The organism is Streptococcus oralis subsp. dentisani (genome assembly GCF_007475365.1).
In the GTDB taxonomy this organism is placed as follows: Bacteria; Bacillota; Bacilli; order Lactobacillales; family Streptococcaceae; genus Streptococcus; species Streptococcus mitis_AX.
The window spans coordinates 1437935-1495605 of the sequence record NZ_CP034442.1 but is presented as its reverse complement, the minus strand read 5'-3'; the positions used below and the strand labels follow the sequence as shown (position 1 = coordinate 1495605).

Annotated in this window: 53 protein-coding genes, 6 tRNA genes, 3 rRNA genes, 1 other RNA gene and 1 pseudogene (2 of these 64 running past the window's edge); 10 read left to right on the top strand and 54 right to left on the bottom strand. The window is 39.7% G+C overall.

Annotated elements, in window-relative coordinates; translation table 11 throughout:
* From purN to EJF26_RS07410, 18 genes are all read right to left on the bottom strand, one after another.
* Nucleotides 1-11, bottom strand: the start of a protein-coding gene (gene purN, locus EJF26_RS07495; protein ID WP_000717477.1) for a phosphoribosylglycinamide formyltransferase. It extends 535 nt beyond the left edge of the window; 11 of the gene's 546 nt are visible here — the first part of the coding sequence; the start codon lies at nt 9-11; the stop codon falls past the left edge of the window.
* Nucleotides 8-1030 carry a phosphoribosylformylglycinamidine cyclo-ligase gene (gene purM, locus EJF26_RS07490; protein WP_025168974.1) on the bottom strand — a complete coding sequence of 341 codons (1023 nt, stop codon included), beginning with the start codon at nt 1028-1030 and terminating at the stop codon, nt 8-10. Before purM ends, purN begins: the two co-directional genes overlap by 4 nt.
* A gap of 40 nt (nt 1031-1070) precedes the next feature.
* On the bottom strand, nt 1071-2513 hold the full coding sequence (gene purF / locus EJF26_RS07485) for an amidophosphoribosyltransferase (protein WP_000220661.1): 1443 nt from the start codon (nt 2511-2513) through the stop codon (nt 1071-1073).
* A 12-nt stretch (nt 2514-2525) separates the two neighbouring features.
* Nucleotides 2526-6251, bottom strand: coding sequence for a phosphoribosylformylglycinamidine synthase (locus EJF26_RS07480; RefSeq protein WP_000361224.1), 3726 nt, complete (start codon nt 6249-6251; stop codon nt 2526-2528).
* A 56-nt stretch (nt 6252-6307) separates the two neighbouring features.
* Nucleotides 6308-7015 (bottom strand): phosphoribosylaminoimidazolesuccinocarboxamide synthase, encoded by a 708-nt coding sequence (gene purC, locus EJF26_RS07475; protein WP_000032091.1) that lies wholly within the window; start codon nt 7013-7015, stop codon nt 6308-6310.
* 167 nt (nt 7016-7182) lie between these two features.
* A complete protein-coding gene (gene comB, locus EJF26_RS07470) occupies nt 7183-8532 on the bottom strand; it encodes a competence pheromone export protein ComB (RefSeq protein ID WP_001182201.1) in 1350 nt (449 codons plus the stop codon).
* Nucleotides 8533-8544: 12 nt separating this feature from the next.
* Nucleotides 8545-10698, bottom strand: a complete 2154-nt coding sequence (gene comA / locus EJF26_RS07465) for a peptide cleavage/export ABC transporter ComA (RefSeq protein WP_000668250.1) — start codon at nt 10696-10698, stop codon at nt 8545-8547.
* A gap of 165 nt (nt 10699-10863) precedes the next feature.
* Nucleotides 10864-11058: a hypothetical protein gene (locus tag EJF26_RS10320; RefSeq protein WP_001033679.1), complete on the bottom strand. Its 195-nt coding sequence runs from the start codon at nt 11056-11058 to the stop codon at nt 10864-10866.
* 324 nt (nt 11059-11382) lie between these two features.
* Nucleotides 11383-11592 (bottom strand): hypothetical protein, encoded by a 210-nt coding sequence (locus tag EJF26_RS07450; RefSeq protein ID WP_000869802.1) that lies wholly within the window; start codon nt 11590-11592, stop codon nt 11383-11385.
* A gap of 24 nt (nt 11593-11616) precedes the next feature.
* Complete coding sequence (locus EJF26_RS07445) at nt 11617-11805, bottom strand: hypothetical protein (protein WP_000808741.1); 189 nt, start codon at nt 11803-11805, stop codon at nt 11617-11619.
* Nucleotides 11806-11885: 80 nt separating this feature from the next.
* Nucleotides 11886-12098 carry a hypothetical protein gene (locus EJF26_RS07440; RefSeq protein ID WP_001016295.1) on the bottom strand — a complete coding sequence of 71 codons (213 nt, stop codon included), beginning with the start codon at nt 12096-12098 and terminating at the stop codon, nt 11886-11888.
* Nucleotides 12099-12136: 38 nt separating this feature from the next.
* On the bottom strand, nt 12137-12292 hold the full coding sequence (locus EJF26_RS09850; protein WP_000732133.1) for a hypothetical protein: 156 nt from the start codon (nt 12290-12292) through the stop codon (nt 12137-12139).
* A gap of 396 nt (nt 12293-12688) precedes the next feature.
* A complete protein-coding gene (locus EJF26_RS07435) occupies nt 12689-12847 on the bottom strand; it encodes a class IIb bacteriocin, lactobin A/cerein 7B family (RefSeq protein WP_001056955.1) in 159 nt (52 codons plus the stop codon).
* A 15-nt stretch (nt 12848-12862) separates the two neighbouring features.
* Nucleotides 12863-13006, bottom strand: a complete 144-nt coding sequence (locus tag EJF26_RS07430; protein WP_000180834.1) for a class IIb bacteriocin, lactobin A/cerein 7B family — start codon at nt 13004-13006, stop codon at nt 12863-12865.
* Between the two features lie 329 nt (nt 13007-13335).
* Complete coding sequence (locus tag EJF26_RS07425; protein ID WP_000136440.1) at nt 13336-13572, bottom strand: acyl carrier protein; 237 nt, start codon at nt 13570-13572, stop codon at nt 13336-13338.
* A gap of 4 nt (nt 13573-13576) precedes the next feature.
* Entirely contained in the window at nt 13577-14569 is a 993-nt protein-coding gene (gene plsX / locus EJF26_RS07420; RefSeq protein WP_000717469.1) for a phosphate acyltransferase PlsX, read from the bottom strand.
* Nucleotides 14566-15336, bottom strand: coding sequence for a DNA repair protein RecO (gene recO / locus EJF26_RS07415; protein WP_000616134.1), 771 nt, complete (start codon nt 15334-15336; stop codon nt 14566-14568). The genes plsX and recO overlap by 4 nt, the downstream gene beginning before the upstream one ends.
* Nucleotides 15333-16502, bottom strand: a complete 1170-nt coding sequence (locus EJF26_RS07410; protein WP_000366373.1) for a pyridoxal phosphate-dependent aminotransferase — start codon at nt 16500-16502, stop codon at nt 15333-15335. The genes recO and EJF26_RS07410 overlap by 4 nt, the downstream gene beginning before the upstream one ends.
* 150 nt (nt 16503-16652) lie before the next feature.
* Between EJF26_RS07410 and EJF26_RS07405 the strand changes: the two genes are divergently transcribed.
* Nucleotides 16653-17663: a YeiH family protein gene (locus EJF26_RS07405; RefSeq protein WP_000009150.1), complete on the top strand. Its 1011-nt coding sequence runs from the start codon at nt 16653-16655 to the stop codon at nt 17661-17663.
* A 26-nt stretch (nt 17664-17689) separates the two neighbouring features.
* On the opposite strand, the gene EJF26_RS07400 is transcribed toward EJF26_RS07405, so the two are convergent.
* The 10 genes from EJF26_RS07400 to tadA all read right to left on the bottom strand — a co-directional run bounded on the left by EJF26_RS07400 (nt 17690) and on the right by tadA (nt 24859).
* Nucleotides 17690-18127, bottom strand: coding sequence for a CoA-binding protein (locus tag EJF26_RS07400; protein ID WP_000076486.1), 438 nt, complete (start codon nt 18125-18127; stop codon nt 17690-17692).
* Between the two features lie 123 nt (nt 18128-18250).
* Nucleotides 18251-19087, bottom strand: a complete 837-nt coding sequence (gene srtB / locus EJF26_RS07395; RefSeq protein ID WP_000091217.1) for a class B sortase, LPKTxAVK-specific — start codon at nt 19085-19087, stop codon at nt 18251-18253.
* An 85-nt stretch (nt 19088-19172) separates the two neighbouring features.
* Nucleotides 19173-19808: an amylase-binding adhesin AbpA gene (gene abpA / locus EJF26_RS07390; RefSeq protein ID WP_000757007.1), complete on the bottom strand. Its 636-nt coding sequence runs from the start codon at nt 19806-19808 to the stop codon at nt 19173-19175.
* Nucleotides 19809-20119: 311 nt separating this feature from the next.
* The gene (locus EJF26_RS07385) at nt 20120-21088 is read right to left on the bottom strand and encodes a ribose-phosphate diphosphokinase (protein ID WP_000010176.1); all 969 of its coding nucleotides are present in this window, start codon (nt 21086-21088) and stop codon (nt 20120-20122) included.
* 214 nt (nt 21089-21302) lie between these two features.
* Nucleotides 21303-21797, bottom strand: a complete 495-nt coding sequence (locus tag EJF26_RS07380; protein ID WP_004246703.1) for a beta-class carbonic anhydrase — start codon at nt 21795-21797, stop codon at nt 21303-21305.
* 72 nt (nt 21798-21869) lie between these two features.
* Nucleotides 21870-23231 (bottom strand): DNA repair protein RadA, encoded by a 1362-nt coding sequence (gene radA / locus EJF26_RS07375; protein WP_080563325.1) that lies wholly within the window; start codon nt 23229-23231, stop codon nt 21870-21872.
* A gap of 13 nt (nt 23232-23244) precedes the next feature.
* Nucleotides 23245-23760, bottom strand: coding sequence for a histidine phosphatase family protein (locus EJF26_RS07370; protein WP_000691243.1), 516 nt, complete (start codon nt 23758-23760; stop codon nt 23245-23247).
* A 1-nt stretch (nt 23761) separates the two neighbouring features.
* The gene (locus EJF26_RS07365; RefSeq protein ID WP_000701999.1) at nt 23762-24205 is read right to left on the bottom strand and encodes a dUTP diphosphatase; all 444 of its coding nucleotides are present in this window, start codon (nt 24203-24205) and stop codon (nt 23762-23764) included.
* A gap of 59 nt (nt 24206-24264) precedes the next feature.
* An RNA gene (gene ffs / locus EJF26_RS07360) (signal recognition particle sRNA small type) lies at nt 24265-24359 on the bottom strand.
* A 32-nt stretch (nt 24360-24391) separates the two neighbouring features.
* Nucleotides 24392-24859 carry a tRNA adenosine(34) deaminase TadA gene (tadA, locus tag EJF26_RS07355; RefSeq protein WP_025168976.1) on the bottom strand — a complete coding sequence of 156 codons (468 nt, stop codon included), beginning with the start codon at nt 24857-24859 and terminating at the stop codon, nt 24392-24394.
* A 266-nt stretch (nt 24860-25125) separates the two neighbouring features.
* On the opposite strand from tadA, the gene EJF26_RS07350 reads away from it, so the two are divergent.
* Nucleotides 25126-25671, top strand: a complete 546-nt coding sequence (locus EJF26_RS07350; RefSeq protein ID WP_000976885.1) for a hypothetical protein — start codon at nt 25126-25128, stop codon at nt 25669-25671.
* A gap of 484 nt (nt 25672-26155) precedes the next feature.
* Here the strand turns inward: EJF26_RS07350 and EJF26_RS07345 are convergent, their stop codons facing one another.
* From EJF26_RS07345 to htrA, 24 genes and pseudogenes are all read right to left on the bottom strand, one after another.
* Nucleotides 26156-27442, bottom strand: a complete 1287-nt coding sequence (locus EJF26_RS07345; protein WP_025168978.1) for an adenylosuccinate synthase — start codon at nt 27440-27442, stop codon at nt 26156-26158.
* A gap of 229 nt (nt 27443-27671) precedes the next feature.
* Complete coding sequence (gene comW / locus EJF26_RS07340; protein ID WP_000484932.1) at nt 27672-27908, bottom strand: sigma(X)-activator ComW; 237 nt, start codon at nt 27906-27908, stop codon at nt 27672-27674.
* Nucleotides 27909-28305: 397 nt separating this feature from the next.
* Nucleotides 28306-28379 (bottom strand) — tRNA-Asn (locus EJF26_RS07335).
* A gap of 5 nt (nt 28380-28384) precedes the next feature.
* A 5S ribosomal RNA gene (gene rrf / locus EJF26_RS07330) occupies nt 28385-28500 on the bottom strand.
* Nucleotides 28501-28576: 76 nt separating this feature from the next.
* Nucleotides 28577-31480, bottom strand: a 23S ribosomal RNA gene (locus tag EJF26_RS07325).
* Between the two features lie 129 nt (nt 31481-31609).
* Nucleotides 31610-31682: transfer RNA gene (locus EJF26_RS07320), tRNA-Ala, on the bottom strand.
* Nucleotides 31683-31733: 51 nt separating this feature from the next.
* Nucleotides 31734-33280 (bottom strand): 16S ribosomal RNA (locus EJF26_RS07315).
* The 16S, 23S and 5S rRNA genes sit together here with 3 tRNA genes alongside, the layout of an rRNA operon.
* A 232-nt stretch (nt 33281-33512) precedes the next feature.
* Nucleotides 33513-33584, bottom strand: a tRNA-Glu gene (locus EJF26_RS07310).
* Nucleotides 33585-33656: 72 nt separating this feature from the next.
* Nucleotides 33657-33913 (bottom strand): annotated as a pseudogene (locus EJF26_RS07305) (hypothetical protein).
* A 119-nt stretch (nt 33914-34032) separates the two neighbouring features.
* Nucleotides 34033-35991: an ATP-dependent zinc metalloprotease FtsH gene (ftsH, locus tag EJF26_RS07300; protein WP_000744578.1), complete on the bottom strand. Its 1959-nt coding sequence runs from the start codon at nt 35989-35991 to the stop codon at nt 34033-34035.
* A 15-nt stretch (nt 35992-36006) separates the two neighbouring features.
* Nucleotides 36007-36549 carry a hypoxanthine phosphoribosyltransferase gene (gene hpt / locus EJF26_RS07295; protein WP_000889407.1) on the bottom strand — a complete coding sequence of 181 codons (543 nt, stop codon included), beginning with the start codon at nt 36547-36549 and terminating at the stop codon, nt 36007-36009.
* 4 nt (nt 36550-36553) lie between these two features.
* Nucleotides 36554-37831 carry a tRNA lysidine(34) synthetase TilS gene (tilS, locus tag EJF26_RS07290; protein ID WP_001209147.1) on the bottom strand — a complete coding sequence of 426 codons (1278 nt, stop codon included), beginning with the start codon at nt 37829-37831 and terminating at the stop codon, nt 36554-36556.
* On the bottom strand, nt 37828-39102 hold the full coding sequence (locus tag EJF26_RS07285) for a serine hydrolase (protein WP_001224826.1): 1275 nt from the start codon (nt 39100-39102) through the stop codon (nt 37828-37830). The genes tilS and EJF26_RS07285 overlap by 4 nt, the downstream gene beginning before the upstream one ends.
* Nucleotides 39095-39217, bottom strand: coding sequence for an SP_0009 family protein (locus tag EJF26_RS10125; RefSeq protein WP_000429345.1), 123 nt, complete (start codon nt 39215-39217; stop codon nt 39095-39097). Before EJF26_RS10125 ends, EJF26_RS07285 begins: the two co-directional genes overlap by 8 nt.
* 4 nt (nt 39218-39221) lie before the next feature.
* A complete protein-coding gene (locus EJF26_RS07280) occupies nt 39222-39590 on the bottom strand; it encodes a septum formation initiator family protein (protein ID WP_000041924.1) in 369 nt (122 codons plus the stop codon).
* On the bottom strand, nt 39583-39849 hold the full coding sequence (locus EJF26_RS07275) for an RNA-binding S4 domain-containing protein (RefSeq protein WP_001234975.1): 267 nt from the start codon (nt 39847-39849) through the stop codon (nt 39583-39585). Before EJF26_RS07275 ends, EJF26_RS07280 begins: the two co-directional genes overlap by 8 nt.
* Before the next feature lie 57 nt (nt 39850-39906).
* Nucleotides 39907-43410, bottom strand: coding sequence for a transcription-repair coupling factor (gene mfd / locus EJF26_RS07270; RefSeq protein WP_000258133.1), 3504 nt, complete (start codon nt 43408-43410; stop codon nt 39907-39909).
* Nucleotides 43411-43980 (bottom strand): aminoacyl-tRNA hydrolase, encoded by a 570-nt coding sequence (pth, locus tag EJF26_RS07265; RefSeq protein ID WP_000163942.1) that lies wholly within the window; start codon nt 43978-43980, stop codon nt 43411-43413. It lies immediately after the preceding gene.
* A 72-nt stretch (nt 43981-44052) separates the two neighbouring features.
* On the bottom strand, nt 44053-45168 hold the full coding sequence (gene ychF / locus EJF26_RS07260; protein ID WP_001218696.1) for a redox-regulated ATPase YchF: 1116 nt from the start codon (nt 45166-45168) through the stop codon (nt 44053-44055).
* A gap of 84 nt (nt 45169-45252) precedes the next feature.
* Nucleotides 45253-45447: a DUF951 domain-containing protein gene (locus EJF26_RS07255; RefSeq protein ID WP_000285196.1), complete on the bottom strand. Its 195-nt coding sequence runs from the start codon at nt 45445-45447 to the stop codon at nt 45253-45255.
* Between the two features lie 64 nt (nt 45448-45511).
* Nucleotides 45512-46648, bottom strand: coding sequence for a DNA polymerase III subunit beta (gene dnaN / locus EJF26_RS07250; RefSeq protein ID WP_000581146.1), 1137 nt, complete (start codon nt 46646-46648; stop codon nt 45512-45514).
* Between the two features lie 158 nt (nt 46649-46806).
* Nucleotides 46807-48168 (bottom strand): chromosomal replication initiator protein DnaA, encoded by a 1362-nt coding sequence (dnaA, locus tag EJF26_RS07245; RefSeq protein ID WP_004245972.1) that lies wholly within the window; start codon nt 48166-48168, stop codon nt 46807-46809.
* Nucleotides 48169-48390: 222 nt separating this feature from the next.
* A complete protein-coding gene (locus EJF26_RS07240) occupies nt 48391-49149 on the bottom strand; it encodes a ParB/RepB/Spo0J family partition protein (protein ID WP_004246572.1) in 759 nt (252 codons plus the stop codon).
* A 57-nt stretch (nt 49150-49206) separates the two neighbouring features.
* Nucleotides 49207-50397, bottom strand: coding sequence for a serine protease HtrA (gene htrA / locus EJF26_RS07235; protein WP_000681818.1), 1191 nt, complete (start codon nt 50395-50397; stop codon nt 49207-49209).
* 183 nt (nt 50398-50580) lie between these two features.
* Here htrA and rlmH point away from each other — a divergent pair, with 183 nt between their 5' ends.
* From rlmH to EJF26_RS07200, 7 genes are all read left to right on the top strand, one after another.
* Complete coding sequence (gene rlmH / locus EJF26_RS07230) at nt 50581-51060, top strand: 23S rRNA (pseudouridine(1915)-N(3))-methyltransferase RlmH (protein WP_000694224.1); 480 nt, start codon at nt 50581-50583, stop codon at nt 51058-51060.
* A 43-nt stretch (nt 51061-51103) separates the two neighbouring features.
* Nucleotides 51104-51177 (top strand) — tRNA-Arg (locus EJF26_RS07225).
* 166 nt (nt 51178-51343) lie between these two features.
* Nucleotides 51344-51469, top strand: coding sequence for a competence-stimulating peptide ComC (gene comC / locus EJF26_RS07220; RefSeq protein ID WP_000799680.1), 126 nt, complete (start codon nt 51344-51346; stop codon nt 51467-51469).
* Nucleotides 51470-51490: 21 nt separating this feature from the next.
* Entirely contained in the window at nt 51491-52810 is a 1320-nt protein-coding gene (comD, locus tag EJF26_RS07215; RefSeq protein ID WP_001048121.1) for a competence system sensor histidine kinase ComD, read from the top strand.
* Complete coding sequence (gene comE / locus EJF26_RS07210; protein WP_000866080.1) at nt 52807-53559, top strand: competence system response regulator transcription factor ComE; 753 nt, start codon at nt 52807-52809, stop codon at nt 53557-53559. Before comD ends, comE begins: the two co-directional genes overlap by 4 nt.
* Nucleotides 53560-53610: 51 nt before the next feature.
* A tRNA-Glu gene (locus tag EJF26_RS07205) sits at nt 53611-53682 on the top strand.
* A gap of 5 nt (nt 53683-53687) precedes the next feature.
* A tRNA-Asn gene (locus tag EJF26_RS07200) sits at nt 53688-53761 on the top strand.
* A gap of 39 nt (nt 53762-53800) precedes the next feature.
* Here EJF26_RS07200 and EJF26_RS07195 read toward each other — a convergent pair.
* The gene (locus EJF26_RS07195) at nt 53801-54343 is read right to left on the bottom strand and encodes a TetR/AcrR family transcriptional regulator (RefSeq protein ID WP_000665076.1); all 543 of its coding nucleotides are present in this window, start codon (nt 54341-54343) and stop codon (nt 53801-53803) included.
* Nucleotides 54344-54471: 128 nt separating this feature from the next.
* Between EJF26_RS07195 and EJF26_RS07190 the strand changes: the two genes are divergently transcribed.
* Entirely contained in the window at nt 54472-57126 is a 2655-nt protein-coding gene (locus EJF26_RS07190; protein WP_000472059.1) for a YhgE/Pip domain-containing protein, read from the top strand.
* 21 nt (nt 57127-57147) lie between these two features.
* Here EJF26_RS07190 and EJF26_RS07185 read toward each other — a convergent pair whose 3' ends face one another.
* A protein-coding gene (locus tag EJF26_RS07185; RefSeq protein ID WP_000834490.1) for a YfhO family protein crosses the window boundary here: on the bottom strand, nt 57148-57671 show its final stretch. The gene runs 2029 nt beyond the window's last position; 524 of the gene's 2553 nt are visible here — the last part of the coding sequence; its start codon lies beyond the right edge, outside the window; it ends in the stop codon at nt 57148-57150.

Here is a 57671-nt window from a genome sequence, read left to right as displayed (position 1 = left end):
ATTTTTTTCATTTGATGATGACACTTTCGTTTTCTTTCTTGACGATGCGACCAATTTCATAGACTGGTTCATCCAGCAATTCCTCGACTCGACCTACATTTTCAAGGCTAACTGCCAACATGAGGCCCACACCCATATTGAAGATTTCAAACATTTCTTCGTGCTTGATCTGACCGTATTTTTCAAGGGCTTTGAAAATCGGAAGAACTGGAACTTTATCTTCTTCGATTTCTGCTGCTAGATCGTCTGCAAACATACGAGGGATATTCTCGATGAAACCACCACCTGTGATGTGGGCAATACCGTTTACCAAGCCTTCCTTGATGAGTGGCAAGACAGCCTTGACATAGATACGAGTCGGCTCAAGAAGGACTTCCTTGAGTTTCTTGCCTTCCAATTCTGGTAAGACTTCCTCACCTGTATAGTCGGCAAAAACACGACGCACGAGTGAGTAACCATTGGAGTGAATCCCACTCGAAGCAAGTCCGAGAAGAACATCGCCTTCTGCCACCTTTGAGCCGTCAATGATTTGAGATTTTTCAGCCACGCCGACTGCAAAACCAGCCAAGTCGTAGTCATCTGCGCCATACATACCAGGCATTTCAGCTGTTTCCCCACCGATGAGGGCAGCGCCTGCCTGCACACAACCTTCTGCCACACCAGCAACGACTTGTTCTAGTTTAGCTGGTTCATTCTTCCCTGTCGCTACGTAGTCAAGGAAATAGAGGGGCTCCGCACCTGCAGCGATGATATCATTGACACACATGGCCACACAGTCCTGACCGATGGTATCATGCTTGTCGTATTTGATGGCCAGCATGAGCTTGGTTCCGACACCGTCAGTCCCTGAGATCAAGACAGGTTCTTTGACACCTGTTTTTGAAAGGTCAAACATACCACCAAAACCACCAAGAGCTCCCATAACACCTGCACGCTCCGTACGAGCCACATGTTTTTTTATTCGTTCAACTACTTCATAACCCGCTTCAACATCCACACCCGACTGGGCATAAGCATTTTTATTCGTCATTTTATTCATTCCTTTCCTTTAATGGAAAATCGTTATCCGCCTATTTGTAAAAACTGGTCTTTTCTTCCAAACTTCTACGATAGTCTTCCTCATAGTCGTAGAGAGGAGTTGGGTAGTCGCCGTCAAAGTAAGCGACACAGAGACCACCGTTCGGCGCATCTGTTTCAATACCAATCGAATCAATCAAACCTTCAACAGAAAGATAGGTCAGGCTATCTGCTCCAATGATTTGGCGAGTTTCTTCGACCGTATGATTGGCAGCAATCAGCTCCTGACGCGTCTGGATATCAATCCCGTAGAAACATGGATAAGCTAGCGCTGGACTGCCAATAGCAACGTGAACTTCAGAAGCCCCCGCTTCTTTCAAAAGCTGAACGATACGGCGAGAGGTTGTCCCACGAACAATGGAATCATCAATCATAACCACACGTTTGCCTTTGACAACACCCGAAACAGCAGACAGTTTCATCCGCACCCCTTGCTCCCGCAATTCTTGAGTCGGTTGGATAAAGGTGCGTTGGGTGTATTGGTTTTTGATGAGACCCATTTCATTTGGCAGACCAGACTCTTCCGCAAATCCCATAGCTGCGCTGAGTGAGGAATTTGGCACACCGACCACGATATCCGCTTCGTGCTTAAATTCACGCGCCAATTGAGCCCCCATACGTTTGCGAGCTGTATGGACATTAACACCATGAATGTTAGAGTCAGGGCGAGCAAAATAGATATACTCCATAGAGCAAATCGCCAACTGTGTATCATCTGTATAGCTATCATACTGGATGCCCTTATCATCAATGATCACAATCTCTCCAGGCTTCAAATCTCGGATCCACTCAGCACCAATAACTTCAAAAGCACAGGTTTCGGAGGAAACCACTACCGCTCCGTTGGTCATTTTCCCAATCGAAAGCGGACGGAAGCCATTAGGGTCAAGCGCCGCAATCAACTTGTCCTCAAAAAGCAAGATATAAGCAAAGCCACCTTTGACAAGACTGAGTGCTTCCTTGATTTTACCCATCAAGTTCGGATTGTGACTCCGACGAATGAGGTGGGCTAAGATTTCTGAATCAGAGGTTGAGCTGAAAATAGCACCTCTTTGTTCCAATTCTTTCTTAAGAGATTCTGCATTGGTCAGGTTCCCATTGTGAGCCAGCCCAAACTGCATATCATGAAAGCGAAAGAGGAAGGGCTGAATGTTATCCACAGAAGCTTCGCCAGCAGTCGCATAACGCACATGCCCAATCGCGCTCGTTCCAGTTAGTTTATCCAAATTAGCTGGATTTCTGAACACTTCTGATAAAAGCCCCATATCACGATGACGCTTCAATTGTCCTTGATCATTGGAGAGGATTCCTGCCCCCTCCTGACCACGGTGCTGAAGACTATGGAGACCAAAATAGGTCAATTTAGCAGCATCTGGATGCCCCCAGATACCGAAAACACCACATTCTTCATTAAGAGATTTTACTTCGTATGTCATTTTTTATACCTTTTATTTCCCCGTGAAATAACGCACAGCTGACGCGAACAGGTGCTGGTCTTTATTTCCTGGGATGTTTTGGAAAAGACCATCTTCATAACGTTCTGAGTGTCCCATTTTACCGATGATTTGGCCGTTCTTGCTGGTAATTCCTTCGATGGCATTGACAGAACCATTCGGATTGTACTTAGAGTCCATGCTTGGTTTGCCGTCAAAGTCAACGTATTGGCTGAAGATTTGGCCATTGTCACGGAGCTCCGCAAATTCCTCAGCTGTCACAACAAACTTCCCTTCACCGTGCGAAACAGGGATAGCATGGATGTCGCCCACTTGCACACCAGCCAACCATGGCGAATTGGTATTGGCGATCCGAGTTTCCACCATCTTGGCCACGTGCTGGTTGGCATCATTGTAGAAAAGAGTTGGACTAGTACTGCTGGCATCCTCAAAGTTCCCGTATGGAAGAAGACCTGATTTGACCAAGGCCTGGAATCCATTACAAATACCGATAATCAAGCCACCACGAGCGATAAAGCTATCAATGGCTGCACGCACTTTTTCATTGAGCAGGATATTGACAATAAATTTAGCTGAACCATCTGGCTCATCCGCAGCTGAGAAACCACCTGCAAAGAATAGGATATTTGCCTTGCCGATATTGTCAACCATGGTTTCAACTGCCTTGACAATGGCCTCTTCATTCAAGGTCACGAATGGTACTAAGTTGACCTCTGCACCTTCTTTTTCAAAGGCCTTGGCTGAGTCATATTCTGAGTTGGTTCCTGGGAATACTGGGATGTAAACCACTGGTTTTTCAATAGTTTCCTTGGCTTTGATGACTGCGTCAGAAGCGACAGCTGGAACTTCGTCCAGTTCTTTAGATTGGGCAAATTCTGTTGGGTAAACTTCTTCTAATTTTCCTTGGAAGGCACTGTCAAGTTTGTGTCCATCTAGCTTCACACCGTTGACAAGGAGTGTAAAGTCTACTTTCGTTTGACCGATTTTCTCTACTCCAGCGATTTCTTGATGAGAGGTGAAGACAAATCCACCCAATTGAGCTGTCAAAGCTGTTTCAAGTTCAGGCAAGGTTACCTCTGCACCGATATGGTTCCCAAAGGTAGCAAGAGCCAAGCTTTCAAGGACACCACCATATTTGACAGCTGATGCAGATGTTACTTTGTGGTCAGCTAGGATGGCTTCAAACTGAGCAAAGTTAGACTTGATAAGATCAAAGTCAATTTCTTGTGCTAGAGCTTGACCTGGGATGTAGTAGATGTTTTCACCAGCAGTCTTGAACTCAGGAGAAAGCACCTTACGGCTATCTGCTGTTGTCACCCCAAAGGCAACCAAGGTTGGCGGTACAGTCAATTCTTCAAAAGTACCAGACATGGAGTCCTTACCACCGATAGATGGCAAACCAAGTTGGATTTGTGCTTCGATAGAGCCTAGAAGAGCTGCTACTGGCTGACCGAAACGATCTGCTTGTTTATCCATGCGCTCGAAATACTCTTGATAAGAGAAGCGGGCCTTGGACCAGTTTGCACCAGTAGCCACTAAACGAGCAGTTGCTTCGATAACCGCATAAGCAGCACCGTGGTATGGAGACCATTCTGCCACATAAGGGTTAAATCCTTGCGCCATGACTGACGCAGTGTGAGTCACACCGTGTTGAACTGGTAATTTCTGCACAGATGCCTCAGTTGGTGTGAGTTGGTAGCGACCACCAAGTGGGTGATTGACCGTTGAACGACCGACCGAGCAGTCAAAGATGGTCTGCAAGCCTTTTTGACTCGCATGGTTGAGATCAGATAGAACTGAAAGGGTATCTGCTTCAAGTGTGTTAGTACTTGTTGTGCGTTCTTCTGGGAGTTTGACATCCTTGTCCACAACCTTGGCATCAACGACTACGCGCACACCGTTTGTATCAAGGAAACGACGTTCCAAGTCGACGATGGTTTCACCATTCCAGTGCATGACTAGATTTGGTTTTTCAGTCACTGTCGCAACCACAACAGCGTCAATATTTTCTTTATTACATTCTGCAACGAAGGTATCTACATCCTCAGGACGAACCACCACGGCCATCCGTTCTTGAGATTCAGAAATAGCAATTTCGGTACCGTTCAATCCTTGGTATTTAAGAGGAACCTTATTGAGGTCGATTTCAAGACCGTCTGCCAATTCACCGATGGCTACACAGACACCACCAGCACCAAAGTCGTTGGATTTCTTGATTAGACGAGTGACAGCACCATTACGGAAGAGGCGCTGAATCTTGCGTTCTTCGATGGCATTTCCCTTTTGAACCTCAGCACCGGCAGTCTCTACAGACTCAACTGTTTGAACCTTAGAAGAACCTGTCGCACCACCGACACCATCACGTCCAGTCTTACCACCGAGCAAGATAATGACATCGCCCGCTTCCGGTTTTTCACGGACAACGTTGCCCTTTGGAGCTGCACCGACAACTGCACCAAGCTCCATACGTTTGGCTACAAAGCCTGGGTGGAAGTATTCACGAACGTAGGTCGTCGCAAGCCCAATCTGATTCCCGTATGAAGAATAACCGTGAGCAGCTGTTTTAGAAATGACTTGTTGCGGCAATTTCCCAGCACGAGTTTCCGAAATCGGTGCTGTAATATCTCCAGCACCTGAGATACGCATAGCTTGGTAGACATATGAGCGACCTGACAATGGGTCACGAATAGCTCCACCGATACAAGTAGCCGCCCCACCAAATGGTTCGATTTCCGTTGGGTGGTTGTGGGTTTCGTTTTTAAACATGAGGAGCCAAGGTTCCTTGACGCCATCAACGTCCACTTCGATTTCAACCGAGCAGGCATTGATTTCGTCAGACACTTCCATGTCGTCCAAACGGCCATTGGCACGCTCATAACGACCGAAAATAGTCGCCATATCCATCAAGGTTTGTGGTTTATCAGACCGACCTAGCTCCTCACGCATGGCAATATACTTGTCATAAGTCGCTTGCAATTGCTTTTGGAATTTAGAAGCTGAGAAATCAATCTGTTTCAACTCCGTCTCAAAAGTCGTGTGACGGCAGTGGTCAGACCAGTAAGTGTCCAAAACCTTGAGCTCTGTTTCCGTCGGCACACGCCCGATTGACTTGAAATAATCTTGGATAAAGAGCAAATCATCCACTTCCATGGCCATACCTTGCTCGGCCTTGTAGCGGGCAAAGTCTTCTGCCGTATAGCTTTCAAAGAAAGTCAATTTCGGAATTGTCTTGTCTGACTCAGAAAATTCCTGCTTGGCAATTCCTGTCGTGATATCCTTGAAACGAGAATCCACTGGATTGAGCAGGTAGTTCTTGACCGCTTCCAACTCAGTCGCATCAATATCGTTATTAACCAAGTACAATTGTGCTGTGTTGACCGTCACGTCACTCGAACTTCCCAGCAAAAGCAAGGCTTCCTGTGAAGAAGCTGCACGCTGGTCAAACTGCCCTGGCAGGCTTTCAATGGCAAAAAAAGCATAGTTGGCAAGATCTGCCTGCACAGCAGCTTCATCCAAGACATGGTCTGTCACCTGTTCAGAGAAGATGTGCTTCTCTGCAGGTGCAAACAAGTCCTCTGCCAAATCAAAGACATCATAAACTTGCACAATGCGAATACTTTTCAAAGTTGAAAGTCCCAAGTTGTGCTGGAGCTCTCTTACCAAACTCTCTGACTTAACCTGAAAATCAGCCTTTTTCTCAACAAAAATACGTTTATCCATCAATTCTTATTCCTTTATTTCAGCTCTTGCAATGTTCCCAAACAGCCTTTAGGTTGTTATTTCAATCCTTGCAACTTTTCCCAGACAACTTCGTAAACATCAGTTAGTTCTCCCAATCCTCTACGGAAAACATCCTTATCCATGTGGTTACCGTCAGCGTCCCAAAGTCGGCAGTTATCTGGTGAAAATTCGTCTGCCAAGATGATCTTACCATCCTTGTCAAAACCGAACTCTAGCTTAAAGTCAATCAATTTAAGGCCAATCTCAGCAAACCAAGCCTTCAAGAGCTCATTGATACGACGGGTTTCTTCCTTCAAGTAAGCAATCTGCTGGTCATCCGCAATTTTAAGGAATTTCACATGCTCGTCATTGATAAAGGGATCATCCAAATCATCATTTTTATAGTAAAATTCGACAATTGGAGTCTCAAATGCGATACCTTCATCAACGCCAAAACGTTTTGAAAATGATCCAGCCGTGTAGTTGCGGAGCACAACTTCCAAAGGAATAATCTCAACCTTTTTATTGAGCTGTTCCGTGTCCGAAAGTTTCTCCACAAAGTGAGTCGCTACACCAGCAGCATTTAACTTTTCAAAAATAAAAGATGAAATCTGATTATTCAAGACTCCCTTGCCCGCAATCTGCTCCTTCTTGACACCGTTGAAAGCAGTCGCCTGGTCCTTGTAAGTTGAAATAATGAGATTTTCATCCTCAGTTGTATAGATATCCTTGGCTTTTCCCGAATAGATCAATTCTTTTGACATTTTAAAGTTCGCCTTTCGTATTTCTTTACTTCATTCTACTACAAAATAACGGAAATAGCAAGAATTTGCGAACGACGGCGAAGATACCTCTTTTAAATATTAAGAAAAACTGTAAAATCAAAACATTTTACAGTTTTAAAAGTATAATATCGCGTTAAAAACAAACATTATTCTCTGTTCAAAAATTGATCTAAGTAGTATCGCAGATAACTTTTCTTTCCTGTGATTAGTGTCAAACGTCCTTCTGAACCGTAGCGAAGCTCTTCTGCTTGTTCAGGAGTCAGACTTGTCTCCGCCTCTATTTTAAAGAAATTTCCCTTTTCAGTCTTAGTAGCTGTCGCATCAATATTCGTAATCGCAGAAACAAGAACGAGCTCTTTGTTGGCATCCTTGGTTGTAGTAAAGCGAACAGAATCACCTACCTTAAGCCTTGCAACATCTTTTGAACTGAGATAGGCTGTGAGTTTGGCTTTCCCTTCTTTCTCCAAGGATGGGTAGAGTTGGGCTAGCAGGGTTCCTTCTGCGACCATGGTAGAATCACTGGTTTCAGGATTAAGGTGAAGCACCCCATCCTCACTTGCTGTAATTTTCCCCTTGTCCAGCAGACCTCCTTGGACTTTCTTACCAGACTCTGCTTCTAAAATTTTCTGATCCAAAAGGGTTAACTCCTGACCGACTTTGACTAGGTGCTGGGACTTGAGGGATTCAAGTTGACTATCCAGTCCCGTTGCATAGGCTTGTTGAGCTCCAGATCCCGCATACTGCACACGATAAGTAGCTAAACTAGACTCTAGCTGGGCGATTTGTGCATCCACCTGTGCAATAACTTGCGATTTAGCTTGCGGATCTTCTCCAGCTTGGTTTTTATAGGTCTGATAAAAAGAGTAGGCCGCATTTTGACTATCCAATTGAGCTCCTGTTTCAATCGCCGACTTAGCTGTTTTGTAATCTTGAATTTTATCCTGCGTTTGGCTGATAAGATTGCCAATCTCGGCCTGACTCTGACTTGCTGCCGCATTTTGAGAGGAGATGCTGGCATTTTGCTGAGAAACATTACTTCTAAGACTACTAGCTTGGCTGAGATAGTCCCGAAACATCTCCTGATAACCAAACTTATCCGCCTCTGGAAATTGATCACTTCCCTCTTTCAAACTGGATTGCAAATACCCTAACTGCTTTTTTTGATCCTTAAACATCTCCAACTGACTGGTGTATGCTTCAACCTGAACAGCTTCCGCCCCTTGCTGGTACTGAACCAGTAGATCTCCCTGCTTGACTAGTTTGTTTTCTTCTAGATAATTGGCCACGATGCGTTGATTGCTAGTCGACTGGATGTTGGCAATGATCCGACTAGGTTCGACAGTCGCTCTGGTAGACAAACTCATCTCCTTCTCTGCAAAGACTGCAAAACCGAGTAAAAACACGAGCAGAAGTGACATAGGTAAAATCACCCGACTGGAAAAATTATGGTAACGACGATGGTAAAACTCCGCACTTTCTAAAAATTCTGGTTGCATCTTCTCCTCTTTCTAGCTATTCACCAAATGGGCGTAAAATCCACCTCGAGCAAGCAAGTCTGCATGGGTACCTTCTTCGATAATCTTGCCCTGATCCAAAACAACAACCTTTTCTGTCCGCTCAGCGATGGTCAAGCGGTGGGCAATGAAAACCAAGGTCTTGTCCAAAGCCATAAGATTATCCACGATCCGCTTCTCTGTCAAAATATCCAGACTGCTAGTTGCCTCATCCAAGATCAAGACAGGGGCATCTGTTAAAAGAGCACGCGCCAGAGCAATTCGCTGCCGTTGCCCACCAGAAATTCCAGCTCCATCCGAAGTCAATTCTGTCTGGTAATTCAGTGGCATCCGCTCGATATCCTCCCGAATCTCAGCTAACTCGACTGCTCGCAGAACATCCTCCTGTGTCGTCCCTTCTTTGGCTCCAAGGAGAAGATTCTCCAAAATCGTTCCGTTAAATACATAGGGCTGTTGAGGCAGGTAGTTGATATACTGGCGCAAGGCTTTTTTATCAATCTGATTGAGATTGGCACCACCCAGACTAATCTCTCCCTGACTTGGGTCGTAAAAATTAACCATCATCTTGGCCAAGGTGGTTTTTCCTGACCCCGAAATCCCCACAAAAGCCATCTTAGACCCTTGCGGAATGGTCAAATTGATATCCGACAAGACGTCACGACCATAGCCATACTTATAGTGAACCTGCTTGAAGGTCATCTCTCCCTTCATCATGCTCAAATCTTCGACTGTTTTCTTCTCCTCAAACTCCGAAGCTACTAGATAAACCTCATTTAAGCGATTATTGGCAACCTGTGCTGTCTGAAGTTTGGTTTGCAGGTTGATGATATTTTCCAAAGGATTGGTAAAGTAAACAAGCAAAGTATTATAGGTAATCAGCTGGCCCAAACTCATTTTCCCATCCATGACAAGAATAGCTCCCAGCCAGAGAACACCAACATTGAGCAGGAGCTGGGCAACTTTTTTCAGAGCCTTTTGCTGGCTTTCTGCCCGACTATAGGTAAAAGATTTTTTCAGATAAGCTACAAATTCCTTGTCAATCTTTTGATAGCACGAACTCTCACTGGTCAAAGATTTAATGGTCTCAATGCCGTTGATGTCCTCGATGATAGAAGAAGACAGAACCGCATTAGCTTCCATAGTATCCCGATTCATCTTTTCAAAAGGTTTCATAAAGGCAAAGATAATCACTGTATAGATGGGAAGCGCAAGCAGACTAATGAAAAAGAGCGTCATATTTTGTGAAAACAAGACAAGCGAAATAATCAAAATCGTCGACACATCTAGGAAAATCGACAGAATGGTCGACGCCAGCGCATCAATGATACTATTGGCATCTGTAAAACGAGATACGATTTCTCCTGTCCTGCGTGTCGCAAAAAAGGACATTGGCAGGTGAAAAACATGCTTGATGTAGGACAAAATCACATCAATTGACAGACGTTGCCCCAAAACAAGTAAGAGATACTCCTGCGCGTAGGACAAGATCTGCTGGAGGATATAGACGATGACCAGCCCAATAGAGATGATGCCCAGTGTCGAACGCATCTGGTCTGGCACATAGGTATCAATGATAGACTGAAGATAATAAGAACCCACAATGTTAATCAGGGTTACCAAGAGTGTCGCTAGGACGATATTGGTAATTAAGCCATGCTGTTTGAGTAAGATGGGCAAGAAAGATAAGAGCCCCTGTTTTTTCTCCTTATGGGGTTTATAGTCTGGAGATGGCGCCATAAAGAGACTGATCCCTGTCCACTCTTGCGCAAATCGCTCACGAGAAATCTTAGTCAGCTTGACACCAGGATCTGGATCAGCGATATGGATGGTCTTCTTATCCTGACCTGTCACCACATAGTAGTGGAGCAATTTCCCTTCCTTGAGCACATGGGCCACAAAAGGAAAGGTCAAATCAGGCAGATCAAAGAGCGTCATATCCGCCTTGATAGCCCGCGTCTCAAAGCCAAGCTCCTCTGCCACCTTTACAAGCCCCAAAGCAGTCGTCCCATCCATGGTCGTCTTGGCCAACTCTCGTAGATGAGCCAAGGAGTAATAACTACCGTAGTAGCTAAATATCATAGCCAAGGAAGCCACGCCGCAATCCATCTGATCCACCTGAGGACGATAGTGTTTTTTCCCAAATTTCATATCCATCTCCTTTTTTCTAACAATCTCTTAAAAACTTTGTAAGATTATTTTAACCAAACGAAGAAGAAATCGGAAAATTATTTCTGAAAAAACAATATTCATACCTGAACAGCACTTTTTGTCAAAGAAAATAGGCAGAACAAGAGTCCTGCCTAGAACATTCAATTACACAGATTTCTTACCTTTCCCACTTCTTTTGTGAATGGTGTATAAAACGATAAAAGCAAACACAGGGGGCACCAGATAACTACTTTCACTCATTGTCACCTGAAATCCAAGAGTTGCTAGTATCGTAAAGATGAGAATATTCATTAAAAATAGAAAAATAAATACAATGAAGGATTTTAAAATCTTATTCATTTCGGTTCTCATTACTTTCTTTACTTTCTCTTTTGAGAATAGTATGGTATTTTACCGCTATGTAAATGATTAAAAGAAGTAGGGGATAAGAGAATAAGTCTGAGACTTCCATGAAATTTACACTATACTTCCCTGGTAATAGCCTATAGTCCATTAAAACTTGAAGGATAGAAAGTACAATGCGTACTAGTAGAAGACCCCCTAATAAGATCACTTCTTTTTTAACATACGGACACCTTCCTCACTAAATGCAGATTATGGTTCATTGGTCTAACACTCCAAGATTTATTTTATGCTGGAGCTACAGAGATCAGACTCATGTTGTCATCGTTTGTTATCTTTTTCTTCACTTCTATAAAGTAAGATAAAGGTCATCAAGAATAATGAAATCGTAGGTATATCAAAATATTCAAACCATGTAGGTAGATTTATTTTGTTTACATCAGCTACGATTCTAATAATTAGATAAGCCATCGAGCTAAATAATACAGTGGTCTCTAGCCAAGCTTTGCGTAGTAATTGAACAACTTTCATCCCAAACTCCAATCTGATGGTCCATCAATTTCCAATCTTGCTTTCTTTTGTTTTGTACTTGTATCCTACATAAAACAACCCAAGCAGAATCGGATAGGTTTCTGGATAAAATAGGGTATTGATCGGATTTTTCAAAATCAAATACGTTACGATGTAGATAATGAGCGATACGATAAAATACCCCTCAGCAAATCCTAATAAGAATTGTTTCATGGTAGACTCCTATTTACCTGATAAGAAAGGCGGAAAAACTCCGCCATTCACATGCACAAAATCCTTTTCATTCAGATTCATCATTTATAGTTTTGATTATCTTTTGACAAATCTTTGCAAAAAATACCAAAATAGCCCGAAGCAAGTAAACCAACTACAGTCCATTTCCAATCAAAGTATACTAATGAACCTGTACGAATCACATGAAGCGCGAGATTAAGAGCTATTGCCAACAAAGGAACTATAGTGGCTAGTTTAGGTAACAATGTATTGAGATTAAGGTTGTGATTCATAATTGATTTCCTTACATACTTTATCCCAAATTTTTAGCTTAGCGTCTACTTCCTAGATAACGCCCATACATATAAGAAGCTACTCCTAATACACCCCAAGCTATTGCTGTGGAAGTAGTAACAATGAAGCCTCCCTCAGTAACAGATAAGTCTGCTTCTGTCATGATATCGAATTTTTCATCCAGTTTTTTCATTTTTCTCTCTCCTTTTTAAATAATACTGGCTAATCCAATAGCTACTCCAACCAAAAGCCCTACTATTCCTGAAGCTGATATAATAATTACTGAAAATTCTTCTGAAATCTTCGTTTATTTCTCCATTTTTTTAGTTCTTTTTTCATTGATAGTAACTAAAAGATGACTATTCAATAGTATTTCCCACACACTAACAATAGTTCTCTTTAAACCTTGTTTTTGCCTGAATCCAAATAACTCATCATTAAAATAAGGATTGGAATCCATAATTCCGAGCCTACATACTGATCAACTTTAAAGGTAATTACATTTAAATCACCTAGAACGCAGAGTGCTCCAAAACTGATTAAAAGCACGCCTATTAAATTTTTTCGATTTTTCATACCTAATCACTTTTTATCCAAACCTACGCTTTAAATCTTGCCCGATTAATCTACCGCCAAGGAAAATAGTCACTCCAATACCAATCGTAGCGAATGTGATCACGCCTCCATCAGTATTCATTAATTCGTCTTCTGTCAACTCTGGCCAATTATTTAAATTATTCATATTCATTTTATCCTCCTATTATCACATAAAGTATCCCCAAGCAATACCGCCAATAAGTAGGATGCCCCCTACTACCACAGCAGTAACAGAACCCCCATCCACATCCATCAACTCTTCTTCTGTAAGAGTTACAAAGTTCTGTTCCATTTTGTCAAAGTTTGTCATCTTTTTTCTCCTTTATTTCTATTTTTTAGTTTACGACTTCTAGATTTTAAACCATTTTAAAAACCAGATTGGATAAATTACTGAAATCTTTTTTTCTCTCCTTCCTTTTCTTCTTACCTATCTATTCGAAAAACAATTCGAAAATGAACAATTCATTCATTTTTATTTTAAAAACCACTTAATGAACCACGGATAAAAACCGGTCACGTACATAAACGTTCCTCCTTTTTTCTTTCTTATCTCTTTATTCGCAATCTCTACAAAAAATTTTAACATTTTTCTTTTTTCTGCAAACAAAAAAAACAACATGACTTGCATGTTGCTTTTTGCTATATCTTACCTTTAATAGTTCTGACCACATCTGCTACACTTTGCAGTTGGTCAATTTCCTCATCACTGATTTCAATTCCGAATTCATCTTCTAGTGTCAAGACGAACTCCATCAAGTCCACTGAGTCCGCATCTAGGTCATCTTTCAAACTCAAGGCTTCTGTTACGACAAAGTCCTCTCCCTGTCGCTCTTGGATAATGGTTACAATACGGTCAAAAATTTCTTTTTCTGTCATCTTTTTATTCTCCTGAAAATTCACGCGCAGTCTGGGCGACTACGTCTGTTTCTAGCATGGTACGAATCTGGCGAATCGTACTATACACAGCCTTGGCATCACTTGAGCCATGAGTCTTGACAACCGGTGCCTTAACACCAAACAAGACCGCTCCACCAACATCTGAATAGTTGAGTTGCTTTTTCAAACCTTTAAGGCTATCCTTGAGAAGAAGAGCACCTAGTTTCGCTCGAAGACCACCACCTGTGATAGCTGTCTTAAGCAAGCCCATGATACCCATGGCTGTCCCTTCAATAGATTTGAGCACAGCGTTTCCCGTGAAACCATCTGTTACGACAACATCCGCAACGCCATTCATCAGATCACGTGCTTCCACGTTTCCGACAAAGTTCAAACTTTCATCAGCCACTAGCAAGTCGTATGTCTCCTTACGAAGCGGATCGCCCTTGCTACTTTCTGTTCCATTGTTGAGCAAACCAACACGTGGTTTCGAAATCCCACGAACATTTTTCGCATAAAAGGAACCCAAAACAGCGTATTGGTGCAGATGATGGGCTGTATTTTCCGCATTGGCACCGAGATCTAGCATATCAAACCCTTTGCCATCAATGGTCGGCAAGGTAGACATGAGTCCTGGACGGTCGATATTTTTGATACGACCCACGATGAAGAATCCTGCAGCCAACAAAGCACCTGTGTTCCCAGCTGAGAGGACGGCGTCTGCTTCTCCCTCTTTGACTGCCTTGGCTGCTAATACCATGCTGGCATTTTTCTTCTTACGGATTGCTTTTGTCGGCTCATCATCTGAGTCAATTTTCTCATCCGTATGGATAATACTGATACGCTCTGTCGCTGTTAGATATTGCTTGATCTTGCCTTCATCTCCATAGAGTTGAATCTCAATATCTGAAAAGTCAGTAAGGGCTTGATTGACACCCTCAACGATAGCTTGAGGTGCATAATCGCCCCCCATAGCATCTACTGCGATTTTTTTCATTTGTCTTCCTCTTTTAGTAATTGTCCCCAGTCTGCTAGGGAATCAATAAATTTCTTTGATTTTAAGTGAATTCCAACATACTCTTCGTAGATTTGATCTATAAACTTGCGCAAGTCTTGCTTGATTTCAGGCTTGAGCGAAATAGTCTCCAAGGTTTCAAAATCAATGGCTTGAAATTGATTGAGCAGATAAGGGATATTGGGATTGAGATGGCAACGTCTCTCATCTTCATGATAATGCTCTGGGCAAAGACAGGCTCCATATTTAAAAGAAAAGTCAAAGGCCTGACCGACCCGATGGCAAAAGACACACTCATTAAAATTAAGGCTGATTCCAAATCGAGTCAAGATTTGAATTTCAAAAATATTGGTTAAGACCTGATAATCTAGGCCTGCTTCCATCAACTCCAAAGTCTTTTGCAAAAAAGCAAACAAGGGAGCATCCTGCTGATTATCCTGCAAACTAGCATCTGCAAGAGCAGCCACATAGGTTGCATAAGCCATGACAAAGAGATCACTATTAATCTTGGGAAAGGTCATCACCTCATGGTAGTCCTCGATGTAGCTAAGGCCGTCATCATTGATTCGCAAGAGAAACCGAGCTAGTACCAAGGGCTGAATAACCGGAGCTAGTTTAGATTGACCAGCGTGTTTGACGAAAAACATGCGCTTGCCAGCCTGCTCGGTGAAGATTTTGACTAGCTTATCATCCTCCCGAAAGTTACGATTGTAGAGTACGAGACCTTGACTCGTGATAGACTGGATCATGCTTCTCTCATATACTCCTCAAGTCGTTTCATGGCCTCCCTGATTGTTTCCATGCTGGCCGCATAAGAGAGGCGAACATAGCCTTCTCCGTAACGCCCAAAGGCAGCACCAGGGATAAAAGCAACAGCCTTCTTCTGGGCAAAATCCTTCAGAAAAGCAAAGGAGTCTTGATTGTAACCTTCTGGAATCTTAGCAAAGATATAGAAGGCACCGTCTGGTTTGATAATCTCAAAACCAAGAGCAGTCATCTTTTCGATGATATAATCTCGACGCTGGATGTATTCCTTCTTCATAGGCTCTGCGTCGTTTTTACCAGCGGTCAAGGCTTCTACTGCAGCATGTTGGGCCATGGTATTTGCGGCAGTGACCAAGTACTGGTGACTCTTGATGAGTTGAGCTGTGAAGTTTGCTGGTGCTAAGATAAAACCTAAACGCCAACCAGTCATGGCATGGGACTTAGATAAGCCATTGATGATAATAGCCTGGTCTCTCAGCATAGTTCCCAGAGATACATGGGCTTCGCCTGTATAGGTTAATTCTGAGTAAACCTCATCACAGACCACAAAAATCTCGTATTTACGTAAAACAGCAGCCAAGGCTTCCAGCTGCTCCCGACTATAGGTAATTCCTGTCGGATTGGCTGGATAGTTGAGAATAACCGCTTTGAGCTTGTCCCCCTGCTCCAAAATTGCCTTCTCCAACATTTCAGGAGTCAAGACAAAACCATTTTCAGTTGTATCAATCTCGACAATCTCTGCCCCAACTAGGTTGACAATAGGCTCATATCCTGGATAAGCAGGAGCTGGCAAGAGCACCTTGTCTCCCTCTTCCAAAATAGCTGTCAAAGTAGCAGATAAAGCCTCTGTCGCCCCAATTGTAACCAAAATTTCATTTTCAGGATTATAATCTAGCTGGTATTTTTCTTTTACAAAATCACTGGCTGCCTGGCGCAAGGTCAGTAAACCGCTCATCCCTGTATAGTAGGACTGGTTCTGGTCAATGGCTCGCTTGGCTGCCTCCTTGACATGATCTGGCGTTGTAAAATCAGGTTCCCCCAAGGTCAAACGCAGAACTCCAGGGGTCTCTGAAATTGCCTGGTCAAACTGACGAATCAAGGACACTTGAATCTTATCTAATTGTTTATTAAAGCGCTTGGTTAAGTCCATAGATACCCCCTTGCTTACAGAACATAGTACTATTATACTACAAAAGCTCCCTGACCGCAAAATCCATCTGAAACCTGCATTTTTCACTTTCTGTTTTACTTTTCTTCTCGACAGGTCTATAATAATAAGTGCTTATTTTCGGAGGTTTATATGTCATTTTTATCAAAAAATGGAGCAGGAATCTTGGCCTGCCTTCTCATTTCTATCGTATCTTGGTTCCTGGGAGGATTTTTCCCCGTCGTGGGTGCACCTGTCTTTGCAATTTTTGCTGGAATGCTTCTTCACCCCTGGCTCTCACCCTACAAACAACTGGATGCTGGATTGACCTTTAGTTCCAAAAAATTGCTCCAGTATGCCGTTATCTTACTCGGTTTTGGTCTCAATATCTCGCAAGTCTTCGCAGTTGGACAATCTTCACTCCCTGTCATCCTTTCCACCATTTCTATTTCCTTAATCGTCGCCTACCTCTTCCAGCGTTTCTTTGCGCTAGACACAAAACTAGCTACCTTGATTGGAGTGGGTTCTTCTATCTGTGGTGGCTCTGCCATTGCTGCTACAGCACCCGTTATCCATGCCAAAGAAAAGGAGGTTGCCCAAGCCATTTCCGTTATCTTTTTCTTCAATATCTTGGCTGCGCTCATCTTTCCAACTCTAGGAACCTGGCTTCACCTATCTAATGACGGCTTTGCCCTCTTTGCAGGAACTGCGGTCAATGATACTTCTTCTGTAACGGCCACAGCTAGTGCCTGGGACAGTCTTTATCAGACCAATACCCTCGAGTCTGCAACCATTGTTAAACTCACACGCACCTTAGCGATCATTCCCATCACTCTCTTTCTCTCCTACTGGCAAAGTCGCCAACAAGAAAATAAACAAGGCGTACAACTGAAAAAAGTTTTCCCACTTTTTATCCTTTACTTTATCTTGGCTTCTCTGCTAACTACCATTCTCACTTCATTAGGTGTCAGCAGTGACTTCTTTGCACCTCTCAAGCAACTCTCCAAATTCCTTATCGTCATGGCCATGAGTGCCATCGGTCTCAAAACCAATCTGATTGGCATGGTTAGATCCAGTGGCAAATCTATTGTCCTCGGAGCCCTTTGCTGGATTGCCATCATCCTCACCAGTCTTGGCATGCAAGCATTGATTGGTACTTTATGACACAAAAGGTAGCCCATGGCTACCTTTTATTGTTCAAGAATTAAGCGTGTATGTTCTCTCTTGATACAGCGATTCATTACGATGTCGTCGCATCCTCCAGCACGCAAGATTTCTTCTGCTTCTAGGCTTTCAAGTCCCAGTTGTGCCCAGAAAATCTTGGCATCAGCCTTGAGAAAATCACGCGCCACATCTGGTAAAAATTCGCTCCGTCGGTATACATTAACAATATCCACAGGAAAAGGAATCTCAGCTAGACTCGCATAAGCCCTCTCTCCCAAGATTTCCCCACCTGCAGCCTTGGGATTAACTGGAATGATTTTATAGCCCCGAGCCTGCATTTCCTTGGTCACTCGATTGCTAGTTGTTTCCTCACGGTCAGACAAACCCACTACCGCTAACGTTTTACTGGTCGCCAGATACTGACGAATCACACCATCACTCGGATTGATAAATTCTTGACTCATAGAAATCCTCCTTTTTTCTCAGTATAGCATATTTTGAAAAGGCTTACAGATTTTGACTATGAATTATCTGAATGCAAAAAATCCTCTTAAAATCATCTTATCTGACTTTAGGAGGATTTGGTTTTATGATCTGGTTGGTTTATAAGTCAATTTCTCTCCATGTTGTTTGACAAACTCACTCATCTCTGAATCAGGAATTTGGCGAAGATAGAGATTAGCACGAATCGTATCATCCTCTTCACGACAAGTAGAAAGAACAAGGTACTTATCCTTAGCAGATACTTTCACATTTGGTTTTTTAACCTCTGCTGTATCGTAAATAGTAGTTAACTGTTTTTCAAAATCTTTGTCATCATCAAAACTAGTGCGATAGAAGGCTGTCTCTTCTGGTACAATAATCATCGCAACAGCTTCATAATAGAACTTTCTCTCAGGTGTTTCGATAACAACATAAGGATGCTCATCAAAATAGTCTTGACGGCTATAATAGTTCACATCATTAAACATACGATGATCGCCAAGTTTACTTCCTCTCGCATGGGCAAACAACCATGTCAAACGATCACTAAAATCTTTCTTATTGTCCGTATCCATAAATACAGCACCTAGATAAGGAACATTGTCCCCTTCAAAGGTTTTATTGAGGTAGGTTTCATTGTCCTTTGTTTGAACAACAGGCTCATCTAACTGTGTACCAGGAGCATAGACATAGGCAATTGTCTCCGAGTTGGTCGAAGTTAAGCCCTTAAATTTATTTGAAAGGTATTCCTTTTCTTCTGCGCTGGCTGTATAGGCTGGTTTTTTAGTTTCCTGAGTAACTTTTGGCTCGTTAGTTGAGTCGTTGGGAGTAGAAAGGCTATTAATGATAAAATACCCACCAACCGCAACAATAGCTACTGCGACTACGGAAGCAATAATTTTCCAAATGGACAAATTCTTTTTCTTAGAACGTCTACTCATCTTTTCTCCTTCATCTTTTCCACTTTTACCAAAAAAATCACTGAAACGAAGTTTCAGTGATGGGCTACTTCATCAAATCAATGAATTATTTAGCAGCGTGTGTTTTTGGAAGAGCTTTTTGACCAGCTTTAGCTGCTACACCAGCTTTTTTAGCTGCATCGTCAGCTTTTTTAGCTTGATCTACAGCACCTGGTTTACCTGGTTCTGGAGTAGCTGATCCTTTACCATCTGCTGATCCTTTACCATCTGTTGGTTTAGCTGATCCTTTACCTGATCCCTTACCTTGTGCTTCTTGGTCGTCAGCGATGCGTTTGTTGTTGTCTTCTTGATCTTTAACTGGATCGTTATAGTGGTTAAATCCAGGAGCAGTACGGATTTTTTCTTGCATAACTTGAATGTAACGGTTACGAACGATGTTACGAGCTTCTGTACGAGCTGCTTCAACTTTAGCTACATATTCACCGTAAAGGTGACCTGAACCGTATGCTTCAAGAGCTGCTTTAGCTGCTACAACTGCTGGTTGGCGTTCAGCTTCTTCGTTGATTTCAGCTTCGTGAGCTGCTACTTGACGGTTAACTTCATCAGCAATATCACGTTCAGAAATGTATTTCTTTTGGATCAATTGGTTAGAAGAATTTGGGTTTTCACCTTGAGCAAAAACTGGAGCTGCTGCAGAAAATACTGCAAGTGCTGCTACTGATGATAATAAAACTTTTTTCATTGTTTTATCTCCTCTTTAATTTCTTATTTAATTTATAAGGACAGGCCTTATTACCTACAAGTATATCATATATATGGCTGTTGTCAAGTATTTATTAAAATTTTTTTGAAAAAATCTAGTAAAATGAAGAAAAGTTTCTCTACACAAGCCGTGCAAGCGATTTTTTTACTAGCAATAGCTGATAGAAATGTCTAAAAGACGAACATTTTAGGAGATTTTTCCTTAATCATTACCTCTGAAAATGATACTTCATCACTATCTAAGGAGGACTTCTCTACTTTTGAAGGGTCATAGATTTTCAGATGCCCGATTTAAATGGTTTTCTCAATACTAAATAGAGGAGAAAGAGGACGTTTTTCGTGGATACGGATAATAGCATCGCCTAGAAGATGAGCAATCGAAATTTGTTCAATCTTATCAATCAAACGCTCTTCTGGTAGGTAGATAGTATCCAAAACAACCAATTTCTTAATAGCTGATTTTTGGATATTGTCCATAGCTGGCCCTGAAAGAACTGGGTGCGTACAGCTTGCGTAAACTTCAACAGCACCTGCTTCAGCAAGAGCATCCGCCGCATGACAAATAGTTCCAGCTGTATCGATCATATCGTCAATCAAGATACAAGTCTTACCTTCTACCTTACCAATGATGTTCATCACTTCACTGGTATTCATCTTATCTACACTACGGCGTTTGTCAATAATCGCAATCGGAGTTTTCAAAAACTCTGCCAATTTACGAGCACGAGTCACCCCACCATGGTCTGGGCTGACAACCACGTAGTCAGAGCCAACCATGCCACGACGTTCAAAATAGTCCGCAATCAATGGAGCACCCATCAAGTGATCTACAGGAATATCAAAGAATCCCTGAATCTGTGCAGCATGCAAATCAATCGTCAACAAACGATCTACGCCAGCAACTTCTAGCATGTTTGCAACGAGTTTTGCAGTGATTGGCTCACGCGCTCTTGCTTTTCTATCCTGACGTGCATAGCCATAGTAAGGCATGACAACATTGACAGATTCTGCACTAGCCCGCTTCAATGCGTCCACCATAATCAAAATTTCAAGTAAATTATCATTTACAGGTGAACTAGTTGATTGTAGGATAAAGACGTGTTTTCCACGGATTGATTCTTCAATGTTGACCTGAATCTCTCCATCTGAAAATTGGCGAACAGTCGATTTCCCCAACTCTATCCCAATTTCTTGCGCCACACGCTCTGCCAATTCTCTATTAGAAGAAAGGGCAAACAGCTTTAAATCAGAAAAAGACATGATTTCCTCCGGTATTTATGTATCACTTGTTTTTTACACAACATTTTCCATCTACCATTGTAGCGCTTTTTCCTTTATTTTTCAATCAAAAATAAAACAAGAGTAAACATTTATACCCTTGTTTTATACTATTTTATATTAGCTATATTAAAACTAAAAATTCTACATTTTAACAATCGATTTTATGCTAGGATGAAATTTTTTCGAGACAAAGTTAGTATACTTCTCTCATACTTCCTGTATCCACATCATAGACAGCACCTGAAATAACCACATCATCAGGAATCAGTGGAGATTCTCGAAGCAACTGCATGTCCTCTCTCACACTCTCTTCAACATCCTGGAATGGTAAAAAATCTTGATCAGACACATCAACTCCGAGCTCGTGTTTCAAATGTTCATGAAAACTTTCATTTTGAAAAGTTTGAGCTCCACAGTCTGTATGGTGAAGCACCACAATTTCTCTTGTCCCCATTTGTTGCTGGGAAATCACCAGTGAACGAATCATGTCCTCAGTTACTCGACCACCCGCATTCCGCAAGATATGGGCATCCCCAAGTGCCAGACCCAGAGCTTGCGCGACGTGTAGCCGTGAGTCCATACAGGTCACAATTGCTACTCTTGTTTTCGGCTTAAGTGGCAGATTTAATTTCCCATGAAGGGCAACATAAGCCTGATTGGCTTGCATAAACTGTTCAAAATACGACACGATTCCCTCCTCAAAAATTTGACAATCAAATATTTCTCCTATCTTATCATTTTTAAGAGAATTTGTCACAGATTATGCAAAGACCATTTTCAGAACTTCCTGAATCGTTGTCACTCCAATCACCTGAATTTCCTTGGGTGGAGTGATTCCTGTCAAGGAATTTTTAGGTACATAAATCTTAGTAAAGCCCAGTTTAGCAGCTTCATTGATGCGCTGCTCGATACGATTCACACGCCGAATTTCTCCAGTCAAGCCCAGTTCACCCACAAAACATTCCTGAGGATTGGTAGGCTTGTCCTTGTAACTCGAAGCAATAGCAACCGCAACGGCTAAATCAATAGCGGGCTCATCCAATTTGACCCCACCAGCAGATTTGAGATAGGCATCCTGATTTTGCAAGAGAAGTCCTGCCCGTTTTTCCAAAACAGCCATAATCAGACTCGCACGATTGAAATCAAGACCTGTCGTAGTACGCTTGGCATTTCCAAACATAGTCGGTGTCACCAAGGCTTGAACTTCTGCTAAAATCGGACGGGTCCCTTCCATGGTCACAACGATTGACGAGCCAGTAGCCCCATCCAAACGCTCCTCTAGAAAAACTTGACTCGGATTGAGCACCTCAACCAATCCGCCCGACTGCATCTCAAAGATGCCAATCTCATTAGTGGAACCAAAACGGTTTTTGACTGCTCTCAAGATACGAAAGGTATGGTGACGTTCCCCTTCAAAGTAAAGCACTGTATCTACCATATGCTCCAACATACGCGGACCAGCCAAGGTCCCTTCCTTGGTCACATGCCCTACGATAAAAATGGCAATGTTATTAGTCTTAGCCAGCTGCATAAGCTCAGCCGTCACCTCACGCACCTGAGACACAGAACCTTGCACCCCTGAAATCTCAGGAGACATAATGGTCTGGATGGAATCGATAATGAGAAAGTCTGGCTGAATTCTTTCTACTTCTGCACGAACACTCTGCATATTGGTCTCTGCATAGAGATAAAACTCACTATCAATATCTCCCAAGCGTTCTGCACGGAGTTTAATCTGCTGGGCAGACTCCTCCCCGCTGACATAGAGAACAGTCCCTACTTGGGACAGCTGAGTCGAGACTTGTAAGAGAAGGGTTGATTTCCCAATCCCTGGATCCCCACCGATAAGGACGAGACTCCCCGGTACCACTCCTCCACCAAGCACTCGGTTAAATTCCTCCATCTCAGTCTTGGTTCGATTGACATTGATAGAAGTTACTTCAGCCAGTTTCATAGGTTTGGTTTTTTCACCTGTCAAGGACACACGCGCATTCTTGACCTCTGCAATCTCAACTTCCTCGACAAAAGAAGACCAAGATCCACAGTTGGGACAACGTCCTAGATATTTAGGGGAATTATACCCACAATTTTGACATACAAATGTCGCTTTTTTCTTTGCGATGATAAACCTCTTTCTAAATCTCTATCTCACACTCTATCACTTGGCAAAAATCAATTTTTTCATTAGGTACAAACTGGCGCATGAGCATTCGATGAGCGACAACTACCACAGTCTGATGTTCTCGATACTTAGTCATGCATTCTAGAAAACGAGACTTCATCTCCGCAGCTGTCTCATATTGAATAGAACTATTAGGAAGCAACTCCCCCTTGCTTTCTAAAAACAGACATCTAGCTCTTTCAAAATTCTCTATACCACTTTCATAAACCTGCCATTCGTGTAACAAAGGCTCCACCCTCAAAGGGAGGCCAGTAGCACAAGAAACATAAAAAGCTGTTTCTAAAGCTCTCGTTACTGCTGAAGTCACTAGTAAGTTAGCTGATTGTAGTAAGGGATTTTGGCAAAGTTCCTGAGCTTGTTGTCGTCCCTTCTCAGATAAGGGGGCCAAATCCATCCCAAAACCTGTATAAGAACGTTCCTCTAACTCACGGTAATCTGGTTCCCCATGACGTACAAAGATAATCTTCATCTTAGTGCCCTGTTGATCCAAATCCACCAGTTCGCACGCCGTCTGCCTCATCTCCGTCTGCGATTAAAAATGGTGCAAAGACAGCCTGAACCACACGTTCCCCAACTTCAAGAACCACTTCCTGATCAGTAATGTTTTTCATCTGCGCAAAGATATGTCCCTCATTTCCAGGATTTCCATAATAATCCCCATCAATGACCCCAACTGAGTTAATCAAGACCAAGCCCTTCTTACGAGGGTTTGATGAACGATCATAAAGATAGAGAACTTCTGTCGGCTGCATATAGGCCTTAACACCTGTCGGAACGAGAACAATCTCTCCTGGAGCAATCACAGTGCGTTCCGCGACCTTTAAATCATAACCAGCTGCATGGGCTGTCTCACGCTTCGGTAGCAAATTTTTATCTGTAAAACTCGAAACCAATTCAAAACCACGAATTTTCATATTATACTCTTTTCTATTATCATTTATTCTAGGCTATTTTATCTTATTTATTCGAAAAAAGCACGAAAAAAGAGCACACAATTCACACTCGCTTAGGGCTGCTGGATTCCTCCCCTGACCCGCTTCACGCAGAACTGTTGCTCCACTATTTATTATATCACATTCCTATTCATTTTAAAAGAAAAATTATTTTTTTCGTCGATTTCGGAAAAAGTCTTGCATAATAGCTGCACATTCATCTTCCAAAATTCCCGTTTCGACCTCTACACGGTGATTAAGACGTTCATCTGTCAAGATGTCGTACAAACTACCAGCAGCACCAAATTTCTGGTTTTTAGCCCCGTAAACTACATTTGGAATACGGGCAAGTCCAATCGCCCCACTACACATAACACAAGGCTCAATGGTCACAAACAACGTACAATCAAGCAGACGCCAACTCTCTTCACTTGCATTCGCATTTTCTATGGCCATGATTTCTGCATGCATAACCGCCCGTTGCAACTCCTCGCGCGCATTATGCCCCCGACCAATGATCTCTCCATCCTTGACAATCACACAACCAATTGGAATTTCATCGTGTTCCAGAGCAATCTCTGCCTCTTTCAAGGCCTCTTTCATAAAAGCTTCTTTTTCTTCAACTGTATAACCCATAGCTTCTCTCTTTTCCTGCTTAATCAATTCTATCATTATAGCATGTTTTCCTAGACAAAAAAAGAGCTCTATAATATTTACACTGACTAACTTTAGATATTATCAAATCGCTGGATTGTAGAAATAATGTTTTAAAAAGAGTATAATATTAGCAAAATTGATAGAAAATCAGAAATCATGAACTTAAAATAATGGAGATAACTGACATAGAAAGTTCAAGAGATGAATATACTGAAATTTATACAATAAACAATATGAAAGGGTAAATGATGAAATTAGAGTTATTACTGGATAAACCAAAATTTACCTTAATGTTTCCATATAAAAATCAATTTAATAGAGCAGGGGGACCATTCATGATATCTTTATCTGTTATGATTCTCTGGATTCTAAAGCATCTGATAGCTTATAATACCGATTTTACAGACAAGATTATTATAGCAATCGTACTGATTTATGCTCCACTTCTTCTATGGTTTATGGGGTATTATCTCTTCATAAATGGAGTAAAATTAGAAGTTCATAAAAACAATACTGTTCAGTATTATACCTATAGTAGCAGAGGCCTCAGCATATTACATTATCAATTTAAACTTCAAGATATCGAACAAATAACCATTAAAAAACGTCCCTTTAATTGTGCAAAGTTAACCATGAAAATTAGAAATCCTATTTTTTTAGAAGGATATGAGAAAAATCTAAATAAGCTAATAAGTGTCAGTATCATCACAGATAAACTGAAAGCAGATGTTTTTATGCACGAAATGAACCAAATTCAAAATGACAAATCAGGAAACCAAGTTATCAAATAAGCTAATTTACAAAAAATTTAATTTTATCTAACTTATAAATTCTAAAGAAAATAGTTCACTGAAGAGGCTGGGATCAAAAATCCCAACCTCATTTTTGCTTAGTTGTACACCTATAATTTATTAGTAGATTGAACTGTTTGTTGGTATTTTAGAATTCAAAAAGCTACTTTTACCAAAACTTCTTTTCTCCATTCACAACATTAACCAATTTACTCAAATGTTGAAATCTTACAGATATAGGTTTACCAAATCGAGACTTAGTCTAGAGATTTCTATCCCACTGTTTTTTTCTTTATTTTAAAAAGTCAAGTAGAAGCCTATATAGGACTTATGAACTAAAAAAAAGCCACCCAATGGGGTGACTTAGTAGGGAGATTATTATGAAAAAGAAAAGTTTAGGATATTTGTTACAACAAGTTAGGAGGTCTTCTTGTAACTGTCTATAGTATACCCGACCTGTCTTAAATAAATCTTAAAAATTTTCTTAAGACCAAACACTTTCTAAAATATTGGTTTGTTCACGACCAGGACCTACTGAGAATGTCGAAATACGAACGCCAACCAATTCACTCACACGACGAACATAGTTACGCGCATTCTCAGGAAGATCTTCCAAATTACGAACTCCTGTGATGTCTTCTGACCACCCTGGCAATTCTTCGTAGATAGGTTTGCAACGTTTCAACTGTTCAAGACTAGCTGGGTAGTGGTCGATACGTTGACCATCGAGATCATAGGCCACACAGATTTTCACAGTATCCAAACCGCTCAAAACATCAATAGAATTCAATGAAAGATTGGTAATCCCAGATACACGGCGACTATGACGCATCACAACTGAGTCAAACCAACCCACACGACGTGGACGGCCAGTTGTTGTACCATACTCATGACCTACTTCACGAATGCGATTTCCCACTTCATCAAACAACTCAGTTGGGAAAGGTCCGTCACCTACACGACTCGTATAAGCTTTACATACACCTACAACCTTATCAATTTTACTTGGACCAACACCAGAACCAATTGTCACACCACCAGCGACAGGGTTTGAAGAAGTAACAAATGGATAAGTGCCTTGGTCAATGTCCAACATGACACCTTGTGCACCTTCAAAAAGTACACGTTTACCGTTATCAAGTGCATCGTTCAAGATAACGGATGTATCTGTCACATACTGCTTGATTTGTTGGCCATACTCATAGTACTCTTCAAAAATATCATCAATTGAAATAGGCGTACTGTCATACAATTTTTCAAACAAACGATTCTTTTCCGAAAGATTGCGTTCCAAGCGTTCACGGAAAATATCCTTATCCAAAAGATCTGCAATTCGAATCCCTACACGAGCAGCCTTATCCATATATGCTGGACCAATACCCTTGATAGTAGTCCCGATTTTATTGTCGCCTTTAGCTTCTTCTTGCAAACGGTCTAATTCAATATGATATGGCAAAATGACATGTGCACGATCAGAAATACGCAAGTTATCAGTTGTCACACCTTCCTCATGAAGATAGCTCAACTCTTTCACAAGAGATTTCGGGTTCACAACCATCCCATTCCCAATAACTGAAATTTTTTCAGGGAAGAAAATACCTGATGGAATCAAGTGCAACTTAAATTTCTTGCCATCAATCACAATTGTGTGACCAGCATTATCACCACCTTGGTAACGAGCAATCACCTCTGCATTAGCTGAAAGAAAATCTGTAATTTTCCCTTTACCTTCATCGCCCCATTGGGTACCTACAACAACAACTGAAGTCATAATCTTGTCTGAGCCGCTAGGCTCTTCCTTTCTCATATACATGGCAGGAGTCTCACCCGCAATCATATCTTACAATTTATTATAATAAAACTTCATCATTTTTTCAAGAGTCAGCGTAGAAACATCTGGAAATTCTCTCCATTTAAAAATATCTAAAGAAAAATAATTGTTAATTACTATTAATATAATCTAATTAGTTGTTTATTGTTCGTTTTTTAATAACCTTGACTCAATTAGAAATAAAATTCCTTTTCATCACAAATTTTTCTAAAAATAAACGATAAGATGTTCTAAAATGATAGATAATAAAATCTCTTTCATCAGTAATCTTATAGCGAATTAAATAATAATGCAAATAACCAAGATGTGTGGTTTCCCATTTCGTTTTATCAGCAAATAACCCTTTGTACTCCTGCTCAACAGCATCACAAAATTCAATAATTTGTTCATAGATATCTTGAAACATCCTCAATAATCTCCATTTCATTTTTTTATAGTATTAGGATATCAAAAATTTAAAAACTTTAGTCCAAAATTCCTGTAAAGTGAAAATAGCAATCTAAACGAACAAAAAAATAAAAAATACTGAAAGAAAAGAGAAAAAATCATCTATTTCAAAATTGATTATAGATGACCTTTCCTCTATATTCACAGCGTGTGAGATAAGCTATGAGCTTTTGGTACCATATTTCTCTCCTTACAGAGCGAAATAGATTGAAAAACATCGAATAAAAAAATAAAGGCTCTGTAATTTCTGTGCTAAGGAGGGGAGCAAATTGGTTCCCTTCAAATATTAGCTGACTTCAAGCTGCTACAGTTGACAAAGAGCAAAAAAAACGTTCATCAGAACGTCCCTTACTATACTCCGCCAGTAGGACTCGAACCTACGACATCATGATTAACAGTCATGCGCTACTACCAACTGAGCTATGGCGGATAAAAGCTAAGCGACTTCCATATCTCACAGGGGGCAACCCCCAACTACTTCCGGCGTTCTAGGGCTTAACTACTGTGTTCGGCATGGGTACAGGTGTATCTCCTAGGCTATCGTCACTTAACTCTGAGTAATACCTACTCAAAATTGAATATCTATCAAATACCAAGTAAACCTTACACTTCGTATCCTCAGTTACTTTGGATAAGTCCTCGAGCTATTAGTATTAGTCCGCTACATGTGTCACCACACTTCCACTTCTAACCTATCTACCTGATCATCTCTCAGGGCTCTTACTGATATAAAATCATGGGAAATCTCATCTTGAGGTGGGTTTCACACTTAGATGCTTTCAGCGTTTATCCCGTCCCTACATAGCTACCCAGCGATGCCTTTGGCAAGACAACTGGTACACCAGCGGTAAGTCCACTCTGGTCCTCTCGTACTAGGAGCAGATCCTCTCAAATTTCCTACGCCCGCGACGGATAGGGACCGAACTGTCTCACGACGTTCTGAACCCAGCTCGCGTGCCGCTTTAATGGGCGAACAGCCCAACCCTTGGGACCGACTACAGCCCCAGGATGCGACGAGCCGACATCGAGGTGCCAAACCTCCCCGTCGATGTGAACTCTTGGGGGAGATAAGCCTGTTATCCCCAGGGTAGCTTTTATCCGTTGAGCGATGGCCCTTCCATACGGAACCACCGGATCACTAAGCCCGACTTTCGTCCCTGCTCGAGTTGTTGCTCTCGCAGTCAAGCTCCCTTATACCTTTACACTCTGCGAATGATTTCCAACCATTCTGAGGGAACCTTTGGGCGCCTCCGTTACCTTTTAGGAGGCGACCGCCCCAGTCAAACTGCCCGTCAGACACTGTCTCCGATAGGGATAACCTATCCGGGTTAGAGTGGCCATAACACAAGGGTAGTATCCCAACAACGTCTCCTTCGAAACTGGCGTCCCGATCTCATAGACTCCTACCTATCCTGTACATGTGGTACAGACACTCAATATCAAACTGCAGTAAAGCTCCATGGGGTCTTTCCGTCCTGTCGCGGGTAACCTGCATCTTCACAGGTACTAAAATTTCACCGAGTCTCTCGTTGAGACAGTGCCCAAATCATTACGCCTTTCGTGCGGGTCGGAACTTACCCGACAAGGAATTTCGCTACCTTAGGACCGTTATAGTTACGGCCGCCGTTTACTGGGGCTTCAATTCATACCTTCGGATTACTCCTAAGCACTCCTCTTAACCTTCCAGCACCGGGCAGGCGTCACCCCCTATACATCATCTTACGATTTAGCAGAGAGCTGTGTTTTTGATAAACAGTTGCTTGGGCCTATTCACTGCGGCTGACTTAAAGTCAGCACCCCTTCTCCCGAAGTTACGGGGTCATTTTGCCGAGTTCCTTAACGAGAGTTCTCTCGCTCACCTGAGGCTACTCGCCTCGACTACCTGTGTCGGTTTGCGGTACGGGTAGAGTATGTTTAAACGCTAGAAGCTTTTCTTGGCAGTGTGACATCACTAACTTCGCTACTAAACTTCGCTCCCCATCACAGCTCAATGTTATAGATATAAGCATTTGACTCATATCACACCTCACTGCTTAGACAGACACTTCCAATCGTCTGCTTTAGTTAGCCTACTGCGTCCCTCCATCACTACATACTCTAGTACAGGAATATCAACCTGTTGTCCATCGGATACACCTTTCGGTCTCTCCTTAGGTCCCGACTAACCCAGGGCGGACGAGCCTTCCCCTGGAAACCTTAGTCTTACGGTGGACAGGATTCTCACCTGTCTTTCGCTACTCATACCGGCATTCTCACTTCTATGCGTTCCAGCACTCCTCACGGTATACCTTCATCACACATAGAACGCTCTCCTACCATACCTATAAAGGTATCCACAGCTTCGGTAAATTGTTTTAGCCCCGGTACATTTTCGGCGCAGGGTCACTCGACTAGTGAGCTATTACGCACTCTTTGAATGAATAGCTGCTTCTAAGCTAACATCCTAGTTGTCTGTGCAACCCCACATCCTTTTCCACTTAACAATTATTTTGGGACCTTAGCTGGTGGTCTGGGCTGTTTCCCTTTCGACTACGGATCTTAGCACTCGCAGTCTGACTGCCGACCATAATTCTTTGGCATTCGGAGTTTATCTGAGATTGGTAATCCGGGATGGACCCCTCACCCAAACAGTGCTCTACCTCCAAGAATCTCTAATGTCGACGCTAGCCCTAAAGCTATTTCGGAGAGAACCAGCTATCTCCAAGTTCGTTTGGAATTTCTCCGCTACCCACAAGTCATCCAAGCACTTTTCAACGTGCCCTGGTTCGGTCCTCCAGTGCGTCTTACCGCACCTTCAACCTGCTCATGGGTAGGTCACATGGTTTCGGGTCTACGACATGATACTAATGCGCCCTATTCAGACTCGGTTTCCCTGCGGCTCCGTCTCTTCAACTTAACCTCGCATCATATCGTAACTCGCCGGTTCATTCTACAAAAGGCACGCTCTCACCCATTAACGGGCTCGAACTTGTTGTAGGCACACGGTTTCAGGTTCTATTTCACTCCCCTCCCGGGGTGCTTTTCACCTTTCCCTCACGGTACTGGTTCACTATCGGTCACTAGGGAGTATTTAGGGTTGGGAGATGGTCCTCCCAGATTCCGACGGGATTTCGCGTGTCCCGCCGTACTCAGGATACTGCTAGGTACAAAGACTATTTTAAATACGAGGCTATTACTCTCTTTGGCTGATCTTCCCAAATCATTCTTCTATAATCTTTGAGTCCACATTGCAGTCCTACAACCCCGAAGAGTAAACTCTTCGGTTTGCCCTCCTGCCGTTTCGCTCGCCGCTACTAAGGCAATCGCTTTTGCTTTCTCTTCCTGCAGCTACTTAGATGTTTCAGTTCACTGCGTCTTCCTCCTCACATCCTTAACAGATGTGGGTAACAGGTAGTACCTGTTGGGTTCCCCCATTCGGAAATCCCTGGATCATCGCTTACTTACAGCTACCCAAGGCATATCGTCGTTTGTCACGTCCTTCTTCGGCTCCTAGTGCCAAGGCATCCACCGTGCGCCCTTATTAACTTAACCTTATTAACCTAATTTTTTCAAAAATTAGAAAACTCATTAAATACTTACAGCGTTTCGGTTTATTTTCTTGTTACTATTTGATATAGATATTCAATTTTCAATGTGCATTACTTGGTGATCTCTCACCAATGGAGCCTAGCGGGATCGAACCGCTGACCTCCTGCGTGCAAAGCAGGCGCTCTCCCAGCTGAGCTAAGGCCCCACAAGACCTCTCAAGACTAAACAAGACCAATGTGCAGTTCCTTATCCTTAGAAAGGAGGTGATCCAGCCGCACCTTCCGATACGGCTACCTTGTTACGACTTCACCCCAATCATCTATCCCACCTTAGGCGGCTGGCTCCTAAAAGGTTACCTCACCGACTTCGGGTGTTACAAACTCTCGTGGTGTGACGGGCGGTGTGTACAAGGCCCGGGAACGTATTCACCGCGGCGTGCTGATCCGCGATTACTAGCGATTCCGACTTCATGTAGGCGAGTTGCAGCCTACAATCCGAACTGAGACTGGCTTTAAGAGATTAGCTTGCCGTCACCGGCTTGCGACTCGTTGTACCAGCCATTGTAGCACGTGTGTAGCCCAGGTCATAAGGGGCATGATGATTTGACGTCATCCCCACCTTCCTCCGGTTTATTACCGGCAGTCTCGCTAGAGTGCCCAACTGAATGATGGCAACTAACAATAGGGGTTGCGCTCGTTGCGGGACTTAACCCAACATCTCACGACACGAGCTGACGACAACCATGCACCACCTGTCACCTCTGTCCCGAAGGAAAGCTCTATCTCTAGAGCGGTCAGAGGGATGTCAAGACCTGGTAAGGTTCTTCGCGTTGCTTCGAATTAAACCACATGCTCCACCGCTTGTGCGGGCCCCCGTCAATTCCTTTGAGTTTCAACCTTGCGGTCGTACTCCCCAGGCGGAGTGCTTAATGCGTTAGCTGCGGCACTAAACCCCGGAAAGGGTCTAACACCTAGCACTCATCGTTTACGGCGTGGACTACCAGGGTATCTAATCCTGTTTGCTCCCCACGCTTTCGAGCCTCAGCGTCAGTTACAAGCCAGAGAGCCGCTTTCGCCACCGGTGTTCCTCCATATATCTACGCATTTCACCGCTACACATGGAATTCCACTCTCCCCTCTTGCACTCAAGTTAAACAGTTTCCAAAGCGTACTATGGTTAAGCCACAGCCTTTAACTTCAGACTTATCTAACCGCCTGCGCTCGCTTTACGCCCAATAAATCCGGACAACGCTCGGGACCTACGTATTACCGCGGCTGCTGGCACGTAGTTAGCCGTCCCTTTCTGGTAAGATACCGTCACAGTGTGAACTTTCCACTCTCACACTCGTTCTTCTCTTACAACAGAGCTTTACGATCCGAAAACCTTCTTCACTCACGCGGCGTTGCTCGGTCAGACTTCCGTCCATTGCCGAAGATTCCCTACTGCTGCCTCCCGTAGGAGTCTGGGCCGTGTCTCAGTCCCAGTGTGGCCGATCACCCTCTCAGGTCGGCTATGTATCGTCGCCTTGGTGAGCCGTTACCCCACCAACTAGCTAATACAACGCAGGTCCATCTGGTAGTGGTGCAATTGCACCTTTCAAACAGTTATCATGCAATAACTGCTATTATGCGGTATTAGCTATCGTTTCCAATAGTTATCCCCCGCTACCAGGCAGGTTACCTACGCGTTACTCACCCGTTCGCAACTCATCCAGAGAAGCAAGCTCCTCCTTCAGCGTTCTACTTGCATGTATTAGGCACGCCGCCAGCGTTCGTCCTGAGCCAGGATCAAACTCTCATTAAAAGTTTGAGTTCTCACTCATTTCTGTCACTGACAGATTTATTGTTTTTTCATTGTTCAGTACTATAACCTTAGTTATAGTGCCCTGCACATTGGTTCGTCTTGTTCAGTTTTCAAAGGTCTTTGTCACTCAATCTCTCTCAAGCGACAACTATATTAGTATATCACAGCTGTTGACCTATGTCAACAGTTTTTTGAAACTTTTTTTACTTTTTTCGTCCCTGCGATACACACATAGTCCGTACGGGATTCGAACCCGTGTTACCGCCGTGAAAAGGCGGTGTCTTAACCCCTTGACCAACGGACCTTGAGTTTTTCAACTCTTTCTATTATACCTACTTTTCAAACTTTGTCAAGATCTTTTTTGCCTATTTTCAGTTTATCTAAAATCACTCAATACCACTCTTAATTCTCCTAGAAGTGCCTTGCGTCCTTTGAAACATTCTCCTCCCATCAGACGTTCTAGTTGTTCTTGTTTTTCTTTCCCCTGACTTGCCTTGTAATTCTTTAGAAGCTCATGAAAGAGATAATAATCATCCAGTCTCAGTCCTCTTTCTCCCACAGATGTAGATGGTATTCTTTGCGGCACTTATTTACAATCCCTTTACTTTCTTCGTATAGTTCTTTCAGATTCATAGACCTCTCCTTTCTGCATTTAGTTTAGCAAAATGCACGAACCCATGGTCTATTTCCTCTATTCTATACTTCTTCCTCTCTCAACGGCACATAAAAAGAGAGACAAGGTCTCTCTGGGGTTATTTTTCTTCACTCATTTTTGATTTTACTTCATCATAAGATAGGGCATGTGATTCCTCTTCTACTGTCTCAGGCATTTTTCCTGTTTCGTAAAGAGATTTAATTTGAGTACTATCCAATGTTTCGTATTTCAACAATGCCTCTGCAATCAGTTTGTGGGTTTCACGATTTGATTGGATAATTTCAGCAGCTTTGTTTCGTGCCTCATTCAATAATGAACGAACTTCCTCATCAATCTCATAGGCTGTTTGTTCTGAAATTGATTTTTGAGGACTTTGTGCACCAAACATAGCATGATTACCTTCATATTGAACTGGGCCAAGTTTTTCACTCATACCGTATTCAGTGACCATTGCACGCGCCATCTGTGTAGCTTGTTCAAAGTCATTTGAAGCTCCTGTAGTTTGGACATTAAAGATAATCTCTTCAGCTACACGACCACCCATCAGACCTGCTAATTGTTCTTTCATATCTTCTTTGGAAAGAAGCATTTGGTCTTCTTTAGGAAGTGCAATCATGTAACCACCTGCACGTCCACGTGGTACAATTGTAACTTTATGAACGACACGGGCATTTGATAAGACTAAACCAACAATGGTATGTCCAGCCTCGTGGTAGGCAACTAATTCACGTTCTCTTTGTGATACTGTTTTATCTTTCTTAGATGGTCCCGCAATCACTCTGTCCTCTGCCTCATCAATATCTGAAGCATCAATGACTGCCTTGTTGCGACGGGCTGCAACCAAGGCTGCCTCATTTAGAACATTTTCCAAGTCGGCTCCCACAAAACCTGGGGTTTGTTGGGCAACTAATTTCAAATCAACATCGTCTGCTAGAGGTTTATTTTTAGCGTGAACTTTCAAGATTGCTTCACGACCTTTAACATCAGGACGGCCAACCAAGACTTTTCTATCAAAACGTCCCGGGCGTAGTAGAGCAGGATCAAGGACATCTGAACGGTTGGTTGCAGCGATAACGATAATTCCTTCATTGCCCTCAAAACCATCCATTTCAATCAAGAGTTGGTTCAAGGTTTGTTCACGTTCATCATTTCCTCCACCAAGGCCGATACCACGTTGGCGACCAACAGCATCAATTTCATCGATAAAGATGATGGCTGGCGCTGCTTTTTTTGCATCCTCAAAAAGAGAACGAACGCGGCTTGCACCAACTCCGACAAACATTTCTACAAAGTCAGAACCTGAGATACTAAAGAATGGAACTCCTGCTTCTCCAGCAACCGCCTTAGCAAGCAAAGTCTTACCTGTTCCCGGAGGACCCTCCAAAAGAACACCCGCAGGAATACGCGCACCAAGTTTTGTAAATCGTTTTGGATCTTTTAGGAATTCAACAACTTCGACTAATTCTTGTTTTTCTTCCTCGGCACCTGCAACATCTGAGAATCGTACCTTGATATCTTCTTTGTTAGCAGCCTTGGCCTTGCTACGTCCAAAACTCATTGGATTTCGACTATTATTTCCTCCCATATTTCCCATCATAGAGAATAGGAAGAAGAAGAGAATAGCAAATGGCACAACAGAGACAAGGATATTGATCCACATACCGCTTGAACTCTCATGTTTGACTGTTACCTCAGCCTGGTGTTCAGAAGCAAGCTTTTGCAATTCTGAAACTGTTGAATCCGACGGAAGAATGGTACTTGAGAATCTTTCTACTTTTGTAGCAGTAGGAGTGAAAAATTGAATCCCTGTTTCTTCTTTACTAGTCTTAGGATTTTTATAAACACCAGACACCTCAATGATGCTACCATTTGGCTGATAGGTCAATTCTTTTACATTGTCTGCTGTAATTTCTTTTACCAGTTCTGTATAGTTAATTTTTTCGCTTCGTCCAGCAGTATTTCCAGAGTAAAAATACTGGAATCCTGTCACTAGGAAGAAGATAATTAACAAGTAGAGAAATGGATTTCTAACTAAACCGTTATTTTGTTTTTTCATTAAAGATAGATCTTTCTAATTTGAATAAACTTCTTCTTTCAATACTCCAACATAAGGAAGGTTACGATAATTCTCTTTATAATCTAGACCATAACCTACTACAAACTCATTTGGAATAGTAAAGCAGGTATAATCTGCCTCAATTTCAACAATACGCCCTTCTGGTTTGTCCAACAAAGTCGCAATTTTAACCGAAGCTGCCTCTCTTGCAATAAACATATCTTTTAAATTCTTCAAAGTTTGACCTGTATCGATGATATCTTCTACAAATAGAATATGTCTTCCCTTGATATCTTGAGTTACGTCTTGCTTGATATTGATCACACCACTACTTGCTGTTCCACCATGGTAGCTAGATACCATCATGAAGTCCATCTCAATATGCGTATCAATATGTTTGACCAATTCAGCCATAAAAGGAATCGATCCTTTCAAAATTCCAACAAGAATTGGATTTTTCCCCTCATATTCTTTTGTTAGTTGCGCACCTAGCTTTTTAGCTGCTTCTGTAATTTCATCATGTGAAACGAGGATTTTTTTAATATCGTGTTCTAACATCTTTTTACCTATCTATTTTTTCTATATAAAGTACAGTGTTCATTATATCATTTTTCGTGTTTTTACTCAAATCACTGGTCGCAATTCCTAAAATTGAGACAATTTCTCCAAATTGCTCAATAATAGGGGTTATTTTTCGTTTTTCAATAGGGATTTTCAAATCTATAAATAAACGTCTCAGTTTCTTTCGATGCCCATTCAGAATAAGAACATCGCCAGGTTTTCGACATCTAATATATACAGGTGTTTCCCGTGAAACCATTATTTTTTGAACAGCGTCCCCTTCAATAGGGATGCCAAAGGAAAATAAATAGCCCTTATATCGAACTTGATTTTGATAGTGTAACACAAGTTCATCTTTCTTTTCATCAGACTGTGGACTGATTTTGCAAACTCGAAAATTCTGATACTCTTTTATCAATTCATAACCATTTTTCAGTGGGTGACGATACTGACTTTTAGTTGCTAAAATCTGTCGAACTTCTGCAAACTGAGCTTTCGTAAGATTTAAGTCAGGGAATTGATTGAGATAGTTCTGGAGCAAGATCCCTTGAGTTTGTTGAGAGTATGAAAAGAGCTCATTCAAATCTTCCACATCAATCTGTTCAGAGAGCTCCATTATGGCTACTTGGTAATCTGAAATTTCCCTTCCTAAATCTAAAAGAGCGGATTTAAGACGAGGATTTTCTTTTTCAAGCTCTGGTAAATACCTATTTCGAATACGATTGCGAAAATAGGCATTCTCACGATTTGATTGATCTTCGAAATGAACAATTGGTAGAAAATCCTTTTTATGAAAATGCAACAAGGGACGGATGATTTCGATATCATCAACTACTTGACTTTCTTTTATTCCTGTCAAATGACGTAGCCTACTTCCTCGAATCAAGCGCATCAAAATCGTTTCAACCTGATCATCTGCATGGTGGGCAGTGACCAAAGCAGTTGCTCCAACCTCTTTCATGATTTTTCTAAAAAAATCATAACGAAACTCTCGAGCACGCGCCTCTGAAAAGTCTCCTGAAAAACTTGTGATATAAATAGGAAGTCCAGCTACATTAGCTAACTTCCTTAGTTCATTTTCCTCCCAATCAGACTCCCTTCTCTGCTTGTGATTGACATGTGTTACAATCAGCTCAATTTCTAACTCTTTTTGGTAAGTAGACAATAGCTGGAATAAAAACATTGAATCCAGTCCACCAGATAAAGCTAACACGACTTTAGAATGCTTTTTGAAATACTCTTTTCGGAGAAAATGATTTAAAAAATCCCGTTCCCTCATTTTAGAACCTCATAGACATCCTTAGCTATCTTAGCAATAGTATCATAATCAGAATTTTTGGTGAAAATAGAGAGAACGAAAGGTGAGTCTGTAAATACAATGGCAGTATCGTGTTTAAACTCGTCAGCATCTCCGATTTTGTGAGCTACCTTAACCGAAACACCTTTCGCAATTCGTTGGTTATCAAAATTCGTCTTGCTTAGAGACTCTAAAACAAAACCATTCTGATTATAAATAGCCTCCATGACCTTTCCAGCCATTTTTGAAGAAGTCAATTTATCATTCACATCCCAATCTTCACCCATAATGGTGGACATTTTTTCTTTAAAAACCCCATCAGATTGATTGGTCACATAATAACCTAAAATATTATGAGCAACATTGTCAGACTCCTTTGTTACCTTGGTAATTAATTGTTGGAGGCTGTAGTCTTTGTTGTCTCCTGTTTTAGGTAAACTACCACTACCTTCTGGTTTATAGGATCCAGGGAAATTATTCACTTCTGAGACATACTTGAAGCTACTGTCCAGCGTATAGTCACCTTTATTTATCTTATCTTGAGCATAATAAAGGTAGGCTAGTTTCAAGATGCTAGCTGCATAGAGTTTGCTGTCTTCATTCACCCCAGCTTCTTTTCCTGTACTCAGCTGTTTAACATAAATAGAATAATTTTCATTCTGATAGTTGTTTGATAAAACTTCTTGAACCTTTTGGATGCGATTGTCTTCTTCTGAGACGAACTCTTTTGATACCCACCCAACTTGATTAATATGAAGAAATTCTTGTCCCTCAGCAAAGAGAGTTCTATCCACCGTTACAAGTTGATAGGGAGAAAGAGATGTTGAAGAAATTTCTTTAGCACCATAAGGACTGTTATAAATAACAAACCCCGGTTCCAACCATACTTGTCTATTTTGAGTTTGAACTTGACTTTGATCATAGATTAAACGCTTATCTGCAACGATAAACTGATGATTGTTTAATTTAAAAACAGGAATACCTTGTCTATTCAAACGCCATTCTACAATTTTAAAGGTGGTTTCAGAAGTCAATTTTCCAGACTCCTTTACAAGATCTTCATTAGCATAGACAGCTGTTTCTCCATAAACCATTGGCGATTCAAGAGGTTCTTTATAGTAAAATCCATAATCAGACTCAGTTAGATAATAAATTTCTTGTGAAGAGTAAGGAAGCTGTTTTTCTGTGCTAACTACTCTTGAAGTTATGATAAAAACAGATAGTAGTGATAACACTACTAAGAACTTACGCATTCTTCCCTTCCCTTTCTTCTTGTAATCGTAATAAATGATTTTTAGTTGCTAATTCCTCTAATTTTTCATCTGATAAACTTAAAAACTGCTCAACAACTTCTAATAAATTTTCCATGACATTACCTCGGAAGCAAATCAGGAATTGTATAAATTGCTTCTCGTTTCTTTGAGTAATAGTACTTGGCGCGTGCATATTTTGCTACATAGTCTTCATCTTTCAACTTTGCAGCAAAAGCAGATTCCTTATCCTTTTCATCACTAAGAGTTTGGTACTGCTCTTTCAACTCTGTCAATTGCTGGCGGCGTTGTAATAACTGATTATAGCTTTGAGCCAAGTTATAAGTTGGTAAAATAAACAACAAAATCATCAAAATAAGGACCCAACCCATAAAACGATTTCGTTTTTGTCTCTCCTTCATCAGGTAACGACGACGTTGATGTTCATTTTGAATAAAAGAATTATTCATCTGTACAATATTTTTAGACATTTTCTTCTACCCGTGTTTCACTGAGAATTTCATACATGCCTGCTGCATCTTCTTTTTTTGTACTATCTTTCATCTCTAGTACTTTAACAAGCAACAACTTATTTCCAAAGCGAATTTCAACTTGGTCATCAACTTTTAAATCCGTTGAACTTTTGGCCAAGATTCCGTTCACCTTGATTCTACCTTTATCTGCTACTTCTTTTGCGACCGTGCGACGCTTAATAATTCGTGATACTTTTAAATACTTGTCTAATCTCATTTTTATTACCTCAAATTATTATTGTACCATTTTTATCCCTTTTATAGAAGAAAAACGTCAAAGAGAATTAGTTTCCTTTGATTCTTTTATCTCTAATAAATTTTCTCCAAAAATCAGCAGACCTTCTAAAATTTCATAATCCTTCTTGTTTCGGACATCAAATACGACTTCCATTAATCCCTTATTCTCAGCTATAGCTGCCTTTAAGTTTGTTGCAGATAAGGCTTTAAAATAATCTTGAGCCAAGAACAGTCGCTGAGTAATTGTTTCAAATTGAACTGTAATCTTATTTTCTTTTCTCTCCACACGTTCTACAAATACCTTGTCCAAGTAAGATTTGACCAAACCAATCTCTAAAAGATAGGCCACTACGTCTGGATATTCTCCAAAGCGGTCCATCAATTCTTCTTGTAATTCTTCATAGTTGACACGATTGTCAATTTGACGAATTTTCTTGTAAATTTCAATCTTATGTCGTTGGTCAGAAATATAAGTGTCAGGAAGATAGGCATCAATTTGTAAAATCAACTCAGAATTTCCTTTGGTTCTTTTATTCCCATTGCCGTTCCGTTTAGCAATAGCTTCCTCTAGTAACTGCGAATACAATTCAAAACCAACAGAATCAATGAAACCAGACTGGGACTTTCCTAGGAGATTTCCTGCTCCCCGAATCGAAAGATCTCGCATCGCAATCTTAAATCCTGAGCCTAATTCTGTAAATCCCTTAATCGCTTCTAATCTCTTTTCAGAGACTTCACTGATTGATTTTTCTGGACGATACATGAGATAGGCATAAGCAATACGATTACTCCGACCGACTCTTCCTCTTAATTGATACAAGGTTGACAAGCCCATATGGTCCGCATTTTCAATAAATAAAGTATTGGCATTTGGGATATCAACTCCTGTCTCAATAATGGTAGTCGTCACCAAAATATCATACTGACCTTCAATGAAATCCAGTAAAGTATTTTCTAACTGAATCTCACTCATTTGCCCATGAACATAACCAATCGAAGCCTCTGGAATCAACTCCTGTAATTCTGAAACCTTCTGGTCAATCGTGTCAACTTTATTGTAAAGATAGTAAACTTGACCTCCACGCTCCATTTCACGTAAAACAGCATCACGAATCACACTGTCATTCTTTTCTAAAACATAGGTTTGAACCGGATAGCGATTGGTTGGAGGAGTTTCAATAACAGACAAATCTCTGATTCCCAGCATAGACATGTGGAGAGTACGAGGGATTGGTGTTGCAGTCAAGGTTAGAACATCTACTTGTTTTTTCAGTTCTTTCAAAGTTTCCTTATGCTTGACACCAAATCGTTGCTCCTCATCAATAATCATCAATCCCAAATCTGAAAACACAACATCTTTAGACAAAACACGATGGGTTCCAATCAAAATATCAACTTGACCATTCTTTAATTTTTCAAGTGTCTCTGCCTGCTCTTTTTTACTTCTAAAGCGACTCAGCACATCAATATTAACTGCAAAATTTTGAAATCGTTCCTTAAAATTCGTATAGTGTTGTTGTGCTAAAACCGTCGTTGGAACTAGAACAACAACCTGTTTGTGATCATTGACTGCCTTAAAGGCTGCACGCATTGCAACTTCAGTCTTCCCAAAACCAACATCCCCAACTAAAAGTCGATCCATGGGGTGAGAATCCTGCATATCTCTCTTAATTTCCTCAATACTACGAAGTTGATCATCCGTTTCAACATAAGGGAAGGCATCATCAAAAGCATGTTGATCATCATCATCAGCTGAGAAAGCAAAACCCTTCAACTGACTACGTTCAGAATAGAGTTTGATTAAATCGTCAGCTATATCCTCTACCTGGTTCTTAACTTTTTGCTTGGCCTTTTTAAAATGACCGTCATTTAATTTATTAAGTTTTGGCGCTTTACCATCACTTGAAACATATTTGGACAGTAACTGAATCTGCTCTACTGGAATGGAGATTTGATCCCCATTTTGATATTGAACACTGACATAATCACGGTGAATGCCTTGGATTTCAATTGTTTCGATTCCTAGATATTGACCAATTCCATGGATATGGTGAACAACGTAGTCCCCTTTTTCAAGTTCATTATAATCTTTTAAACGCTCTGCATTTGATGTATGTTGTCTTCGAAAACGACGTTTTAATTTCTTTTGAAAAATCTCATGTTCAGTAATCAAGAGAATTTTCTCATCCACAAAATGAAAACCATGTCTTAGATTACCCTCAATCAAGTTTACAGATTTTTTACAGATACTTGACTTATCTCTGGAATCTAATTTAATCTGGTATTCCTCTAAAACATCCTCCAATTTTTTACTTCCCATTGAATTGCTGGACTGCAGAACAATGGTGTAGTCCATTTTTTTATATCGCTCAATTTCTTCTTTAAGAAAAGAAAATTGATTGAAAAACTCCTGCATAGGATATTGATTAAATTGGTAAATGTGATCAAACTTGAGATTTCCTAATCCTTTTTGGAGATTGGAGAAAAAGGTCACTGGACTTTGTTTTTTATAGATTTGCTCAGTATCAGCAAAATACTGCATATCAGAAAATGATTTACTGTTTTGTAAATCTTCTGTAAAGTATTGTGCTAACTCTCTTTCAAAAACTTCATACTGATTCATCAATTTTTGATAATCATCAAAGAATACTGGTGTATCTTTTTCAATATAATCAAATACAGTCCATGTTTTATCATAACATAAAGATAAAAACTTTCGACTATCTGAATGTACTTGTTTTTGATGAAAACTTGACAAAATCTCTTCCAAGTATGATTTTAAAATTGGTGATAGAGTCTTTGAAATTTGCTTTTCTAAAGCTAACTGACCTCGTAGATAGTCCTTTTCCCTCCAAAGCATATCACTTGCTGGAAAGATGGTGAGTTCTGTTTGATTTTCTTTTGATAATTGTGTTTCTACTTCGAAAGTCCGAATTCCATCTACTTCATCACCAAAAAACTCGATTCGGAAAGGTTCTAACTGAGACATCTCAAAAATATCTAAAATATCTCCTCGAATACTAAACTCACCTTGGGTCTGTACTTGTGTAACTTTGCGATAGCCTATTTCCTTTAATTTGTGAAGAAGGTCATGTTGGTCATATTCTTCACCGACTGCAATCCTTATAATACTTTCTTTAAATCCAGTTGGAGAAGGTAAAATCAAGCGACTTGCTGCTATATTACAAACTAAAATCCCTTTCTTGGATGAATCAGTTAAAAAACGCAAGGCTTCAACTCGCGAAATGATTTTTTCTTGTGAAGACATCAAAAACTCTACCATAGGAGAGTCATCTACCAAAAATGGATAGACTAATTCCTCTCCTAAGATAGAAAGAAGATCACTGATAATTCTTTCTGCTTCTCCATAAGTCGATGTCAATAACACAATCTTTTTTTCTTTTTTTAGACTACTTGCAATTGCAAGAGCCTTGGTAGAAGTTGACAGACCTAGTATTAGTTGTCTTTTCTTATCTGTCAGACTTTGATGCCATTTTTCTATCTGATTATTTTCTGAGAATAAATCTAATAAAGTCACCATTTAGCCGTTATACCTCTGCATTGTTTTCTCAAAGTTTTTCTCTTGTAAATAGTAGTTTACAGAATCGTCAACCTTGTCAATTGACTGTAAAATACCTACATAGTCATCCTGATCAAACTTACTTAAAACATGGTGAACAACTGACATGCCTTTTTTAGGTCTGCCAATACCTATTTTAACACGGTTGAAGACCTGAGTACCTATATGTTGAATAATAGACTTGATACCATTATGGCCACCTGCTGAGCCCTTTGATCTTAAACGAATTTTCCCAACTTCCATGTCAAGATCATCGTAAATGACGAGTAAATCTTCAATATCCAAACCATAGTAAGTCAATAAAGCATGAACTGCTTTTCCACTTTCATTCATAAATGTTGTTGGTTTGACAAGATAAATTTTTTCTCCATTGAGGAAAAAAGATGCTAGGTCAGCTTGAAATATCTTGTCATGTGTAAAGGTGACATTTTGTTTTTTGGCCAATTGGTCAATCAACATAAATCCAACATTGTGCTTGGTTTCAAAATATTTATCCCCTGGATTTCCCAATCCTACAAGTAATTTAGTCATTTATTTTCCTTTCAAAAGCCAAAAGGGTTGGAATTTTTTTCCAACCTAATTGACACTATTCATTAAATGTTATTAAACATTAAAGCGGAATTCCATGATATCGCCATCTTGAACGATATATTCTTTTCCTTCTTCACGCAAGCGTCCAGCTTCTTTTACAGCTTTTTCAGATCCGTATTTCACTAGATCCTCATATGACATGGTTACTGCACGAATAAAGCCTTTTTCAAAGTCTGAGTGGATAATACCAGCCGCTTGAGGAGCTTTCATGCCACGTTTAAAGGTCCAAGCGCGAACTTCTTTTTCACCAGCTGTGAAGTAAGTTCCAAGTCCAAGCAAGTGGTAAGCTGCACGAGTCAACTTGTCAACGCCTGATTCTGTCAAGCCAAGTGCTTCAAGAAATTCTTGCTTATCTTCATCGTCTAACTCAGAAATTTCTTCTTCAGCACGCGCTGAAATAACTACTACTTCAGCATTTTCTGTCGCTGCAAATTCACGAATTTGTTTAACATAGTCGATAGAATCTTGATCTCCAACAACATCCTCATCCACATTGGCAACATAAAGAACTGGTTTAGTCGTCAAAAGGAAGAGACCTTTGACAACCTTTTGTTCTTCATCTGTAAATTCAATGGTACGAGCTGATTTTCCATCTTCAAGGACAGGTTTAATTTTTTGAAGGACGTTAAACTCTGCCACAGATTCCTTATCTTTTTGCGTACGTGCCATCTTTTCTACACGCGCATAGCGTTTATTTACTGACTCTAGGTCAGCAAGAATCAACTCTAGGTTAATGGTATCAATATCTGCAAGTGGATCTACAAAGGCATCTTCACGTCCTTGTTCACGCATGACATTTTCATCATCAAATGCACGCACAACATGAACAATCGCATCCACTTCACGAATATTGGCCAAGAATTTATTACCCAACCCTTCTCCTTTTGAAGCTCCTTTTACAATCCCTGCAATATCTGTAAATTCAAATGTTGTTGGGACTGTCTTTTTAGGTGTAATCATTTCCGTTAGTTTTTGTAGGCGTTCATCTGGAACTTCTACCATCCCAACGTTTGGATCAATAGTCGCAAATGGGTAGTTTGCCGCCTCTGCTCCTGCTTTTGTAATTGCATTAAAAAGGGTTGATTTACCAACATTTGGCAAACCAACGATACCTGCTGTTAAAGCCATAGTTTCTCATTCTCCGTTCTCATTTCAATCCCTAACATTATAACACAAAAAGGGAAAACTTGCTAACCCTCTAACTAAGGGTTCTTAGTCAATAATCTTGTTCATTTTTCTTTCAAAATCATGGCGACTCATCATGACAAGGTGGTCACAATTGCTACATTTGATTTTGATATCTGCCCCTACACGTGTAATTTCCCAACGATTGGCTTTTTTTCCTGTTGATTTAATTATGCAAGCATGTGTTTTTTTCATCTCAACAAAATTTCCAACTTGATACATACTACTCTCCTTTTCTTTTTTGATTATATCATAAAAGAGGCGAGCCAGGCTCAACCTCTTTAACTTAATTTGTACGAACTGGTGTGATGAGCTGCATGAAGTCTTCGTCAGTATCTGCTGGAACAAGAGTGAATGGACGAACAGCTGAGATAAAGCTGATAGTTACTTTTTCACTATTTAAAGCCTTGAGGGAATCAATCAAGTAAGTTGGGTTGAAACTAATAGTCAAATCGTCTCCAGTCACCTGCTCAGTATCGATTTCTTCGTTTACTTTACCAACTTCTGGAGAGTGAACATGGGCACTAACAACTCCACCTTTAATTTCAAGCTTCACAGTACCATTTTGAGTTGCACTTGATAAGAGACGAGCACGCTCCATAGATTGACGTAAATTAACCACATCAAAAGTAATTGTAGTATTAAAATCTGTTGGGATCAAACGATCCGTATCAGGATAGTTTCCTTCTAGGAGACGAGTATAGAAGCTAATATTTTCGCTTCTAAAGAGGATTTGATTATTTGCAAAGAAAATCTCCACTGTTTCAATATCATCCGTAAATACAGCTGAAAATTCGCGTAGAGAGCGACTAGGAATTACAACATCGAAATCATCGCCATTTTTTTCAAGAGTCAATTTTTTCTGGCTAAGACGATGAGAGTCTGTCGCAACTGTTTTTAGTTCTTTGTGTTGGCTCAATACGAAGTGTACACCTGTTAAGATGGGACGACTTTCTTGCGTACTTGCAGCAAAAGCTGTCTCATTGATAATTTTCTTGAGCAGTTTTGTTTCAAGAACCAAAGGAGTACTTGCTGAAATTTCTTGGATTCGTGGATATTGTTCGCTATCTTTTCCTTTTAGGGTGATTTCTGATTTTCCACTTGTTAAGACAATTTGTTTTTGTTCAATTTCTTTGAAATCTAGCGTTACATCTGGAAGACTAGATACAACATTGATAAAGAAAGAAGCTTCAAGAAGAATCGAACCTAAGGAAGTAATCAAAAGACCTGCATCTTCATTCTTTTGAGAAATGAAATTTTCAATGGAAATTTGACCATTTGATCCAATTAAAGTAATTCCTTCATTGGTAACATCAATTTTGATGGTTGATAAAATTGGAATAGCATTTTTGGAGCTAATTGCTCGTTTTGTGGTATTTAGGGCTTGTAGAAATAAATTTTTATTAATTGAAAAATGAATCATGGATTCTCCTTTATTTATTTTTAGTATTAGAAGGATAATAGAAATAATAGAGTGTGTGAATTCTGTGGAAAACTGATTTCTATTTAATGACTTCAAGCTTTTTAGCTTGTTTAAAAAATGTGGATAAAAAAGATAAGAAAGGAAAAGTTATCCACAAGCTACTTAATTTTCTTTTTGATTGCTTCTATTTCTAAACGTAAATTATCGTCTTCGTCAATCAAGGATTTAATTTTAGCATGGGCATGAATAACGGTGGTGTGATCCTTTCCTCCGAATTCTTTTCCGATTTTTGGAAGACTATTATCTGTCAGTTCTCTAGCTAGATACATAGCAACCTGACGTGCCAAAACGATGTTTTGAACTCGTCTTGTACCCTTCATTTCTTTGACACTCACTCCATAAAAATTCCCCACTTCAGTTTGTATTTTGTCAATTGGAATGACTAGCATTTGGCTAACATCTTGCTTGCGCGCTCTAATAGCTTCTGCCGCAATATCAATGCTGATATCCTTAATCTTCTTCACTCTGGCAATTAAAGTGATATCGTTGATCGCTCCTTCAAGTTCTCGAACATTTGAATCGAATTGACCTGCTAGGTATTCTAGTGTATCGCTTTGAAAATTATAGTCCAAATGTTCCGTTTTACTCTGAAGAATGGCGATACGTGTCTCAAAGTCAGGTGGTGTGATATTTTGAGTCAAGCCCCAGCTAAAGCGCGTGACAAGCCTTTCCTCAAGGCCCTCTAAGTGTTTAGGACTTCGGTCACTAGTCAGAACGATTTGTTTTTGATTGCTATGAAGAGCATTGAAGGTATTGAAAAATTCTTCTTGAGTTGCAACCTTTTTGCCACTGAGAGATTGGATATCATCAATCAGCAAGAGATCAAGACTTCGGTAAGTTTTTTTAAATTTTTCCATTTCCCCAAGCCTCAGATGCTCAAGAAAGTCGTTGATAAAACTTTCAGCAGGAATATACTTAACCCGAGCTTCAGGAATATTTTTTAGAATTTCATTTCCGATAGCATTCAGTAAGTGGGTTTTCCCTAGTCCAGGACCACCATAAATGAAAAGGGGATTATAAGTCAAGGCGAGGTCTTCGGAAACAGCCAGAGCAGCAGACTTAGCCCAGATATTCCCATCTCCTTGAATAAAGTTATCAAAGGTATATTTTTCCTTCAATCCTGTTTCAGAATATGGAATAGCAAGATTGGCCTGTGAAGCAACATAATGATTGCTATTTTCAGAATCCATGACATAGGTTGAAGATTCTTCCTCAGGCTTTGTTAAGATAAATTGAGTTTTTATTTCAGTATCATAAACTTCAAAACCAGCAGCCACAATGATATCTTTGAGTTGTTTTTTCCAAACCATTTCCATTTCAGGTCTAGGTAAAAAGATAGTAGCTATATTTCCCTCCACTTTTATGAGTTCAGCAGGTGTGGCATAGAAATCGTACATAGAACGTGTCAATCTTTCTTGAGCCAATTCCAAGATTTGATTCCAAAATTGTTTTTCTTTCACCAATTATCCCCTCCTTTGCTATATTTGATGTAAAAAGGTTTACTGTTAGACTTATTTTACCATAGATGCTAGCATTTTTCCACAATCTGTGGAAAAGAATCCACAATGTTTATATTTTTTATCCACAGGTTGGGGATAAGTGAGGAATTCTTTGAATTCCTTGGTTTTTTGTTATAAAAAATAGTGGATAAATTTGTGAGTTGAAAAAATAAAAGAACAGCCTTATTTCAGGCTGTTGATAATTCTGTCATATTCTTCTTGGCTTGAAAAAGAAATAATAACCTTTCCAGTATCTTTTTTAGAAAGTTTAATTTCTACATTTAATCCAAGTAGTTTTTTTAATTTATCTTCCTCATCTTTGATGAAAGAATCATTTTTTTTCTGCTTCTTTTGTTTTTTCTCTGTCAGCAGTGTTTCTAACTTTCTCACAGAGATGTCTTCATTTTTGATTAATTGGAAGAAATAGTCTTGCTGCTCTTTATCCAAACCAACTAGTGAACGTGCATGAGCTTGAGAAATTTTTCCATTTTCTACTTCAGATAAGATATAATCTGGTAGGGAAAGCAAACGAATAAAATTAGTGATATAAGGACGAGATTTCCCCATTTTATCTGCTATTTCGGTATGGGTATATCCTTTTTCAACTAAAGAGTCATAGGCGCGTGCCTCTTCAACTGGATTCAAGTTTTCTCTTTGTAAATTCTCAATGATAGACTGAATCATCATTTCCTGATCTGAGAGGTGTTTCACAACGGCTGGAATAGAGGTCAGACCAGCCAAGAGAGAAGCTCGATATCGTCTTTCTCCTGCAAGGATTTCATAACCAATTACAGGAGATTGACGAACGATGATGGGTTGGATGACCCCATTTTCTTTGATTGACTGAGCTAATTCTTTTAATTTTTTTACATCAAATTCTTTCCGAGGTTGGTAAGGATTTTTTTGTATGTCCGAGATAGAAATCATTTCAAATTTTTCCATGATTCTACACTAACATATCTTTTATTATATGTAAAGTTTTCTTTACACTGATGTCAATTAAGATTCTAAATCACTTGTACTTTTATCTAGCTTAACAGTTGTAGTCTCCTCTTTCCCATTTCGATAGTAGGTGATTTTAATGGTGTCTCCGATAGAATGGTTGTAAAGAGCACTCTGTAAATCTGTTGACGAAGAAATCTCCTTGTCGTCAACTTTGGTAATAACGTCGTATTTTTCAAGGTGACCAGATGCAGGCATATTACTTTGAACAGATTTTACCACTACACCAGAAGTTACGCTACTTGGAATATTGAGTTTTCTAAGATCACTAGCTCCGATATTAGCTAAATTAACCATTTGAATTCCAAGAGCAGGGCGAGTCACTTTACCATCACTTTCAAGCTGTTTAATAATATTTTGAGCATCATTTGATGGGATTGCAAAACCAAGACCTTCGACAGAGGTTCCACCATTACTTGCAATTTTACTTGATGTAATACCGATGACTTGTCCTTGAATATTTACCAGTGGACCACCAGAGTTACCAGGGTTAATAGCAGTATCTGTCTGAATAGCTTTTGTAGAAATGGCTTGACCATCTTGAGATTTTAGAGAGACATTTCGATTGAGACTTGAAATGATTCCTTGGGTAACTGTATTGGCATATTCTGAGCCCAGAGGACTACCAATTGCGATTGCAGTTTCTCCGACATTAAGCTTGCTAGAATCTCCAAATTCTGCTACGGTTGTGACTTTTTCTGAAGAAATTTTTACGACAGCAATATCAGAGAACGTATCAGAACCGACAATTTCACCAGGAACTTTTGTACCGTCTGCTAAACGGATATCAACTTTTGAAGCTCCTTTAATAACGTGGGTATTTGTCACAAGGTAGGCATCTTTCCCATTCTTTTTGTAAATAACACCAGAACCTTCACTTGCTACCTGTTGAGAGTCGGTATCCGTATCTGTCTCGTCATTTCCAAAAACACTATTTTGCCGATTTGATGAATAAGTGATGACCGACACAACGGCATCTTTTACCTTGTTAACGGCCTGAGTTGTTGCATTTTCATTTTTGTAGGAAGTCTGAGTAACAGTGTTTGTAGTGTTATTTGTGGCTTGACTTACTTGTTTTTGATAAAGTTGCAGTGTCACAAAACTTCCTAGGGCACCACTCAAAAATCCTATCAGAATGATGATAAGAAAGGTAACTCCTTTTTTGTAAAATGTTTGTAAGTGTTTCATAAACGCCTCCGTTTGTTTTTTATTTGATTAAAGTATAAATCTATTAACTTAATTCAAGCTTAAAGGTAGAAGTTTTACACAAGTTGTGGATAACTCGCTTTTTTCTGTGAATTTGCTAGTTTTTCTAGATGATTCTTTGTGAATAAGATGTGAAATGAAGTGTGAATATGTTAGAATAGAAGAATGAAAATAAAAATTGTAACAGTTGGAAAACTGAAGGAAAAATACCTTAAAGATGGCATTGCTGAATATACTAAACGAATTTCTCGTTTTGCCACTGTAGAAATCATTGAGTTAGCTGATGAAAAAACTCCAGATAAGGCAAGTGAGTCAGAAAATTACAAAATATTAGAAATAGAGGGAAATCGAATTCTTTCTAAAGTTGGAGAAAGAGATTTTGTTGTTGTGTTGGCAATTGAAGGAAAAACTCTCTCTTCAGAAGAATTCAGTAGACAGCTGGAACAGGCTTCTATAAAGGGATTTTCTACCCTTACATTTATTATTGGTGGAAGTCTGGGACTATCCCCTGCTGTGAAGTATCGAGCGAATCTTTCTGTTAGTTTTGGACGTTTGACCTTGCCACATCAGTTAATGAGATTAGTTCTTGTTGAACAAATTTATCGTGCTTTTACCATTCAGCAGGGATCCCCTTATCATAAATAGAAGATTGACTTACTTCTTGTTTTTTGATAGAATGGTCATGTTAGGTCTCATAGCTCAGCTGGATAGAGCATTCGCCTTCTAAGCGAACGGTCGCAGGTTCGAATCCTGCTGGGATCAGTACATTAAAGAAAAAGCTGGGATTATTTCCCAGCTTTTTTCTTCAAAAGGTGCATTTCAGGTGTAAAAAAGTACAGTTGAGAAGAAATTTTTCTTAAGTGATCTTCATTTTGTATAATAGATTTGTAAGATAACTTACAAGAAAAACAATACAGGAGATTTCATTATGAAAAATACAGTAAAGTTGGAACAATTTAAAGAAGTAACAGAAACAGAATTGCAGGAGATTCGGGGTGGGGAATGGAGAATTCCAGAATTAATACGTAATCTTATTTTTCCAAAAAGAAAATAACTAAAATAAAGGTAAAAAGTAATGAATTTATTTGGATTAGTAATAGCTTTTTTTTATGTTTTTATCATTAGTAAAATTTATGAATGGACTTGTAGTGCAACTAAAAAAGAAAAATATATTTATAGTCTTTATGTCTTTTTACTACAATTAATATTAGAAGAAATAATGTATTTGCTAGCCTTAGATGGTTACGGTTTGTCTAAATTTTTATTTCCTTTACTCATATTCGGTTACTTTGTTGGATTTCAGAAGTATGATAAGTCTAAGGGAGTTTTTATAAGCCTATTATTTTCTCTCTTATATCATAGTAGTAATAACTTTATATCGGTAACTTTATCATCTATAACAGGAGATGATATTGCATTAGAATATAATAATTATTTTATTATATTTGTACTTATTTTAACCTATTTGGTTATTAAAATTGTCATATCTTATTTCCATTTGGAGTTTAAATATTTTGACAAAGAATATCTCTATTCTTTTTTGAAAAAAGTGCTATATGCATTTATCTTCTTGCATATCGTCTCTTTTATTTCAGATATCGTGAGTACTATTTCTCATTTAAATAGTTTTGGAAGTATTTTATCAACCATTGTTTTTATTTGCTTGTTATTGATTTTCTTTGCAATGAATTCTTATAAGGTTCAAATTGAAAAAGAGATTGCCCTAAAGCAGAAGAAATTTGAACAAAAGCATTTACAGACTTATACTGATGAAATTGTCAAGTTGTATAATGAAATTCGAGGTTTTCGTCATGACTATGCAGGTATGCTTGTCAGCATGCAAATGGCAATTGACAGTGAAGATTTACAGGAAATTGACAGAGTTTACAATGAAGTATTAGTAAAAGCGAATCAAAAACTGCGTTCAGAAAAATATACTTACTTTGATTTGAACAATTTAGAAGATTCAGCTTTACGTAGTTTGATTGCTCAATCCATTGTTTATGCACGAAATAATGATGTAGAGTTTACATTGGAAGTAAAGGATGTTATTACTAGATTGTCAATGGATTTACTTGATCTTGTTCGCATCATGAGTATTCTCTTAAACAATGCTGTTGAAGGAGCCGCGGATAGTTACTTGAAACAAATGGAAGTTGCAGTCATTAAAATGGATTTTGAGACAGTTATAGTCATCCAGAATTCATGTAAAATCACTATGACGCCTTCAGAGGACTTATTTGCCTTAGGTTTCTCTACCAAGGGAAGAAATAGAGGTTTAGGGCTTAATAATGTCAAAGAGATTCTAGATAAATATGACAACATTATGTTAGAAACAGAGATGGAAGACAACACATTTAGACAAATTATTAGATTTAAGAGGGAATTCGAATGAAAGTATTAATTTTAGAAGATGTTATTGAGCATCAAGTGAGACTAGAGAGAATATTGAATGAAATCTCGGAGGAATCAAATATTCCTATTTCTTACAAGACAACAGGAAAAGTTCGTGAGTTTAAGGAATATATCGAAAATGATGAAGTAAATCAGCTTTATTTCCTAGATATCGATATTCACGGAATTGAGAAAAAGGGCTTTGAAGTGGCACAGTTTATCCGTCATCACAATCCTTATGCTATTATTGTCTTTATTACCAGTCGATCTGAATTTGCTACCTTAACGTACAAATACCAGGTATCAGCTCTAGATTTTGTAGACAAAGACATCAATGATGAATTGTTCAAAAAACGTATCGAGCAGAGTATTTTTTACACTAAGAGCATGCTGCTTGAAAACGAAGATGTTGTAGACTATTTTGATTACAACTATAAGGGAAATGATTTGAAAATCCCTTACCATGATATTTTGTATATCGAAACAACAGGTGTTTCTCATAAGTTGCGGATTATTGGTAAGAATTTTGCCAAAGAGTTCTATGGAACAATGACAGATATTCAAGAAAAGGACAAACATACCCAGCGATTTTATTCTCCTCATAAATCTTTCCTAATCAATATTGGAAATGTTAGAGAAATTGATCGAAAGAATTTAGAAGTTGTCTTTTATGAAGATCATCGCTGTCCCATCACTCGTTTGAAAGTTCGTAAACTGAAAGATATTCTGGAGAAAAAATCTAAAAAGTAATTGACAATTAGTAAGAAATTGATATAATGGTTATATCTGCTACAGATAGATGGTCCGTTGGTCAAGGGGTTAAGACACCGCCTTTTCACGGCGGTAACACGGGTTCGAATCCCGTACGGACTATTTTATCCGCCATAGCTCAGTTGGTAGTAGCGCATGACTGTTAATCATGATGTCGTAGGTTCGAGTCCTACTGGCGGAGTAAGATAAAAAGAACACCACTCGGTGTTCTTTTTTATTCTTAGTTTGTATCACCTAACATTTTCATAAGGAAGTCTGTCATTTCTTGCGGACTTTCTTTTTTTCCATGGGCAATCCAAGTCTGGCAAACACCAAATAGGGCATTTGTTAGATAAATGCTACTATATTCGAGTTCAATTGGACTTAGTTGTAGTTGCATAAAGCGTTTTTGAAGGTCAGTGCTGAGCATAATATGAAGCTTATTTCTCAAGAAATTTTGGATTTCTTTTGTACCATTTTCAGATAAGAGTGCAGCCAAGAGTGGCTCAGACTCTAAATATTCAAATACTTCTAAAATAGCATCTCTTTTATGATGAGCATGTTTTTGGAAAATATACTCAAAGGTATGAAAGAGCTTACTTTGGTAATGCTCAATCATATCATACTTATCCTTGTAGTGAGTGTAAAAGCTGGAACGACTAATTCCGGCTTTTTCTGCTAACTTGACAGTAGAAATTTGATCAAAGGGTTGGTCCATCAATAATTGAACCATGGCATTTTCGATGATTCGCTTTGTTTTTAAACGTTTGTTGCTTTCTTTCATAATTCCTCCTCTTGCACAAAAATAGACTATGTGTCTAAAAAATCATTTTTTACCTTGTAATTTGGATTTTTTGATGTATAATCTATTATATCAAAATTTTAGACAGTATGTTTAAAAAAGGAGGAAATATGTTTAAAGAATGGAAAGCAATATTTAAAAAACCGACCTTTATCATTGTAATGATAGGGATTTCTCTCATCCCAGCTCTATACAACATCATATTTTTATCATCTATGTGGGATCCTTATGGCCAATTATCCGAGTTACCTGTGGCAGTTGTCAATAAAGATAAGGAAGCTTCTTATAATGGACAGACAATGACAATTGGTGATGACATGGTGTCTAATTTAAAAGAAAATAAGGCTTTAGATTTTCATTTTGTTAATGAAGAGGAAGGGGAAAAAGGGCTAGAAGATGGTGAATACTACATGGTAGTGACTTTACCAAGTGACTTATCTGAAAAAGCTACTTCTATCCTAACGAATCATCCTGAACAGATGCAAATTGATTATCAGACGTCAAGTGGACATAGCTTTATTGCAAGTAAGATGAGTGATTCTGCAATGACACAATTAAAACAAACCGTCTCCACTAATGTTACCGAAACGTATACCAAGGCTTTATTTCAAAAAATGAATGACTTGAAGTCTGGGATAAATAAGGCAGCTGACGGAAGTGAACAATTGGCTAATGGAGCCGATCAGTTGGTGACGGGAAGTCAAACATTGACGACAAATCTTAATACTCTAGCTAACTCAAGTGTAACTTTTTCAAATGGAGCAGATCAATTTACAAAAGGTTTATCTAGCTATGTATCTGCTATAGAGCAATTACATCTTGGTTTAGGAACTTTTAATAGTGGTTTACAAAGTTATACAAATGCTGTCTCACAAGTTGACACTGGACTTGGTCAATTAGCTTCAAAAACTCCTGAGTTGGTGACAGGTGTAAATCAGCTAAATACAGGTATAAAGTCCTATACAGGTGGCGTTTCACAACTGGATACAGGTCTCAATCAATTTTCAGTTGGTGTAAATGCATATACAAGTAGTGTGAAAGAACTTTCTAACGGAACAAGTCAATTATCCAATCAATCAGATACACTAAGAGATGGAATGGAGCAATTAAATACTGGTATTAAAGAAATTTCAAGTCAATTAGAGTCCTCATCTCAACAAAATAAAGAAATGGTTCAACTGGCAACTAGCTTAGGAGAACTGAATAAAACACTACAAGCTCTTACGATATCGGATAATACTCAACTGAAAAGTACATTATCAGAGGCTTTGCCAAATCTAACAACTCTTGCTCAGGATATTGTGACTAAAAGTCAGACAGAACAAGAGAAAACTCTTGCTAACCTTCAATCAACAGCTACTTATCAATCTCTCACAGAGGAACAAAAGAAAGAACTGACAGAAGCTATTTCTAAAAATTCTAATTCTACTATTGAGTCAGCAAAAACAATTTTAACGACAGTAGGGGGATTGAAAGAAAGTATAGAGAATTCAGAACAACAAGTATCTAATCTATCTGATGTGCAGATGAAGGCAAATCAACTTTTACCTTTAGCATCTAGCTCCTTGACAACATTGTCAAATGGATTTACAACATTACAAACTACTGTCAACAATCAGTTAGTTTCTGGAAGTCAGTCAATCGAAAAAGGAGTTGTAAACTACACTAAAGGACTGGATACTATTTCTATAGGTGCTAATCAACTAAGTGAAAAGAATGCAAATTTAACAACTAGTCTAGATCAATTAGTTTCTGGATCAAGTAAGTTGACAGAAAATACATCAACCTTGACAGCTGGAGTAGATGCGTTAGCTGGAAAAGCTCCAGAATTAGTATCAGGTATAGGAAGCTTGTCATCTGGGTCTGCTCAATTGAATAATAAGAGCCCAGAGCTGATAGCAGGTCTTACTAAATTACAATTTGGCTCTGGTCAATTAACAGACAAATCAACACAGTTACTTTCTGCAGCATCTCAACTAGGAAGTGGCGCTATGAAGATTGCAGATGGTACTGGAAAACTAGCAGAAGGTGGAACAAGCTTAACCTCTGGTCTTGAATATTTACAGACAGGAGTTGATTCATTAGGACAAGGATTAGGCAATGCTAATAATCAACTCAAATCAGCTTCAACAGAATCTAAAAATGCAGAAACATTATCTGAACCTCTACTTCTCTCAAAAACAGATAATGACCAAGTTCCTGTAAATGGGATTGCCATGGCTCCTTATATGATATCAGTTGCTCTTTTTGTTGCTGCTATATCTACCAATATGATTTTTGCGAAGTTGCCTTCTGGACGTCACCCAGAGAGTCGTTGGGCTTGGTTGAAGTCTCGTTCTGAAATAAATGGGATTATAGCTGTCTTAGCAGGTGTTTTAGTTTATGGAGGTGTTCATCTTATTGGATTGACTGCTAATCATGAGATGAGAACCTTGATTCTAATTATAATCACAAGTTTAGCTTTCATGTCTATGGTAACAGCTTTAACAACTTGGAATAGCCGTTTAGGAGCTTTCTTCTCTCTTATTTTACTATTATTACAGTTAGCATCAAGTGCAGGGACTTATCCACTTGCCTTGACAAATGATTTCTTTAAATCTGTCAATCCATGGTTACCAATGAGTTACTCTGTATCAGGTTTACGACAAACAATCTCTATGACAGGAAATATTCATCACCAAGTAATTTTCCTTATTATAACACTAGCTTTCTTTACTGCTTTAGGTATGCTAGCTTATCAACCTAAGAAAATGGAAGAAGATTAAAAAGATTGGCCAAGGAATTGGTCAATCTTTTTCTGTCTTAGATAAATTTTGTCTGTGATTATAGATCCCAAAAAGAAGAAGGGCAGTTAGTGAGCAGGCTGCTCCAATAACAAAACCATTGGGGATAAAGGAAAGTGTAATGGTGCCTTTTCCCTTTGGAACATCAACTTTCATAAAACCAGTTTGAGCCTGCTTGATTTCAAGTTTTTTCCCATCCTGGTATGCAGACCAACCTTTGTCATAAGGGATAGTGAAGAAAATAGAGGTATCTTGTTTTACTTCATATGTAGCAAAGACTTTATTTTTAGAGGTGGATACTTCTACAGGTTGTTCTTTAATTTTTTGGATTGCTTCAGTAAGAGCCTGAGTATCTAAACGATAGAAGGTTGGAGATTCAAATGACACCTGAGAATTTCCAGGGAAACTAACACTGATATTGAAAGTTTTTTGTTCTTCAGTATAACCCAAATTAAAGAAATTAAATGCATTGTCAGTTGTAAAAGTCTTTTTTTCACCGTTGACAAGGATGTCAACTTTCTTTTGTT

What these genes read in the sequence shown, in the direction of transcription:
- tadA (WP_025168976.1), bottom strand. Translation starts at nt 24,859, where the DNA reads ATGGGTTATACAGTTGAAGAAAAAGAAGCTTTTATGAAAGAGGCCTTG.
- EJF26_RS07345 (WP_025168978.1), bottom strand. Translation starts at nt 27,442, where the DNA reads ATGACTTCAGTTGTTGTTGTAGGTACCCAATGGGGCGATGAAGGTAAA.
- EJF26_RS07255 (WP_000285196.1), bottom strand. Translation starts at nt 45,447, where the DNA reads ATGTATCAAGTTGGAAATTTTGTTGAGATGAAAAAAACACATGCTTGC.
- EJF26_RS07425 (WP_000136440.1), bottom strand. Translation starts at nt 13,572, where the DNA reads ATGACAGAAAAAGAAATTTTTGACCGTATTGTAACCATTATCCAAGAG.
- EJF26_RS07450 (WP_000869802.1), bottom strand. Translation starts at nt 11,592, where the DNA reads ATGAAAGTTGTTCAATTACTACGCAAAGCTTGGCTAGAGACCACTGTA.
- EJF26_RS07405 (WP_000009150.1), top strand. Translation starts at nt 16,653, where the DNA reads ATGTCATTTTTATCAAAAAATGGAGCAGGAATCTTGGCCTGCCTTCTC.
- comE (WP_000866080.1), top strand. Translation starts at nt 52,807, where the DNA reads ATGAAAGTATTAATTTTAGAAGATGTTATTGAGCATCAAGTGAGACTA.
- comC (WP_000799680.1), top strand. Translation starts at nt 51,344, where the DNA reads ATGAAAAATACAGTAAAGTTGGAACAATTTAAAGAAGTAACAGAAACA.
- EJF26_RS07370 (WP_000691243.1), bottom strand. Translation starts at nt 23,760, where the DNA reads ATGAAGATTATCTTTGTACGTCATGGGGAACCAGATTACCGTGAGTTA.
- recO (WP_000616134.1), bottom strand. Translation starts at nt 15,336, where the DNA reads ATGATCCAGTCTATCACGAGTCAAGGTCTCGTACTCTACAATCGTAAC.
- EJF26_RS09850 (WP_000732133.1), bottom strand. Translation starts at nt 12,292, where the DNA reads ATGAAAAAACTGGATGAAAAATTCGATATCATGACAGAAGCAGACTTA.
- purC (WP_000032091.1), bottom strand. Translation starts at nt 7,015, where the DNA reads ATGTCAAAAGAATTGATCTATTCGGGAAAAGCCAAGGATATCTATACA.
- pth (WP_000163942.1), bottom strand. Translation starts at nt 43,980, where the DNA reads ATGACTAAATTACTTGTAGGATTGGGAAATCCAGGGGATAAATATTTT.
- EJF26_RS07285 (WP_001224826.1), bottom strand. Translation starts at nt 39,102, where the DNA reads ATGCGTAAGTTCTTAGTAGTGTTATCACTACTATCTGTTTTTATCATA.
- tilS (WP_001209147.1), bottom strand. Translation starts at nt 37,831, where the DNA reads ATGAGGGAACGGGATTTTTTAAATCATTTTCTCCGAAAAGAGTATTTC.
- abpA (WP_000757007.1), bottom strand. Translation starts at nt 19,808, where the DNA reads ATGAAAAAAGTTTTATTATCATCAGTAGCAGCACTTGCAGTATTTTCT.
- srtB (WP_000091217.1), bottom strand. Translation starts at nt 19,087, where the DNA reads ATGAGTAGACGTTCTAAGAAAAAGAATTTGTCCATTTGGAAAATTATT.
- comA (WP_000668250.1), bottom strand. Translation starts at nt 10,698, where the DNA reads ATGAAATTTGGGAAAAAACACTATCGTCCTCAGGTGGATCAGATGGAT.
- EJF26_RS07280 (WP_000041924.1), bottom strand. Translation starts at nt 39,590, where the DNA reads ATGTCTAAAAATATTGTACAGATGAATAATTCTTTTATTCAAAATGAA.
- EJF26_RS10125 (WP_000429345.1), bottom strand. Translation starts at nt 39,217, where the DNA reads ATGGAAAATTTATTAGAAGTTGTTGAGCAGTTTTTAAGTTTATCAGAT.
- comD (WP_001048121.1), top strand. Translation starts at nt 51,491, where the DNA reads ATGAATTTATTTGGATTAGTAATAGCTTTTTTTTATGTTTTTATCATT.
- EJF26_RS07435 (WP_001056955.1), bottom strand. Translation starts at nt 12,847, where the DNA reads ATGAATATGAATAATTTAAATAATTGGCCAGAGTTGACAGAAGACGAA.
- EJF26_RS07350 (WP_000976885.1), top strand. Translation starts at nt 25,126, where the DNA reads ATGATGAAATTAGAGTTATTACTGGATAAACCAAAATTTACCTTAATG.
- comB (WP_001182201.1), bottom strand. Translation starts at nt 8,532, where the DNA reads ATGCAACCAGAATTTTTAGAAAGTGCGGAGTTTTACCATCGTCGTTAC.
- purM (WP_025168974.1), bottom strand. Translation starts at nt 1,030, where the DNA reads ATGACGAATAAAAATGCTTATGCCCAGTCGGGTGTGGATGTTGAAGCG.
- EJF26_RS07410 (WP_000366373.1), bottom strand. Translation starts at nt 16,502, where the DNA reads ATGGACTTAACCAAGCGCTTTAATAAACAATTAGATAAGATTCAAGTG.
- EJF26_RS07190 (WP_000472059.1), top strand. Translation starts at nt 54,472, where the DNA reads ATGTTTAAAGAATGGAAAGCAATATTTAAAAAACCGACCTTTATCATT.
- EJF26_RS07430 (WP_000180834.1), bottom strand. Translation starts at nt 13,006, where the DNA reads ATGACAAACTTTGACAAAATGGAACAGAACTTTGTAACTCTTACAGAA.
- mfd (WP_000258133.1), bottom strand. Translation starts at nt 43,410, where the DNA reads ATGGTGACTTTATTAGATTTATTCTCAGAAAATAATCAGATAGAAAAA.
- purF (WP_000220661.1), bottom strand. Translation starts at nt 2,513, where the DNA reads ATGACATACGAAGTAAAATCTCTTAATGAAGAATGTGGTGTTTTCGGT.
- EJF26_RS07440 (WP_001016295.1), bottom strand. Translation starts at nt 12,098, where the DNA reads ATGAATCACAACCTTAATCTCAATACATTGTTACCTAAACTAGCCACT.
- EJF26_RS07195 (WP_000665076.1), bottom strand. Translation starts at nt 54,343, where the DNA reads ATGAAAGAAAGCAACAAACGTTTAAAAACAAAGCGAATCATCGAAAAT.
- EJF26_RS10320 (WP_001033679.1), bottom strand. Translation starts at nt 11,058, where the DNA reads ATGAATAAGATTTTAAAATCCTTCATTGTATTTATTTTTCTATTTTTA.
- dnaN (WP_000581146.1), bottom strand. Translation starts at nt 46,648, where the DNA reads ATGATTCATTTTTCAATTAATAAAAATTTATTTCTACAAGCCCTAAAT.
- ftsH (WP_000744578.1), bottom strand. Translation starts at nt 35,991, where the DNA reads ATGAAAAAACAAAATAACGGTTTAGTTAGAAATCCATTTCTCTACTTG.
- rlmH (WP_000694224.1), top strand. Translation starts at nt 50,581, where the DNA reads ATGAAAATAAAAATTGTAACAGTTGGAAAACTGAAGGAAAAATACCTT.
- comW (WP_000484932.1), bottom strand. Translation starts at nt 27,908, where the DNA reads ATGTTTCAAGATATCTATGAACAAATTATTGAATTTTGTGATGCTGTT.
- EJF26_RS07445 (WP_000808741.1), bottom strand. Translation starts at nt 11,805, where the DNA reads ATGAAACAATTCTTATTAGGATTTGCTGAGGGGTATTTTATCGTATCG.
- EJF26_RS07365 (WP_000701999.1), bottom strand. Translation starts at nt 24,205, where the DNA reads ATGAAAATTCGTGGTTTTGAATTGGTTTCGAGTTTTACAGATAAAAAT.
- plsX (WP_000717469.1), bottom strand. Translation starts at nt 14,569, where the DNA reads ATGAAAAAAATCGCAGTAGATGCTATGGGGGGCGATTATGCACCTCAA.
- hpt (WP_000889407.1), bottom strand. Translation starts at nt 36,549, where the DNA reads ATGTTAGAACACGATATTAAAAAAATCCTCGTTTCACATGATGAAATT.
- ychF (WP_001218696.1), bottom strand. Translation starts at nt 45,168, where the DNA reads ATGGCTTTAACAGCAGGTATCGTTGGTTTGCCAAATGTTGGTAAATCA.
- EJF26_RS07385 (WP_000010176.1), bottom strand. Translation starts at nt 21,088, where the DNA reads ATGTCTTTTTCTGATTTAAAGCTGTTTGCCCTTTCTTCTAATAGAGAA.
- EJF26_RS07275 (WP_001234975.1), bottom strand. Translation starts at nt 39,849, where the DNA reads ATGAGATTAGACAAGTATTTAAAAGTATCACGAATTATTAAGCGTCGC.
- EJF26_RS07480 (WP_000361224.1), bottom strand. Translation starts at nt 6,251, where the DNA reads ATGGATAAACGTATTTTTGTTGAGAAAAAGGCTGATTTTCAGGTTAAG.
- htrA (WP_000681818.1), bottom strand. Translation starts at nt 50,397, where the DNA reads ATGAAACACTTACAAACATTTTACAAAAAAGGAGTTACCTTTCTTATC.
- EJF26_RS07400 (WP_000076486.1), bottom strand. Translation starts at nt 18,127, where the DNA reads ATGAGTCAAGAATTTATCAATCCGAGTGATGGTGTGATTCGTCAGTAT.
- EJF26_RS07240 (WP_004246572.1), bottom strand. Translation starts at nt 49,149, where the DNA reads ATGGAAAAATTTGAAATGATTTCTATCTCGGACATACAAAAAAATCCT.